41 protein-coding genes and 1 pseudogene (1 of these 42 running past the window's edge) are annotated in these 57,671 nt (G+C 50.9%); 29 read left to right on the top strand and 13 right to left on the bottom strand.

The features are described 5' to 3' along the window. Window positions 1-446 precede the first annotated feature (446 nt). Both AC0LWN_RS29720 and AC0LWN_RS29725 read right to left on the bottom strand, forming a co-directional pair. Window positions 447-1,802 carry a PFL family protein gene (locus tag AC0LWN_RS29720; protein ID WP_474671826.1) on the bottom strand — a complete coding sequence of 452 codons (1,356 nt, stop codon included), beginning with the start codon at window positions 1,800-1,802 and terminating at the stop codon, window positions 447-449. 60 nt (window positions 1,803-1,862) lie between these two features. Then, entirely contained in the window at window positions 1,863-2,132 is a 270-nt protein-coding gene (locus tag AC0LWN_RS29725) for an ACT domain-containing protein (protein ID WP_474671755.1), read from the bottom strand. Window positions 2,133-2,364: 232 nt separating this feature from the next. On the opposite strand from AC0LWN_RS29725, the gene lspA reads away from it, so the two are divergent. After that, window positions 2,365-2,823, top strand: coding sequence for a signal peptidase II (gene lspA, locus AC0LWN_RS29730; RefSeq protein ID WP_474671757.1), 459 nt, complete (start codon window positions 2,365-2,367; stop codon window positions 2,821-2,823). Window positions 2,824-2,838: 15 nt separating this feature from the next. On the opposite strand, the gene AC0LWN_RS29735 is transcribed toward lspA, so the two are convergent. Then, complete coding sequence (locus AC0LWN_RS29735) at window positions 2,839-4,008, bottom strand: alpha/beta hydrolase (RefSeq protein ID WP_474671758.1); 1,170 nt, start codon at window positions 4,006-4,008, stop codon at window positions 2,839-2,841. A gap of 153 nt (window positions 4,009-4,161) precedes the next feature. Between AC0LWN_RS29735 and AC0LWN_RS29740 the strand changes: the two genes are divergently transcribed. The 8 genes from AC0LWN_RS29740 (at window position 4,162) to AC0LWN_RS29775 (ending at window position 14,093) form a co-directional block, all read left to right on the top strand. After that, the gene (locus AC0LWN_RS29740) at window positions 4,162-4,755 is read left to right on the top strand and encodes a TetR/AcrR family transcriptional regulator (protein WP_474671760.1); all 594 of its coding nucleotides are present in this window, start codon (window positions 4,162-4,164) and stop codon (window positions 4,753-4,755) included. Between the two features lie 248 nt (window positions 4,756-5,003). Then, on the top strand, window positions 5,004-6,863 hold the full coding sequence (locus AC0LWN_RS29745; RefSeq protein WP_474671828.1) for an assimilatory sulfite reductase (NADPH) flavoprotein subunit: 1,860 nt from the start codon (window positions 5,004-5,006) through the stop codon (window positions 6,861-6,863). Between the two features lie 256 nt (window positions 6,864-7,119). Further along, window positions 7,120-8,844, top strand: coding sequence for an assimilatory sulfite reductase (NADPH) hemoprotein subunit (gene cysI, locus AC0LWN_RS29750; RefSeq protein WP_474671762.1), 1,725 nt, complete (start codon window positions 7,120-7,122; stop codon window positions 8,842-8,844). 182 nt (window positions 8,845-9,026) lie between these two features. Further along, window positions 9,027-9,773 (top strand): type I methionyl aminopeptidase, encoded by a 747-nt coding sequence (gene map / locus AC0LWN_RS29755; protein ID WP_474671764.1) that lies wholly within the window; start codon window positions 9,027-9,029, stop codon window positions 9,771-9,773. 171 nt (window positions 9,774-9,944) lie between these two features. Beyond that, window positions 9,945-11,375 carry a SpoIIE family protein phosphatase gene (locus AC0LWN_RS29760; protein ID WP_474671766.1) on the top strand — a complete coding sequence of 477 codons (1,431 nt, stop codon included), beginning with the start codon at window positions 9,945-9,947 and terminating at the stop codon, window positions 11,373-11,375. 14 nt (window positions 11,376-11,389) lie between these two features. After that, window positions 11,390-11,782, top strand: a complete 393-nt coding sequence (locus AC0LWN_RS29765; RefSeq protein WP_474671768.1) for an ATP-binding protein — start codon at window positions 11,390-11,392, stop codon at window positions 11,780-11,782. A 21-nt stretch (window positions 11,783-11,803) separates the two neighbouring features. Continuing rightward, entirely contained in the window at window positions 11,804-13,813 is a 2,010-nt protein-coding gene (locus AC0LWN_RS29770; protein ID WP_474671770.1) for a methyl-accepting chemotaxis protein, read from the top strand. Beyond that, window positions 13,806-14,093, top strand: a complete 288-nt coding sequence (locus AC0LWN_RS29775) for an STAS domain-containing protein (RefSeq protein WP_474671772.1) — start codon at window positions 13,806-13,808, stop codon at window positions 14,091-14,093. The genes AC0LWN_RS29770 and AC0LWN_RS29775 overlap by 8 nt, the downstream gene beginning before the upstream one ends. A gap of 93 nt (window positions 14,094-14,186) precedes the next feature. Here AC0LWN_RS29775 and AC0LWN_RS29780 read toward each other — a convergent pair whose 3' ends face one another. The 3 genes from AC0LWN_RS29780 to AC0LWN_RS29790 all read right to left on the bottom strand — a co-directional run bounded on the left by AC0LWN_RS29780 (window position 14,187) and on the right by AC0LWN_RS29790 (window position 18,341). Beyond that, on the bottom strand, window positions 14,187-14,591 hold the full coding sequence (locus AC0LWN_RS29780) for a CBS domain-containing protein (RefSeq protein WP_474671774.1): 405 nt from the start codon (window positions 14,589-14,591) through the stop codon (window positions 14,187-14,189). Window positions 14,592-14,652: 61 nt separating this feature from the next. Further along, the gene (locus AC0LWN_RS29785) at window positions 14,653-17,802 is read right to left on the bottom strand and encodes a hybrid sensor histidine kinase/response regulator (RefSeq protein WP_474671830.1); all 3,150 of its coding nucleotides are present in this window, start codon (window positions 17,800-17,802) and stop codon (window positions 14,653-14,655) included. A 104-nt stretch (window positions 17,803-17,906) separates the two neighbouring features. Then, window positions 17,907-18,341 (bottom strand): VOC family protein, encoded by a 435-nt coding sequence (locus AC0LWN_RS29790; protein WP_474671776.1) that lies wholly within the window; start codon window positions 18,339-18,341, stop codon window positions 17,907-17,909. A 218-nt stretch (window positions 18,342-18,559) separates the two neighbouring features. Between AC0LWN_RS29790 and AC0LWN_RS29795 the strand changes: the two genes are divergently transcribed. The 9 genes from AC0LWN_RS29795 (at window position 18,560) to AC0LWN_RS29835 (ending at window position 34,681) form a co-directional block, all read left to right on the top strand. Continuing rightward, window positions 18,560-19,648, top strand: coding sequence for a winged helix DNA-binding domain-containing protein (locus tag AC0LWN_RS29795; RefSeq protein WP_474671778.1), 1,089 nt, complete (start codon window positions 18,560-18,562; stop codon window positions 19,646-19,648). Between the two features lie 255 nt (window positions 19,649-19,903). Further along, window positions 19,904-21,067 (top strand): small-conductance mechanosensitive channel, encoded by a 1,164-nt coding sequence (locus AC0LWN_RS29800; protein WP_474671780.1) that lies wholly within the window; start codon window positions 19,904-19,906, stop codon window positions 21,065-21,067. 13 nt (window positions 21,068-21,080) lie between these two features. Beyond that, window positions 21,081-26,504, top strand: a complete 5,424-nt coding sequence (locus AC0LWN_RS29805; RefSeq protein ID WP_474671782.1) for a diguanylate cyclase — start codon at window positions 21,081-21,083, stop codon at window positions 26,502-26,504. 78 nt (window positions 26,505-26,582) lie between these two features. Next, complete coding sequence (locus AC0LWN_RS29810; protein WP_474671784.1) at window positions 26,583-28,013, top strand: amino acid permease; 1,431 nt, start codon at window positions 26,583-26,585, stop codon at window positions 28,011-28,013. A gap of 154 nt (window positions 28,014-28,167) precedes the next feature. Then, window positions 28,168-28,827 carry a hypothetical protein gene (locus AC0LWN_RS29815; protein ID WP_474671786.1) on the top strand — a complete coding sequence of 220 codons (660 nt, stop codon included), beginning with the start codon at window positions 28,168-28,170 and terminating at the stop codon, window positions 28,825-28,827. A gap of 10 nt (window positions 28,828-28,837) precedes the next feature. After that, window positions 28,838-30,544 (top strand): GMC family oxidoreductase N-terminal domain-containing protein, encoded by a 1,707-nt coding sequence (locus AC0LWN_RS29820; RefSeq protein ID WP_474671832.1) that lies wholly within the window; start codon window positions 28,838-28,840, stop codon window positions 30,542-30,544. 291 nt (window positions 30,545-30,835) lie between these two features. Next, on the top strand, window positions 30,836-32,353 hold the full coding sequence (locus tag AC0LWN_RS29825) for a spore germination protein (protein ID WP_474671788.1): 1,518 nt from the start codon (window positions 30,836-30,838) through the stop codon (window positions 32,351-32,353). A 9-nt stretch (window positions 32,354-32,362) separates the two neighbouring features. Beyond that, window positions 32,363-33,541: a Ger(x)C family spore germination protein gene (locus tag AC0LWN_RS29830; RefSeq protein WP_474671790.1), complete on the top strand. Its 1,179-nt coding sequence runs from the start codon at window positions 32,363-32,365 to the stop codon at window positions 33,539-33,541. A 27-nt stretch (window positions 33,542-33,568) separates the two neighbouring features. Next, window positions 33,569-34,681: a GerAB/ArcD/ProY family transporter gene (locus tag AC0LWN_RS29835; RefSeq protein ID WP_474671792.1), complete on the top strand. Its 1,113-nt coding sequence runs from the start codon at window positions 33,569-33,571 to the stop codon at window positions 34,679-34,681. Between the two features lie 70 nt (window positions 34,682-34,751). On the opposite strand, the gene AC0LWN_RS29840 is transcribed toward AC0LWN_RS29835, so the two are convergent. Continuing rightward, window positions 34,752-35,789 (bottom strand): asparaginase, encoded by a 1,038-nt coding sequence (locus tag AC0LWN_RS29840; protein WP_474671794.1) that lies wholly within the window; start codon window positions 35,787-35,789, stop codon window positions 34,752-34,754. Window positions 35,790-35,976: 187 nt separating this feature from the next. Here AC0LWN_RS29840 and AC0LWN_RS29845 point away from each other — a divergent pair, with 187 nt between their 5' ends. After that, the gene (locus AC0LWN_RS29845) at window positions 35,977-36,819 is read left to right on the top strand and encodes a GNAT family N-acetyltransferase (RefSeq protein ID WP_474671796.1); all 843 of its coding nucleotides are present in this window, start codon (window positions 35,977-35,979) and stop codon (window positions 36,817-36,819) included. 104 nt (window positions 36,820-36,923) lie between these two features. On the opposite strand, the gene AC0LWN_RS29850 is transcribed toward AC0LWN_RS29845, so the two are convergent. Then, complete coding sequence (locus AC0LWN_RS29850) at window positions 36,924-37,352, bottom strand: PH domain-containing protein (protein WP_458966750.1); 429 nt, start codon at window positions 37,350-37,352, stop codon at window positions 36,924-36,926. A 173-nt stretch (window positions 37,353-37,525) separates the two neighbouring features. On the opposite strand from AC0LWN_RS29850, the gene AC0LWN_RS29855 reads away from it, so the two are divergent. Then, the gene (locus AC0LWN_RS29855) at window positions 37,526-38,380 is read left to right on the top strand and encodes a phosphotransferase (protein ID WP_474671798.1); all 855 of its coding nucleotides are present in this window, start codon (window positions 37,526-37,528) and stop codon (window positions 38,378-38,380) included. Between the two features lie 17 nt (window positions 38,381-38,397). Here the strand turns inward: AC0LWN_RS29855 and AC0LWN_RS29860 are convergent, their stop codons facing one another. Together AC0LWN_RS29860 and AC0LWN_RS29865 are read right to left on the bottom strand one after the other, a co-directional pair. Beyond that, window positions 38,398-39,153: a PIG-L deacetylase family protein gene (locus tag AC0LWN_RS29860; RefSeq protein ID WP_474671800.1), complete on the bottom strand. Its 756-nt coding sequence runs from the start codon at window positions 39,151-39,153 to the stop codon at window positions 38,398-38,400. A 42-nt stretch (window positions 39,154-39,195) separates the two neighbouring features. Then, complete coding sequence (locus AC0LWN_RS29865) at window positions 39,196-40,533, bottom strand: MFS transporter (protein ID WP_474671802.1); 1,338 nt, start codon at window positions 40,531-40,533, stop codon at window positions 39,196-39,198. Window positions 40,534-40,799: 266 nt separating this feature from the next. Between AC0LWN_RS29865 and AC0LWN_RS29870 the strand changes: the two genes are divergently transcribed. The 4 genes from AC0LWN_RS29870 to AC0LWN_RS29885 all read left to right on the top strand — a co-directional run bounded on the left by AC0LWN_RS29870 (window position 40,800) and on the right by AC0LWN_RS29885 (window position 45,097). Beyond that, complete coding sequence (locus AC0LWN_RS29870; protein WP_474671804.1) at window positions 40,800-42,389, top strand: methyl-accepting chemotaxis protein; 1,590 nt, start codon at window positions 40,800-40,802, stop codon at window positions 42,387-42,389. A gap of 21 nt (window positions 42,390-42,410) precedes the next feature. Next, the gene (locus AC0LWN_RS29875; RefSeq protein WP_474671806.1) at window positions 42,411-42,836 is read left to right on the top strand and encodes a chemotaxis protein CheW; all 426 of its coding nucleotides are present in this window, start codon (window positions 42,411-42,413) and stop codon (window positions 42,834-42,836) included. A 16-nt stretch (window positions 42,837-42,852) separates the two neighbouring features. Next, the gene (locus AC0LWN_RS29880) at window positions 42,853-44,844 is read left to right on the top strand and encodes a chemotaxis protein CheW (RefSeq protein WP_474671808.1); all 1,992 of its coding nucleotides are present in this window, start codon (window positions 42,853-42,855) and stop codon (window positions 44,842-44,844) included. 76 nt (window positions 44,845-44,920) lie between these two features. Then, window positions 44,921-45,097, top strand: coding sequence for a hypothetical protein (locus tag AC0LWN_RS29885; protein WP_474671810.1), 177 nt, complete (start codon window positions 44,921-44,923; stop codon window positions 45,095-45,097). A 60-nt stretch (window positions 45,098-45,157) separates the two neighbouring features. Here the strand turns inward: AC0LWN_RS29885 and AC0LWN_RS29890 are convergent, their stop codons facing one another. Continuing rightward, the gene (locus AC0LWN_RS29890; protein WP_474671812.1) at window positions 45,158-45,583 is read right to left on the bottom strand and encodes a hypothetical protein; all 426 of its coding nucleotides are present in this window, start codon (window positions 45,581-45,583) and stop codon (window positions 45,158-45,160) included. A gap of 478 nt (window positions 45,584-46,061) precedes the next feature. Here AC0LWN_RS29890 and AC0LWN_RS29895 point away from each other — a divergent pair, with 478 nt between their 5' ends. Beyond that, entirely contained in the window at window positions 46,062-46,820 is a 759-nt protein-coding gene (locus tag AC0LWN_RS29895; RefSeq protein ID WP_474671814.1) for a CPBP family glutamic-type intramembrane protease, read from the top strand. Between the two features lie 12 nt (window positions 46,821-46,832). Here the strand turns inward: AC0LWN_RS29895 and AC0LWN_RS29900 are convergent, their stop codons facing one another. Both AC0LWN_RS29900 and AC0LWN_RS29905 read right to left on the bottom strand, forming a co-directional pair. Beyond that, window positions 46,833-47,780 carry a serine hydrolase domain-containing protein gene (locus AC0LWN_RS29900; protein ID WP_474671816.1) on the bottom strand — a complete coding sequence of 316 codons (948 nt, stop codon included), beginning with the start codon at window positions 47,778-47,780 and terminating at the stop codon, window positions 46,833-46,835. Between the two features lie 182 nt (window positions 47,781-47,962). Beyond that, complete coding sequence (locus tag AC0LWN_RS29905; RefSeq protein ID WP_474671818.1) at window positions 47,963-48,181, bottom strand: helix-turn-helix domain-containing protein; 219 nt, start codon at window positions 48,179-48,181, stop codon at window positions 47,963-47,965. Between the two features lie 513 nt (window positions 48,182-48,694). Between AC0LWN_RS29905 and AC0LWN_RS29910 the strand changes: the two genes are divergently transcribed. The 4 genes and pseudogenes from AC0LWN_RS29910 to AC0LWN_RS29925 form a co-directional block, all read left to right on the top strand. Further along, on the top strand, window positions 48,695-49,099 hold the full coding sequence (locus AC0LWN_RS29910) for a hypothetical protein (protein ID WP_474671820.1): 405 nt from the start codon (window positions 48,695-48,697) through the stop codon (window positions 49,097-49,099). A 93-nt stretch (window positions 49,100-49,192) separates the two neighbouring features. After that, window positions 49,193-56,467 carry an HYR domain-containing protein gene (locus AC0LWN_RS29915; protein WP_474671822.1) on the top strand — a complete coding sequence of 2,425 codons (7,275 nt, stop codon included), beginning with the start codon at window positions 49,193-49,195 and terminating at the stop codon, window positions 56,465-56,467. Between the two features lie 75 nt (window positions 56,468-56,542). After that, on the top strand, window positions 56,543-56,845 hold the full coding sequence (locus AC0LWN_RS29920) for a hemolysin XhlA family protein (protein WP_474671824.1): 303 nt from the start codon (window positions 56,543-56,545) through the stop codon (window positions 56,843-56,845). A gap of 166 nt (window positions 56,846-57,011) precedes the next feature. Then, window positions 57,012-57,671, top strand: a pseudogene (locus AC0LWN_RS29925) (HNH endonuclease) (its annotated part continues 559 nt past the right edge of the window); the annotation flags it as partial.

Consider the following 57,671-nt stretch of genomic DNA (forward strand, 5'->3'; position numbering starts at 1 on the left):
TCCTGCATGCCCGCTAGCATTCTGGCGGCTCCCTCTCCACCCCAAACTAACCTTCTCCACCGCTTCATTGCGATGAAATCCTGCGAATGAGTGAGTATTCGTGAGAATACCCCTTAAATACGAGGGACGGACCGTAAAGCCGTTATTTTCCCGAAAGGGGTATATTTAGCCGAGCTAACGGACCGAAACGCGCTTATCGCCTCTTCGGCAGGTATATTTGGGGTGAATATCCGCCCATAACGGCACTGGAGTCCGCTAACTTGCAGAACAATGACTTCCAGTAGAAATAAGAGCTGCTCGGTCCGTTACAAACGGGTAGACTCTTCCGGTCGATCAGGAAATGATTCTGTTCGTAGGGCCTGATACGCCTGCAGTGTGATCTTCACGCCTTAATCCGTTCGGCAGAGTATCGTTTGAACTCCAACATGTAGAGTCTGACGATCTGGCTAATTCTTGAAGCTGTGGATCGGGGCGGGAATACGTCCGCCCCGGCCTACGAATCCTGCACAGTTGAACGGGTTCACGGCCATTACCGGGGCATAGCCGAGCAGCCCGCCGAATTCAACCATTTCGCCTACTTCCTTGCCGATGACCGGGATGACGCGAATCGCAGTCGTCTTGTTGTTCACCATACCGATTGCGGCCTCGTCGGCGATGATGCCGGCGATGGTTTCTTTGCTGGTGCTGCCGGGAATGGCGATCATGTCAAGGCCGACCGAGCACACGCAGGTCATGGCTTCCAGCTTCTCCAGCGTCAGCGCACCGCGCTGCACAGCCTGGATCATGCCGTGGTCTTCACTGACCGGGATAAAAGCGCCGCTGAGTCCCCCGACATAGGAGGAGGCCATGACGCCGCCTTTTTTGACATTGTCATTAAGGATGGCGAGCGCGGCCGTAGTTCCCGGCGCCCCGGCTTCCTCCAGCCCCATCACCTGGAAAATCTCGGCGATGGAATCACCGATCAGCGGAGTTGGCGCAAGCGACAGATCAATAATGCCGAAAGGCACGTTCAGCCGTTTCGAGGCTTCCTGGGCAACGAGCTGGCCGACGCGGGTAACCTTGAAGGCGGTCCGCTTGATCGTTTCGCAGAGCGTTTCGAAGTCCTGTCCTTTAACTTCCTCCAGTGCACGCTTGATTACGCCTGGTCCGCTGACACCAACGTTGATTACGCATTCGCGCTCACCAACCCCGTGAAAAGCGCCGGCCATGAACGGGTTGTCCTCAACCGCATTGCAGAAAACCACCAGCTTGGCGCAGCCGATGGAATCGCGTTCCTTGGTGCGTTCAGCCGTCTGGAGGATAATGTCGCCCATCAGCTTTACGGCATCCATGTTGATTCCGCTGCGCGAGGAGCCGACGTTGACGGAGGAGCAGACTCTTTCGGTAACAGCCAGCGCTTCCGGGATGCTGTCAATCAGAATCCGGTCACCCTTGGTGCAGCCCTTCTGTACAAGCGCCGAGAAGCCGCCGATGAAGTTAACGCCGACCTCTTTGGCTGCCTGGTCCAGTATTTCTGCAACCGGCACATAGGTATCGGTATGAACCGCTCCGGCAGCAATGGAGATTGGAGTCACCGAAATCCGCTTGTTGACAATCGGCACGCCGAATTGCCGTTCCAGATCTTCACCGGTTTTGACCAGCTTCTCGGCGGAACGGGTGATTTTGTCGTACACATTCTGGTTAAACACCCGCATATCTGTATGGGCGCAGTCCATCAGGCTGATTCCCATCGTAATGGTACGGACATCCAGATTCATTTCCCGGATCATTTTATTCGTTTCCTGTACTTCTACAATTGAAATCATAGGTATGCTCCTTAAGTTTTGTTGACGATGGCTTCCTCGCAGTAGTGTTCAGGCTGCTTAAATCCGGTGCATAATATTGAAAATATCCTCATGCTGGAGCTTGATTTCCACGCCGATCTCTTCCCCCACCCGCTGCAGGTCCTCGACAATTTCCTCAAAGGACTTGCTTGGCGCGGAAATATCCACAATCATCATCATGTTGAAATAGTCCTGCACAATCGTCTGCGAAATATCCAGAATGTTGAGATTGTGGCCTGCGAGGTATGTGCAGACCTTTGCGATAATACCTACCTTGTCTTTTCCCAGTACCGTAATAATCCCCTTCAATGAAAAAGCCTCCTATCTTGTGCTCTGTTCATCCGCCGCTTTAACGGAATGAACCGTTTCAATTATTATGGCAAAGGAAGGGGCTGTCTTCAACCAAAGTTTTTATGAATTATTGGATTTAGCAGTTCCCGGAAAGAAAGAGCAGAGATGAATGTGGGGGGCTGATGTGATAAGCTGGACTCTGAGAACGCCGTAATTCTAACTTTTGCCGAGTGTGGAGAGGGGAACCATTATGTTATTTTATTTGATTTCAGCACTGGTGATTATCGCAGACCAGGCTGCCAAGTGGATCGTTCGCTCCAACATGGGGCTGGGGGAAACCGTTCCCTTCTGGAGCGGGCATCTTCAGTTTACTTATTATGAGAACAGCGGGGCAGCGTTCAGCTCCTTTCAGGGCTACGGGAAGTATTTCGCCATTGTGGCTGTGCTCTTCGTTGTTGCAATTTTCTATTACAGACGCAAGGGGGAGCTTCGCGGACCTGTTCTGGAAGCGGCCAGCGGTTTTCTGGTCGGCGGTGCGATTGGCAACGCCATTGACCGCGTAATCTACCATCAGGTCACTGATTTTCTGGTCTTCGGAAGCCGTGGCGGCATTCTGAATCTTGCCGATCTGGCGATCAATGCCGGCGGTCTGCTGATTGTGGTGCATCTGTTGATGGGACAACTAAAGCGCGTAGCATTTAAAAGATAAAGATAAGGCTCACATTCATCTCTCCATTTGCTGGATCCAGTGTAAGATAACATCAATGGAGAGACCGATGTTGCCCACATGGCAATGGTTCTGGGCCTGCTCCTGGCGCGTGAATAAACGGGTGGTCAGTGACCGTACATGCGTAAGGGAGCTGCTCTGTTCGGAGAATTGAACAAGCGGGATATAGTGATCCTCCTGCCCCGCTAAAAGAAGAACATCCTGCGTGAGGAGCGGGGAGATTTGGGCCGTGTTGTAGAGTTTGGCCTGTTTCAGAAATCCGTATGGAGTATGACTTCCGGTCACATGCATACCTTGCCGTATTCCCCAATTCAGCATTAAATTTTGCTCCATCACCCGGAGGAAGAGTGAATTAATCTCATCTTCATTTTCACCAAGCATAAGATCATGGATTTTCTCCGCAAGATGAGGCCCCGTCTGTTTTAACAGAGCTTTATAAAAATCCGCACAAATATCATCGGCTATGGCCCGTTTGACCCTCTTCTCAAAAGCTGCAGCACGGAGCACCAGATATCCGCCCAGGGATAGTCCGATCAGCGTAACCTCATCCAGCTCAAAAAAGTCCAGCACCGCTTTTACCGGCTTCTCCCATTCATGAGTCAATGGCAGCTTCCAATCCTCTAGGGCGGCTCCTTGACCGGGACCATCAAAACACACCACATCGTATCCCGCATCCTTTAACACGAGTGCCATCAGGAACAATTCCTCAATATAGCTGTCAAATCCGCCAAACATGACGATGCTGCCTTTTGCCGGAGCTTGGGGCGAAAAACGGTACGAAGAGAGGAAGCCGTGCTCATAGGGAATATCATAATGCTGGTTCGCTTGCACGTTATAGTGCGCTCTTGTCAAAGCAATAAATTGCTGGCGGGAGGCTTGCTTCAAGGGATGGTCTTCCGGCATGTAGAATTCAGCACCGCGCAGATAATAAGCTGCCTTGAGCTTTTTACCGGCTTCAGCCGCCTGCCCGTTTAGTTCCAGAAAAATCTCGATTAAATCCGCGTAGTTGTGGATACGGGAAGCCGCTGTGCGCATTTCCTCCAGCATCTCCGAATCGTTGATCCAGCTGTAAAAGCGGTTCATCTGAAAATTGATGCTGAAATCCTGATGGAGATCATAATAAAAGCCTACCGGAAAATCGGATATTGTTCTTTGTCCCTCTGTCATACTGATATCGCCTGCTTTCTTAATTGGATACAACGAACTATACTTTTCCATGGGGAGAACGGCAATCATTGATATTTGGCTTTTTGTTGGATATACATCAACCCCGGCTGGCAGTGTGGAGAATCTGGGAGATTATAGACGGAGGGACGAAGGATGTCTAAAGAAACCGATTTGCGTGTATTGAAGACGAGAAAGCTGATCCGGGGTGCTCTGATTAGCTTAATCGCTGAAAAAGGGTTTGAGGCTGTCACAGTAAACGATATTGCTGAGCAAGCTCAAATTAACCGCTCCACCTTTTATCTGCATTACAATGATAAGTATGAACTGCTGAACACAACCGTTGATGAAGTGACTGGCAAGCTAGTCTCACTGATTATTCCGGGGGCACATGTACAGGAGGGGCATTTGAACCTGGAGGGCCTGACCCGTGACATAGAAAAGATTCTGGCAACCATTGCAGAGGACGCACCCTTCTATACGGCGATGCTCGGCGGGCATGGAATTCATGACTTTCGCCAGAAGCTTGGGCGCTTGCTCATTCAAAAACTTGATCAAGGCTTCCAGGAGCAGCCCCTGATCTCGAAGGATTTATTTGTTGAGCTGTTATCATCACTTTATTTAGGGGCCATTTTCTGGTGGCTGAATAACGATATGAAATATTCTCCTGCCTTTATGGCAGGGCAGCTGGTGATGCTGCTGACCAGGGGGCCGGCGAATGTCTCCGGATTGGTTTTGGCTGAGTGTTAACAAGGGGATTCACATCAATCAACTATCATTTTATCTAATAGAAGTTATCATTAATTGTAATGAAGTCGGTTAAATCAGAGCTTTTTACTCTGATTTAAGCGGCTTTTGCGCATTTTATGGGATTATATACCTGATAGTGTAAAAATTGGGCGGATCCGGACTCGTTGCTCGTTTCTTATAATTGTGATAGCCTGATTCAAAGATGTTAAAAGGGAAGCAGATTTCATGCTGAGGAGAGGTCGATATTGTTGCAATTACAAGTTACGAACAGTCCTTTCAACGAGGAACAGATTGAGCTTCTGAACCGCCTTCTGCCGTCACTTACAGGCTCGCAGCGGATTTGGCTCGGCGGATATTTAGCCGCACTCTCATTGCAGGAGAGCACAGCCGGATCTGCAGCTTCAGTGACTGCCCTTCCGTTAATTGTCACAGGCACGGAAGGCTTGCCTGCAGCAGTGCAGCCGGCGGTATCCCGCGAAGTGACGGTGCTGTTCGGCTCCCAGACGGGCAACTGCCAGCGCCTCGCGTCCGGCCTATCCCGCAAGCTAGAGGAGCAAGGTCTCCAGGTTACGACAATGGCGATGAACAGCTTCAAGCCTAACGCGCTGAAGAAGGTGGAGAACCTGCTGCTTCTGGTCAGCACCCACGGCGAAGGCGAGCCGCCGGATAATGCCCGTTCCTTTCACGAATTTCTGTATAGCAAGAGAGCGCCGCAGCTTGGTCATCTGCGTTTCTCCGTGCTGGCGCTCGGCGATACCTCCTATGAATTTTTCTGCCAGACAGGCAAAGACTTCGATCAGAAGCTGGAAGAGCTCGGCGGTGAGCGGCTTAGTCCGCGTGTAGATTGCGATCTTGATTACGATGAGCAGGTGGCAGAGTGGACTGGGCAGGTGCTCAGCGCCCTAAACGGTGCGCAGCATGCCCCGGGCATTGCTGGGCAGGCTGTACCGGCTGCCGGGCAAGCTGAGCTGCCGCAATCGGCATATTCACGGAATAACCCGTTTCATGCCGAGGTGCTGGAGAATTTGAATCTGAACGGCCGCGGCTCAGACCGGGAGACGCGTCACCTGGAGCTATCGCTGGCAGGCTCCGATCTTACCTTTGAACCGGGGGACGCCCTCGGAGTCTATCCGGAGAATCATCCCCGGATGGTAGAGGAGATCATTGCCGCTATGGGCTGGAATCCCGATGAAGCCGTTCAACTGAACAAAAAAGGTGAAGAGGGTCCGCTGAAGGAAGCCCTGCTTCGCCATTATGAGATAACCGTCCTGACCAAGCCGCTGCTGGAGCAGGCGGCGAAGCTGTCTTCGTCCGCTGCCCTGCAAGAGCTGATGGGATCGGAGCGGCAACAGGACCTGAAGGAGTATATTCAAGGACGCGATCTGCTGGATTTGATCCAGGATTTCGCGCCGTGGAACGTGCCGGCCCGCAGCTTCGTAACGATTCTGCGCAAGCTGCCTGCAAGGCTGTATTCGATTGCCAGCAGCTATAAGGCTAATCCCGATGAGGTTCATTTCACCGTCCGCGCGGTTCGCTACCAGTCGCATGGCCGTGAACGCTACGGAGTCTGCTCGGTTCACTGTGCGGAAAGAGTGCAGCCTGGAGACACTCTGCCGATCTATATCCAGAACAATCCGAATTTCAAGCTTCCGGCAGATCCCGCTGTGCCTGTAATTATGATCGGTCCGGGCACCGGAGTTGCGCCGTTCCGCTCCTTCCTGGAGGAGCGCGAAGAGCAGGGAGCGGATGGCAAAACATGGCTGTTCTACGGCGACCGCCATTTCGTGACCGACTTCCTCTATCAGACGGACTGGCAGCGGATGCTGAAGGACGGTGTGTTGAATAAGCTGGATGTGGCTTTCTCGCGGGATACCGAAGAGAAGGTGTACGTGCAGCACCGGATTCTGGAGCACAGCCGCGAGCTATATACCTGGCTGCAGGAGGGCGCCCACATTTATGTGTGCGGTGATGAGAAGCATATGGCCCATGATGTCCATTCCGCGCTGATCACCGTCATTCAGGAGGAGGGCGGCCTGAGTCCTGAAGCGGCTGCCGCCTATCTCGACGGCCTGCAGCAGGAGCAGCGCTACCAGCGTGATGTTTATTAATAAAAGTTCTATATAAGATGAACTTGAAAAAACATAAAGAGGGTAGAAGTACGGAGGGGAAGTTTGGAATTGGAGGAGCGGTAGCGTCCGCCTTTGTCTTCGAATTTCATCCGCTAAGAGCGGTATAAATTAAGAAATTTGAAGACAACAGCGGCCGGAAGTCCAAACATTCCCCGCAGTATGACCAGCCCCAATATGAAATTCTTAAGTTCATCTTATGTAACATATCAGAACATGCGGGAGGAGACGATCAATAGTGGCAAAATATGAATCAGTGGTGAAGCCCATCGGCGGCCCGCCTAGTGATGTTGAACATATCAAGCAGGAGAGCAACTATTTGCGCGGGGCGTTAGTCGAAACACTGAGCAATCCGATCACCGGAGGCTTGCCTGAGGATGACAACCGGCTGCTCAAATTCCACGGCAGCTATATGCAGGATGACCGGGATTTGCGGAGTGAACGGGAACGCTCCAAGCTGGAGCCTGCCTATCAGTTCATGCTGCGTGTTGTGGCACCGGGGGGTGTCGCTACTCCGGCGCAGTGGCTGGTCATGGATGAGCTGGCCCATAAGTACGGTAACGGCACACTGCGGCTGACGACCAGACAGGCTTTTCAAATGCATGGGGTGCTCAAATGGAATCTGAAAAAGACGATCAAGACGATTAACGATACACTGATGACCACACTGGCCGCTTGCGGCGATGTCAACCGCAATGTGATGAGCGGGCCCAATCCGTACCAGTCCGAGGTTCATGGCGAGGTATATGAGTGGGCCCGCAAGATCAGCGATCATCTGGCACCGCGCACACCTGCCTACCATGAAATCTGGCTGGACGGCGAAAAGGTTGTGGACAGCAAAGAGGGAACCCAGGTTGAGCCGATCTATGGCCCGGTATATCTGCCGCGCAAATTCAAAATCGGCCTGGCCGTTCCTCCCTCTAACGATGTGGATGTTTTCTCCCAGGACCTGGGCTTTATCGCCATCCTGGAAGACGGTAAGCTGGCCGGGTTCAATGTTTCGGTCGGCGGCGGCATGGGCATGACCCATGGCGATACCAACACTTATCCCCAGCTTGGCCGGGTGATTGGCTTCTGCCGGCCGGAGCAGGTCATTGATGTGGCGGAGAAGACCGTTACGATTCAGCGCGACTACGGCAACCGCTCTGTCCGCAAAAATGCCCGCTTCAAATACACCATTGACCGTCATGGTCTGGAATGGTTCAGCGGAGAGCTGCATCACCGGCTGGGCTGGGAGCTTGAACCGGCGCGCGGCTATCATTTTGACCACAACGGAGACCGTTACGGCTGGGTTAAGGGTGTAGATGGCAAATGGAACCTGACGCTGTATATCCAAAGCGGACGGATTCAGGACCGTGAAGGCAATCAGCTCATGACAGGCCTGCGGGAAATTGCCAAAATTCATGGCGGAGACTTCCGGCTGACTCCCAACCAGAATCTGATCATTGGCGGCGTAAGCAGTGCGAAGAAGCGCAAGGTCAATGAGCTTGCCAAGCAATACGGCCTGACCGATGGCGCACATCATACGGCTCTGCGGAGAAGCGCCATGTCCTGTGTGGCACTTCCAACCTGCGGGCTGGCTATGGCTGAGGCGGAGCGGTATCTTCCGCTGCTGCTGGATAAGCTGGAGCTGGTCATTGACGAAGCGGGTCTCCGCGATGAAGAGATTGTTATCCGCATGACCGGCTGTCCGAACGGCTGCGCCAGACCGGCACTGGGCGAAATCTCCTTCATTGGCAAGGCTCCCGGCAGATATAATATGTATCTGGGCGCGGGCTTTAGCGGGGACAGATTAAATAAGCTGTACAAGGAAAATATTGATGAGAAGGAAATTCTGGAGACTCTCACGCCGATTATTCACCGCTATGCCAAAGAGCGGGAGGCGGGCGAGCATTTCGGGGACTTTGTGATCCGCAGCGGATACGTCAAAGCCGTTACCTCGGGAATCCATTTCCATGATTGATTAATCTAACGAATCTGTTCTTCCTGGCAGCAGGGCGGACAGATTCGTTATTTATTTTGGAGCAAGCAAGATTAAATTTGGATTTCCGGCGATTTTCTTACATAATATAAAGGAGAACCAAAAAACCATAACTAAGAGCCATTATAGTGAGTAATGCGTTCTGTACAGAAGAGGCGAAATGTATGATCATCATGAAAACGATGGAAGAGATCGAAAAAATGCGGGCAGCCGGCAAAATTCTTGCGGAATGCCACCGGCAAATCGCGCAAATGATTAAACCGGGAATCACTACCTGGGAGATTGACCAGTTTGCCGAGAAATTCATACTTTCCCAAGGGGCAACCCCGGAGCAAAAAGGGTATCACGGTTACCCATACGCAACCTGCGCATCTGTGAATGATGTGATTTGTCATGGATTTCCGAAGCATGAGGAGCTGAAAGACGGGGATATCGTGACCATTGATATGGTCGTGAACCTGAATGGCTGGCTGGCAGATTCGGCCTGGTCCTATAGCGTCGGCACGATCAGCGAGCAGGCGGACAAATTGCTGAAGACAACCAAAGAGTCGCTCTTCAAAGGCATTGAACAGGCGGTGGCCGGCAACCGGATCGGTGATGTCGCCCATGCGGTGCAGGTCTATGCCGAGTCTAACGGCTTCTCGGTTGTCCGTGATTTCATCGGGCATGGTATCGGCTCCGAAATGCACGAAGCGCCGGAGGTGCCGCACTATGGACCGGCCGGCAAAGGGCCGCGCATCAAGGAAGGCATGGTATTTACCATCGAGCCGATGCTGAACACCGGCAGCTACCGGACCAAGGTGGATGCAGACGGATGGACAGCCCGGACCATCGACGGCGGCTTGTCGGCACAATACGAGCATACTTTGGCAATTACCCCTAACGGTACAATTATCCTGACTGAGCTGTAAACAGTATGAACAAATAACCCGCGTGTTCTCCTTCCTTAGAAGGGGGATGCGCGGGTTTTTTTGTGACAAATATCGAGTTTTTGTGCTATGTGTGTCAGAATTCACGGCTGGCTGCAGATAAAATGCATATAATGGTAAGGTTTAATGCTGAAGCAGAATAGAGGATTAAGAATGGTTACAGTTAAAAATTGCAAGAATTTGCTCAAGACTCCCAGTCCAGTACAGTGCATGGAGCATTATGGCTGCATTTATGAGAACAACCATCTGATCACTTTAATGGTAGACCCGGTGGACGGCCGCATCACCGATGCGAACCGGGCAGCTTGTGAATTCTACGGATACAGCCCGCGTATCTTCAGAAAACTTCATATAACCGATCTGCAGGCGGACAGCGAGGCCGGAACGGAAGGGTTCCTGAAGAGTGCAATGCCCGGTGGAGAAGGCGGAAAAAACCGCGTGTTTATGGACAGGCATCTTTTGGCCGGGGGGCAATTGATTGATGTGGAAATCCACACCGGTATGATGACTATGCTTGGAAGATCATGTATCTACACGGTTATCCATGATATCAGCGAGCGGGTCCGTTCGGAGCAAAGACTTCGGGAGAGCGAAGAGAGGTATAGGGATCTGGTTGAGCTGTGCCCTGAAGCCATTCTGGTGTACAGCGGCGGCACCATTCTGTTCGCCAACAAGCAAACGGAAAAAATGTTCGGCAAGAAGAAGTGGGAGCTGATCGGGCGCGGAATCGAGGCTTTTTTTAAAGAGGAATACATCAGCAGCGCTAAGGATAACAACCTGAAGACCTGGGGCACAACCTCCAAAGAAAGCTTTCGCATTGAACAGCGGTTCATCCGGCATGACAAACGTGTGTTTGATGTAGAAATCTCAGGTGTGCCGATTGTGTATGAGGAAGAAAAGGCGCTGCAATTGGTGCTGAGAGATATCACGGAGAGCAAGAAGGAAGTGGAACGCGCGGTCAAGCTGCAGAATCACCGGCATTCCATTACGTTTCCGCTGGAGGACAAGGCAGAGCTGGACAAGCTGTATATCCCGGCCAGAACGCTCAGCGGCGATTTCTTTATTTTTCACAAAATAGATGAAGAGCGGGTAATCGGAATGATCGCTGATGTCACGGGCAAAGGCATTTCGGCTGCGCTGAGCATCTCCGCACTGCGGGTGCTGTTTCTGGACTGCCTCGCTGCAACCTATGAACCTCTGCAGGTCTTGAAGGATCTGAATCAAAAGGCGCTGCAGCATCTGGGTGAGGATTATATTGCCGCCTGCTGCTTTCAGCTCGACTTCACGGCCGGGGTACTTAAAGCGGCAGGCGCCGGGATTAATGAGTTTTTGTATATCCCGAAGGATCAGGAGGCCGAGAGCATTACGGTCAAAGGCGCGCCGCTCGGAATGTTCGGCAACAGTGAATTTGAGGAGAAGACAGTAGCCTTTTATTCGGGCGACCGTTTTTGCTTCTATAGCGACGGGATGGAGCTTCTGTACGATAACGAAGAGCTGGGCCGTGACTATGATTATCTGTCTGCGAAGCTTGCCGGCGCTAGTCTGCAGGATGACTGCACCTGGCTCAGCCTGAATATCAAATGAAGAAGGAGAGGTTTATGGAAGCTGTTCAGAAGGAAATCAGGTTTCACGGTTTGGAGAATCACCAGAAGATTATTGACAGGATCATTCAGGAGCTTCATCTGGAGGACTATGCCTTTGACATCCGGCTGATTCTGATTGAAGCCATCACGAATGCCTACTATCACGGCAATCACAGCGATTGCACCAAACCGATCACGATTAGATATTTGCTCAGCGGCGAGCAGCTTAACCTCCAGGTGGAGGACTCCGGGGAGGGAGGGGCGGCGCTGGTCTTTCCGGATACCATCAGCAATGACGAATTGCTTGATGAAGGCGGAAGAGGATTATACCTGATCCGCTGCTACTCGGATAGTGTGGAGATGATTCACAATACGATGTACATCAGCAAATGCGTATGTCCCTCGTAGAAATAAAAAGGGGAGAATCCTGTGAAATTAAGTTTAAAAGTAAAGATTAGCATCCTGCTGTTCCTTATTATAAGTGTGCCGCTATCTATTTCCGGCGTCATCTCCTATAATCTGGCTTCGGATGCGCTGCAAAAAACGATTGAAGAGGAGTTGCGTGACACCACAAACTCGGCTGCCAAGTCAGTCGATGCCCAGCTTGAAGCTGTAGGCAATTATCTGGGCATTGCCAGCAAGAACAACACCCTGGCTAGCTTTGCCGCCAGCCCTGAAGGGGCGGCAGACAAGAGTCTGGCCTATGATTATATCTCCGGCCTGAAGAAGGACTATGATAAGCTGCTGGACTCGCTGCTTATCGCGGACAAAAACGGACAAGTGCTGCTGACCAGCAGCTCCGAGAACCCGGAGCTGAGTGTGAAGGACCGGGAATATTTTCAGCAGGCGCTTCAAGGAAAAGACGCTGTCAGTGAGGTCATTCTCTCCAAGGAGACCAATCAGCATATCGTAGCGGTTGCCCGCCCTCTTCAGCAGGGTGGGCAAGTTACAGGCGTGCTTATCGGAACGGTCGTTTTTGATACCATCTCCGCTCCTGTAGCCGAAGTTAAGATTGGAGACAGCGGATACGGTTATATGATTGACCGTACAGGTCTTATTGTCTATCACCCCGACAAAGGAAAGATTCTTAAGGAAACACTGGACGGCAACAGCAATAAGGAATTGAACGATCTTGTGCAGATTATGAAGAGCGGAAAAGCTTCGGATGGCTTCTATACCTATGAAGGCGTCCATAAGTACGTTTCCTTTCAGCCTGCGGGGAATTGGATCGTGGCCACGACGGCCAATGTTAAGGAATATATGACTCCTGCGACAGAAATCCGCAGTACTACGCTTTTGGTCACTATTGCATTTATACTCGTTGCTCTGCTCGTGGCTTATTTCTTCACCACACGCAATATTGTGAATCCGATTATCAAGCTGGAGAAGGCTATGTCCCTTGCCGGCGATGGGGATTTGACCGTACATACCTCTATCCGTTCGGGCGACGAGCTTCAGACATTAAGTGAATCCTTCAATGCGATGATTGACAAGCAGGAGGCGATTATTGAGAAGGTACGGGCTGGCTCTGTTACCCTGACTTCGATGTCCGAAGAAATGGCAGCCTCTTCGGAAGAGATCAGCGCGTCCATTCAAGAGATCAGCTCAAGCACCCAGGAAATCGCCTCAGGCGCGGAGAACAGCAATCAGTCTGTTATTAACGCTTCACAGGTGCTGGTGCAGCTCTCCAGTCTGGTACAGATGGCGCAGAGTAAGGCGTCGGCAACCTCAGGCAATGCGGATCTTACCAATCAGGCTGCGAAGCGGGGAAGAGCGCAGGTTATTGATACGGTAGAAGCAATGAATATTATCAGCAGCAGCACCAAGGCAACCGAAGAGCAGCTTCAGACCGTTAGTGAGCTTTCAGGAAAGGTAGCTACAATTATCGGTACCATCAATGCGGTTGCCGAGCAGACGAACCTGCTGGCGCTTAATGCGGCGATTGAGGCTGCAAGAGCAGGTGAAGAAGGCAGAGGATTCAGCGTTGTGGCCGGTGAGGTGCGGAAGCTGTCGGATGAGACTCACAGACAGGCTGATGAGATTTCCGTCCTGGTCCATGATATGGTCTCACGGATTTCACAGGCTGTGGATTCAATGAGAGGTGCATCGGTGGCTGTTGAAGGCGGAGTCCGTGTAGTAAACGATACGGATACTGCTTTTATTCATATCATCAATTCCGTCGAACTCATTACCGAAAGCGTCCGGGAGATTCTGGATATCACCAAGGATGAGGTCGCAACCTCCGATCAAATTATCAAGCTTATTGATAATATGGGCACTATTTCAGAAATAGCGGCAGCGAATAGCGAGAATGTATCCAGTGCGACCGAGGAACAGGCGGCTACCGTCAACAATTTTGCGGCTTCGGCCCAGGAGGTAAGCGCTATGGCGAACGAACTGGAGACCCTCGTGGAGAAATTTAAAATCAGGGGTGAATAGCTTGAGCGAGATTACGATTGAAATGCCCGAGATGTTTTCGGTGGAGGAAGCAAGTGAGTTTAGAGAGAACATTAGAGAGCATATTCAGAATGGGGTTTCCAGCTTTTTGCTTGATTTTGGCGGCTGCAAATTTATTGACAGCACCGGTCTTGGCGTGATTGTCAGCTCCTACAAGAAATGTGTGGAGAACGGCGGAACGATCAGGCTGAAGGCGCTGAATGCCAATGTGAAGAAAATCTTCGAGTTAACCAGACTAACGAATGTGTTTGAGATTCTCTGAGTGTGATGTTAATAGAAACGGCTGGGCCGTCCCTAAAAGGACAGTCCAGCCGTTTTTTTACAAGCCCGTACAGATATGTGATCTGGGATATTGTTAGTCGGTGATGTTACGGGTGTAGTATTCAATAATATCCTTCCGGCGGATAATGCCGAGGAAGATGCCGTTATCATCCACAACCGGAACGAAATTCTGGTCCGCAGCCAGCGTCAGCATATCCTCCATCTGGGCGTGAATCTCGACACTTTCGTTATGCACATGCCGCTGAATTTCGTTTACAGTGACTTCACGCAAATTTTCAAAATTTAAGCCCGCCGTATTCTTCAGCTTCCACAGCAGATCGCCCTCTGATAAGGTCCCCACATATTTACCTTCTTCATCAATGATCGGGATGGCTGAATAATAATGATGCTCGAGCTGCTCCAGGGCTTCCAGCATGCTTATGGAGGAGGTGATGAAAGATACCTGATCTTTGGGCAGCAAAAATGAGGATATTTCCATAGGTTAGGCTCCTTTTCAGCAGAATTTTGCAGATCGCGTACCTTTATTAAACCATAGTTTACTATGTAAGCGTATTTAAAATTTGAACTTTATCCAATTGCGGAATCATAAAAGATACCGACGTACCTTGATCCACCTTGCTCTGAATACTCAATCCCCGGCCGTAGAGCTGGGTTAGACGCCTGTTTGTATTGAGCAGTCCGATACCGCCGCTGAATTTGCGGGTATGATCCAGCAGATGGCTGATCCGTTCTTCCGGTATGCCTTTTCCGTTGTCTCTGACCTCAAAGACGATAAAGTCTTCCTTTCTGGAAATACGGATGATAAGCAAACCTCCGCGTGCTCGGCTGAGCAGTCCGTGCTTGACCGCATTTTCTACAATCGGCTGCAAGGTGAGCGGCGGGAGCAGCGGATCTAACCCTTCCTCGACGTCCCATTCAATGGACAGCCGCTCCTCAAACCGGGCTTTTTCGATATATAGATAGGCGCGAACCAGTTCCAGCTCATGCGAGAGAGCGACCAGTTGATGGGAGTTCATATAATCGAAGCTGATGCGCAGATAGGAGGAGAAGGCCTCGCTGAGATCGCGCATTTTTTCGGTGTCAAATTCGCTTAAGGCCATAATTGAATTCAGAGTATTGAACAGGAAATGCGGCTGGATTTGTGCCTGCAAATAGGCGGCCTCCATGCGCAGCTTCTCGTCGATGGATTGCTTCAGCCCGGTTAAAGACCGGACCCGGTATTTAAGCTCCAAGGCGTCAACGGGTTTGACCAGGTAATCGCTGGCCCCGGACAGAAATCCGCTATAGATATCTTCAGGCTGGTTGCGTGCGGTCAGCAGCAGTATAGGCAGCTCAGAGCTTGTAAAGCGTTCACGAACGATCCGGGTCAGCTCATAACCGGACATATGCGGCATCATCACATCGGCAATGAGGAGATCCCATTGCTCCGTGCCCAGCAGCTTCAAGGCTTCGCCAGCGCTTAGAACGGTCCGGATATGATAATGCTCCCCGGAGAGAATACTGGATAGAACCCTGAGGTTGACCGGATCATCATCCACTGCCAGGATTTTGACCTCACCTGAGGAAATTTGCGATTCGTCAGGATGTAAGGCGCTCCATAGTGTGGACAGGGCGGCAGAATGACTCTGCTGGGCAATCAATGCTCCCGAAGTCTCTGTATTCTCCACCATTTCACCACCGGAGTTATTTAGCGTTCGTATATTGTCAAAAGCATCAGCCAAGGGGAGGGTGAAGGTGAATACGGAGCCTTGGCCGGGTTCGGAGGTGACAGTAAGGGTTCCTCCGTGAAGCTCTACCAATTGCTTGCAAATACTCAGACCGAGCCCGATTCCACCCCCGTCGTTGATCCCCTGCTGTCCTTGTTCATAGGGCTCAAATATGCGGGCCTGCGTTGCTTGATCCATACCGTCACCTGTATCTGCAACATGTACAGACATTTGTTGCCCCTGAATCCCGGCAGACACGGTAATGCTTCCTTCGATGGTATACTTGACTGCATTGTGCAGCAGGTTGAACAGAATCTGCACCAGCCGCTTCTCATCGGCGAATACGGGCGGCAATGAGTCGGCAATGTCATTTTTCAGCGTCAGTGCCCGGCCTTCTGTCATAAATTCGAACATGTCGATGACGCCTGAAACCAGCGATTGAACAGATAGAGGCTCCTGCTGCAGCATAATCCTTTTGTCCTGAAGACGGGTTACGTCGAGAAGATCGTTCAGCAGGTGCGACATCCGGCGGCTGATCGTAATGAGCAGCTCCATGTCCTGAACGCTCTTGTGGCCCATCACCGCCTGCTCTTCAGCCGCAATGGTCTGGGCGATATTGATGATGCCATGCAAAGGGGTTCTCAGCTCATGTGAAGTATTGGCAAGAAATTGGTCCTTCAGCCGGTCGTTTTCCTGCAGTTGCCAGTTAAGCTTGGCATTCTCCTCCGAATTACGGAAGTAACGCTTGAACCAATAAGCGGAGAAGCAGACAATGGTCGCAATGACATCGACAGGGTAATAGTAGCTGCTGGTTTTCCCCAAGCTTTCAATAGTTCCCCAAGTCACACTGGAAGCAATGCTGGTTGCGGCAAAAAGTAAAAAAACCGCATCCTCTTGCTCCTGAATAACCATTTGGATAATCTTGCAGACTACACCTGCTATCGGGAGCAGATAAATAACTGCAAACAACGGGAGCGTGTGAAAAATATATTCCGCAGGCATGCTCAGCAAAAAGAGGGAATACAGGAACAAGCCCGCAGCATAGGCTTTGAACCATTTCCCGGTTTTCTGGCTCCCTGAGAAGTTGTTGCTGAGCAGCAGCATGAAAAAGGACAGCCACATGTAAGACAACAGTTTGATTTTCAGTGCCCAAGTGTAATTGATCGGCAGCCACAGTAACAGGAGGGTATCATTATCACTCACTATAGAAATGCCGACGGCCAGCAGCAGCAGGAAAAATAGTAAAAAGGCTTTTTGTCTTGGATTAAAAAAATACAATATCCCGGCATACAAGGCATGCAGCATCAGGATAATGAATGTGACCAGCTGAAAGCCAATCGAATACCAGCGCTGGTTATCTATTGCCGCTTGTGTGCCAAAGCGGATGGAGTTGACGATGCCGCCATCCAGAGGCTGGTCAAAATTAGCGGTGCGGACCAGCAGCTCAATCTCCTGGCGGTTCCCGGCAATATAAGACGCTGTGTAAGAGGTTGCCTCCGGTGTATATTCCGCCTTGCTGCTGGACAGCCGGCCGATCGGCGATCCCTTCTCTCCGTTAATTTCAATCTGTGAGGCTGCCTGAATGCGCTGAATCCAGAAACCGTAGGGCTCGTTCAGCGGTTGGCCAATCAGAATCCGCAGCCGGTAAGTTCCGAAGCCGAAGGAGGGGTGCTTCCCTTTGGTCAGAGCATCACTCCAGTCGCCTGGAACCTTGGCATACCCCGGATTTTCCTTATTTGGGGGCAAAAAGTCCCCATGTGTCAAAAATTTGCCGGGATATATTTCCCACTCGCCATCCAGCGTAATGGAGCGGGAGTCTTTGATATTCAAGCCGCGCAAATCAAGCACACCTTGAACGGCCTTCGGGTGCTCGGGAGTGGCATAGGCGATGAACCATAACCAGCGGATGGCAAGGAGAATGGCCATGTACAGTAAAATTAGGAATATATTTTTTAAGTAAAATTGAATGGGCTTTTTCATCATAAAACTTTTATTCGACAAAAATTTCGCATTTTCCTTTAAAAAAAGGATATAGAATCCTTCGGAAGACGAAGGTTCTATATCCTTAATGTTTAGCAGTATCAATTTTAAGCGTGATTGGCGGCCTCACCATTGTCGTGGTTGAACTGCCAGATGATGCCGAATTTGTCCTTCAGGCTGCCATAACATTTGCTCCAGAAGGTCTCCTGCAGCTCCATCATTACGGTTCCGCCTTCCTTGAGCTTATTGAACCAGGCTTTAATTGTCTCTACATCGGTATTTGATAGCGTAAGATTTACGTTGTTCCCTTCCACAAAAGGCATGCCCGGAAAAACATCCGAGAACATCAAAGGGCTGCCGTCAACAAGCAGCATGGCGTGCATCACAAGATCTTTGGCCTCGTCCGGCAAAGGGTAGGAAGGATCGGCAGGTGACTGTCCAAAAGTCATGATGTTCGGAGTTTCTGTCCCAAAGACTTCGGCATAAAATTCCACAGCTTCACGGCAGTTTCCATTGAAATTCAAGTAAACATTAATCGCCACATGCTTCACTCCTCAAGTGTTTTGTACAGACAAGCGTATTGCATCCACATTGTAGCATGTGCCTGTCCATTTATAAATATACTGCGCTGCGAGGCATTTCCAATACTCTTTTAACCCCGCTGACCGGATAGTGAAACTTTGCAAATACTCCGCTATGGTCTTTTACTCTAATATATGGTTATCTATTCTTATCAACTACCAATAGGAGAATCATTCGGATGATTACAAGCATCGCGGAACGCAGGCTGGTTAACCAGTGCATTAACGGTAAGGAGCAGCTAAAGCCGGAGGAGGTGGTTCGCAGGCTTGGGGCTGTGCAGGCCCAGGATTATATGCAGGCGGTGTGGGCTGTTGGGCTTCGTACCCCGGCTGCATCGCTGGCTGAGGTCGAACGTGCAATCGCCGAGCGGAAGATTGTTCTGACCTGGACGCTGCGCGGAACCCTTCATTTCGTACCGCCGGAGGATGTGAAATGGCTGCTTCAGCTTTGCGCTCCGCGTCTCTTAAAGCAAGCGGCGAGACGGCTTGCACAGCTGGAGCTGGATGAGAAGATCTTGAAGCGGTCCGGAGAAATAATCTGCCATGCGCTCAAGAATGGGGAGCGGATTGCGCGCCCTGATCTGCTTGGACTTTTGGAGAAGGAAGGCATTCAGACCACAGGCCAGCGCGGCTATCATATTTTGTGGCATAACGCGTATAACGGCTTGATCTGCTTTGGCCCGCTTCAAGGCAAGCAGCAGACGTTCGTACTGCTGGACGAATGGATCGGGCATTCGCGGGAGCTGATCTCCGAGAAGATACCGGCAGAGCTGGCTTTGCGTTATTTTACAGCACATGGACCTGCTACCGTACAGGATTTTGCCTGGTGGACAGGGATGACGCTGACAGAAGCGAGGTCAGGGCTTGATGCCGTGAAGGACAGGCTTGTATGTGAACGAATCGAAGGCAGCGACTACTGGATGCCGGACACTCCCGTAGGCCTTATGAACGAAGCCTCCGGTGTTCATTTGCTGGCGGGCTTCGATGAATATATCCTCGGCTATAAGGACCGGAGCGCTGTGCTTGAACCGGAGACGGCTCCACGGATTGTGCCCGGCAATAACGGGATTTTTCTGCCGACCATTGCAGCGGGCGGTCAAATCTTGGGGACGTGGAAGCGGAGCATCAAGACAAAAGGCGTTGAGCTGATATTTTCACCCTTTGAACCCCTGGATGCAACCTTGGAAACAGGGCTTATGGAGGCCGCTGAACGTTATGCCGCATTTCTCGGTCTCCCTATTCTCAAGTTCTCTGTTTCTGCCATATAGAATTGGGTGATATTACATTAAGTTGAACACTCGCATGAGCAGAGGAAATAGTCGCATGTTATGATCATAGGGCGTTCCGTATGCCATTGATTTGGCCGCTGGAGCGCTCTTTGATTGTGTACTTGAACGGGAGTAGGAAAATGGTAGAATGACTAAAGCACCAAGCAGGAATAATCTGGGCACACATCGAATAGATAGCGAGAATATCAGCAAAATTCGACTTTACTTACGTACATAAGAGGGGTTGTCACTACTATGAAAAAGAACAAGACGCTTTTCCTGATTGTGACCTTTGCTTTGATCTTTCTGCTGCCTTTGCTCGGAAGCTTAGCGAAATGGAAGGGAATGCCGCCCGGCTATGGTGATTTTCCCGCTCAAATGGTAGAGGCTGACCCGGGCTTTAGCGCGCTGTATTTTTCCCTGGCCTGCGTTGTTGCGCTGCTGATTACACTGGTGCTGGTATTTCCCCGTCTTTTCGGATTCAAAAAAGTGAAAGAAGCTCCCGCGCCGAAAGGTGAGGCTACTCCTTTTCCTGTCTGGTTCTGGTGGAGCCTGCCTGTGCTTTTGATTAGCTGGGTTCTGATGTGGGCACGGGTGAAGCTGGTCATTTCACTGGAATATTACACTTTTGTCCCGCTGTGGTGGGCTTTCATTCTGATTCTGGACGGGCTGGTCTATAAAAGAAATAAAGGCGCGTCGATCATCTCCCGCAAACCCCATGTCATGCAGCTCCTCGCTGTGGTGTCCTGCTTCAGCTGGTTCGCCTTCGAATATCTCAATTTTTTTGTCATCGAAAACTGGTATTATCCCAATAACAAAATCTTCACGAATTTCGGCAATGTGTTCTGGTTTTCGCTGTCGTACACGACTGTGCTTCCGGCGATCTTTGAATGGTATATGCTTCTTAAGACCTCCAGCGCCTTCAGGAACCGCTACAAATATGGCCCGAAGCTCACAGTTTCCAAGACCCTTCTGATTATTTATTACATTCTTGGGCTGATTCTGGCCTTCGGCATGGGCTATTATCCTTATCTGCTGTTCTGGGTGCTCTGGGTTGCCCTGGTTCCGATGCTGTCCGCCGCAATGGCGCTGGCCGGCTACTGGACACCTTTTACAACGATCAGGAACGGGGATTGGTCTAATGTGATTCTGATCGGTCTGGCGACTTTGTTTAACGGCTTCTTCTGGGAGTTCTGGAATTTCGGCAGCGAATGGTTTCACGATTCAGCGCCGACCAACCCGAATTTTTGGAAATACTCCGTACCTTATCTGGACAAATTCCATATTTTCTCCGAGATGCCTGTCCTGGGCTATTTCGGGTATCTCTTTTTCGGGCTGAATTGCTGGATTATCTGGCTGATTGCTGCCTATGTGTTCAAATTTGATGCTGACTTCGAAGTGACGGGAGATAACAGCTAAAGGTGGAGTGGGTATGATTGCGTTCGACCATTATCAGATACTGGAGACCATTTCCGATAACTACATAAAATCAGTTTACAGATGCCGTGATACCTTAACTGGCGATACGGTAATCCTGAAGGTACTCAAGTCAGAGTTTTCCGGGACTGAAGCTGTGCTGCGGTTCAAGCAGGAGTATAAGCTACTCACAGAGCTAAGCGAAAACGTGCACGGTGTTATTAAGCCTTACAAGCTGGTGGAGCACAGCAGTTCTTGTGTGATGATGCTGGAGGATATCGGGGGGCGTTCACTCAAGAGAATTTTGGCAGAGGAAAGCTTGGGCCAGGAAACGCTGCTGCAGCTTGCAGTCAGGGTCGTGGACATCCTTGGGGCAATTCATGAACAGAACGTGATCCATAAGGATATCAAACCCTCCAACATTATATGGAACAAAGAGCGGGACATCGTTCAGATTATAGATTTTGACCTCGCCGTAAGGCTCACCCGGGAGAAACGGGATTTTCAGAACAGCGGTGTGCTGGAAGGAAGCCTGCAATATATTTCTCCCGAGCAGACGGGCCGAATGAACCGGAATATCGACTACCGCAGTGATTATTATTCGCTGGGGGTCGTCCTGTATGAGATGATGACCGGAACGAAGCCTTACGCCGCAGAGGAGATGCTGGAGCAGATCTATTCCATTATCGCCAAAGAAGCGGTTCCGCCTTACAAAGCTACCGGAGGCAAGGTATCCAGCGCCCTGTCGGCTGTGATCATGAAGCTGATGGAGAAATCCTCGGAAGACAGGTACCACAGCGCCTACGGGATCAAAGCTGATCTGAAGAAATGCCTTGCCGGACAGGAGAGTTTTGTGGTTGGCGCGGAGGACCGGCTGAATATTTTTCGGATTCCGCAGAAAATATACGGGCGCGAGCAGGAGACTTCACGCCTCGTCGATGCGTTCCGCAGAAGTGTCAGAGGCAATCCCCAACTGATGCTTGTCACCGGTGACGCCGGTGTGGGCAAAACCGCTCTGGTGCATGAGCTGCACAAGTACATCAGCCAGGAAAAAGGATTGTTTGCAGAAGGGAAGTTCGACCAGTACAACAAAAATATCCCCTACAGCGCGCTGATTCAGGCTTTCCGGAGATTGATCAGCCAGCTGCAGGACAGCCCGGATGAGGAGCACAAGGATTATGTTAAGCGTTCCTTGACCAAAGCTCTGGACGGAAATGGCAATCTGATTGCCGCTCTTATCCCGGAGCTTGCGGACTGGATTGGCGTCCAGCCGGAGATGGAGCCGCTGAACCCTGCGGAGGAAACGAACCGTTTCTTTCTTACCTTTGCCAAGTTTATTGAAGGAATCACGCGAAATGAAAGACCGCTGGTCCTGTTTCTGGACGATGTCCAGTGGGCGGATTACTCCAGCCTGCAGCTTGTTGAGAGACTTGTGCTTGATCCCCAGCTGCGCAGAGTCTTTATCGTCTGCTCTTACCGGCAGAATGAAATTCATGAGGGACACCCGCTCTTTGGCGCCATCGCCAAAATTGAGAAAAGCCGCGAGGTCGGAAGCATTACGCTGAACCCCTTGTCCGAGGACAAGCTGGGGCGCTTGATCGCCGATACTTTGTACACCTCCAAGAGCCGGGTGCAGAAGCTTACGGAAGTGATATACAAGCGCACAAAAGGCAACTCTTTTTTTACGAATGAGATTCTGAAGGATTTATATAAAAACGGTTATTTGTACTTTGACGATGCGCAGGGTATATGGGACTGGCAGCTTGAACAGATTCTATCCCTGCCGGTGAATGAGAATGTTGTTGATTTTCTGATGCTGAGGCAGCAGGAATTGCCGGAGGATGTGCAGCGGATTTTGATGTTAAGTGCCGCGATAGGCAATGTGTTTGATTTTGGCATCCTGGCCTTGATTGCGGAAGAGCCGCTTGAAGTCATTGTCCGTGCGTTTGCGAAGACTGTGGAGGAGGAGTTCATTCTTCCGGTGGATCACCGGTACGGGCTGATTTCCGGCTTCCTGGCGGAACCGGAGCCAGATATGCTGGGCCGGATGAACCTCCAGTTCCGCTTTGCCCATGACAGGATTCAGCAGGCCTTTTACCAGAAGCTTGACTCCGGCAAAAGTGGAGGTCTGCATCTGGCGATTGGCCGTTTGCTGATTAAGCACCTGTCTCCTGAAGAAGCGGAAGAGAGAATCGTTGATATAGCCTCGCATTTGAACAAAGGCCTGGAAGGGCTTGTGGACAAAGCTGATATCAACGATGTCATCGGGATTAACCTGAAGGCCGCTCGCAAGGCCAAGGCTGCTTTTGGCTATGACTCGGCCTTCAAGCTGCTTACAGCAGCCATCGGTCTGCTGCAGGAGGATGCCTGGGAAGAGAACGCACCGCGAACGGCGGAAATCTATGAGCTGTATGCGGAGTGCGGCTATCTGACCCATCAGGTGGAAGCTGCCGATGCAGCCTGCAGAGAGCTTATTAAGCATACGGGTGATAGGCTTGCCCTGGCCCAAATCTATGAAATGCAGGCCAATCACTATATGTATCTGGGGATGATGAAGGAGTCCATTGACTCCGGCAAACGGGGGCTGTCGGCACTCGGCATCAAAATTCCGGCAAAGGTAGGCATGGCCTCGGTTCTAGCCGAGCTGGCAAAGATCAAATTAGCGCTGCGCGGGAGAACTGTCGAGAGCATCTTTGAAGCTCCGGAGATGAAGGACCCGGAAATGAAGCTGATAATGAGGCTGCTGATCAATTTTATCCCTCCTGCCTTTATTTCCGGGGAGACCTCTCTGTTTGGCTTCGCGGTGCTGAAGAAGGTCGGGCTGACGCTGAAATACGGCAATTCGCCTGAATCCGCACTTGCTTTTATCGGGTATGCCATGCTGCTGTCCGGGTTTGGCGATATTAAGGGCGCGTTCGACTATGGCCGGCTGGGCGTGCGGATTAATGACAGATTCCATGATCTGCAGTGGAAAGGGGCCGCTATTGTATTATATACGCTGTTCTGCCATGCCTGGACCGAGCCTTGGGACACGCTGCAGGAATGGTTCACCACCTCTATCGAGGCCAGTCTGCGGACAGGGGATTTGCTCTATCTGGCCCATTCCTGCTTCTATGTGAATCTCTGGAACCCGACGCTTGATATTTCCGCCAATCTGCAGGAGAGCGACCGAACGATTGCCATGATCGAGAATACCAAATACAAGGAATCACTTGCGACCGCGCTGCTGGCCCGGCAGTATTTGCTGAATTTGTCCGGAGAGCTGGAGCACGATCTTTCTTTTGACAGTGAATCGTTCAGTGAAAGGGATTATCTGCGGGAGCTGGAAGAAGCCAAATATTATTCCGGGATTGCGATTTACTATATCTATAAAATGAAGCTGCTGTTCACTTATGAAAGCTACACCGAGTCTTTGGAATACATCGAGAAGGCCTACCCGATTATCGGCACGCTGGCCGGCTCGGTATTTATGGAGGAATTTTCCCTTTATACGTTCCTGAATCTGGCTTATTGCTACAAGCAACTGGGCGGGTATGAGAAAAGAAAAGCCAGAGCCAGAATGCGCAAGGAATACAGCCGGATGCAAAAATGGGCCAAGCATGCCCCCGGGACCTTCCGCCAGCATGAGCTGCTGATGAAGGCCGAATGGGCCAGAATCTCGGGCAAGGACGATGAGGCAGGTTATTACTACGACTTGGCCATTGAGGCCAGCGAGCAAGGCGGCTTCGTACGGTATAAGGCGCTCACGAGTGAGCTGGCGGCACGCTTTTATTACAACAAGGATTACAAGGAGTTTGCTGCCTATCTGCTGAGACAGTCCGTGTATTATTATTCGCTCTGGGGGGCAAAAGGGAAGGTCCGCTTTCTCAATAACCGTTATCCGGAGATCGTCCGGAAAATATCCACCAAGGAATTCCTGCATGGACGCACGGTTACGGATTATTCCGAGAGCATAGATTTGAACTCGATGATTCTGGCTTCACAGGCCATTTCCAAAGAGATTGAGCTGAACAACCTGCTGGCGGCGCTGATGGAAATCGTCATTAAGAATGCCGGAGCGCAAAGAGGCTGTATCCTGATGACCTCCAAGACGAATCTGCTGGTTGAAGGCGAATACCGCCCGGAGGATGATAAAATTTCCGTGGCCGTGCATGACCGTACAGCGTTTGAGCCTTTGCCGTATTCGATCCTGAAGCAGGTGGAGGAGGGCAGGGAAAGCCTGATCTACAAAGATGCGTTCTCGGAGACTCCGTTCGTCAATGATCCGTATATTGTCAAGCATCGGCCGAAATCCATGGTCTGCATGCCGCTGATCAACCAGAACAAGACCATTGCGATCATTTATCTGGAAAACAACCTGTTAACGGGTGTATTTACGGAAGAGCGGATGAAGATCATCAATCTTCTGTCCCGGGAAATGGTCTTCTCGCTGGAAAATGCCACGCTGTATTCGGAGCTGGAGCGCTCGGAGGAGAAATACCGCGAGCTGGTCAACAATCTGCAGGACGGCATCTTTATTACGCAGGACAAAATATGCAAATATGTGAATGAAGCCTTGGCGCAAATGCTTGGGTATGAAATCGAAGAGATGCTGGAGCAGCCCTTTGAGAATTTTGTCAGTCCCTCGGAACGGGAGAAGGTCATGCATTATTACGCCAGAAGGGTAGAGGGCAAGCAGGCTCCCTATGAATATGAGACTACATTAATGCATAAGGACCAGGCCCGCGAGGTAACGGTGATCCACAAAGTGACGCGGGTCAACTACTTGAACCGGCCGGCGATTCAGGGAACAGTTAAGGACATTACGGAGCGCAAAAAAGCGGAAGGGGAGCTGCTCAGGCATAAGGAGCATCTGGAGGAGCTGGTTGCAGAACGTACCCGGGAGCTGGAGCTGAACAATGAGGAGCTGAACAAGTACATTCACCTGATCGAACGAATCTCCATCACCGATGAGCTGACGGGACTGTATAATCGCAGATACTTCAATAAGGTGTTCCTGGAGGAAGTGGAAAAGGCCGCTGCACAGTCACAATACCTGACCTACCTGATGATGGATATCGACTACTTCAAGAAATACAATGATACCTACGGGCACTATGAAGGCGATACGGTATTGCGGAGAGTGGGAGCCTTGCTGCAGGAGCTGGCAGCGCGGGCGGACGGGTATGCGTTCCGGCTTGGAGGGGAAGAATTCGGCATCGTCATCACCGGCTTCACTCCCCGGCAGTCGCGCGAATATGCCGAGAGCCTCAGAAGAAGCATCGCCGAGCTGCAGATCCAGCATGCGCTTAGTGAGGATTACGGAATTATCACAGTCTCCATCGGGGTTGCCGCTGTCCGCGTGGATAACCACCGGGAAGAGGACATTTACAAGCTAGGCGACGATGCACTGTATCAATCCAAGTCGGTAGGCAGGAATTGTGTAACTCTGCTTCAATAATGGAAGCTTGCGCAGCCGAGGGTAATTTCACCGTTTTTTGCAGATACTCCTCCTAAAAAGGACGGGGAGGCTGCTGCAATGGAGCGTGACAAGAAAGGATTATCGGTGTGGGGGCTTACGATGCTTGCACTGGGTACGGTGGTGGGCGGCTCGTTTTTTCTTGGCTCGTCGGTAGCGATCCGCGCGGCCGGGCCGTCTGTGCTGCTGTCCTATGTAATCGGCGGGATACTGGTGTATTTCATATTGTCCGCATTATCGGAAATGACCGTGGCGAACCCGGTGGCCGGCTCTTTCCGGGCGTATACCGAGCAGGCCTTCGGCCGGGGGGCGGGGTTCACCGTGGGCTGGGTCTATTGGACAGGGCTTGTACTCGCAATGTCCAGCGAAGCTACAGCGGTATCCATTCTGCTGCGGGGCTGGTTTCCCGCCTTGCCGCTGTCGCTCCTCGGGTCGGGAATTATTGTGGGTGTGACGCTGCTCAACCTGCTAGGCGCAGAGCGGCTGAGCAAGCTGGAGAGCAGTCTCGCCGCGTTTAAGCTGCTTGCGATTGCTGCATTTGTAATCCTTGCCGTGGCTCTAATTGCGGGTATCGGCAGCAGAGGTCCGGGAGCCGCAGGCCTGGGTGTTGTACTCGGGCAGAGTTTTCTGCCGGGAGGGATTGCCGGAATCGCCGGAAGCATGCTGATGGTTATGTTCACCTATGCCGGGTTTGAGGTGCTTGGTCTTGCAGCATCGGAGACGGCCAATCCGGGGGTGACCATCCCCAAAGCGATCAGATATACGATTGTGCTATTGGTCGGCCTGTATTTGGCTGCCATAGCTGCATTATTCCTGCTTCTTCCTTCGGCTCAGGTGTCGGAACAGGTTAGTCCTTTTGTATCGGCATTAAGCCTGTATGGTCTGGGGTGGACAGGAACCGTGATGAACATTGTACTGGTAACGGCCATTCTCTCGACCATGCTGGCCTCTGTATTCGGGCTTGGCCGGATGCTGCGGTCATTGGCTGAGGAAGGCCATACTCCGGATTGGATGCGGGACCGTGCAGCTATTCCGTACCGTGGCATCCTGATTTCCGGGAGCGCGATGCTGGCCGGTCTGTGGCTCGGCATGCTGCTGCCGCAGGGTGTCTACCTCTTCCTGGTCAGCTCCGGCGGCTTTTCCCTGCTGTTCTCGTATGTCGTTATCATGGCCAGCCATTACCGGCTGCGGAAACGGCATGGCAGTCCGTTAACCGGGGGGCATGGCCTGCGCGGTTATCCTTACACCTCCTGGATTGCTATCGCAAGTCTGGTCGCTATTCTGGCCAGCATGCCGCTGATCCCCGGACAAGGCGGAGGCCTCGCCGCCGGAGTGATGTTTGTTGTGCTTTTCTCGGGGATCTATGCTGTAGGATCGCTGAGGAAGGCGAGGGAAACGGGAAGAGTGCGGAAGCCCTTGCTGCGGGTACCTGCCATGAGAGCGCAGATGGAGGCTTCGGAGGAGCTGGAAGGGAAGAAGGAGCGGAAATAAAAGAGAGAAGGGCTTCCATTAAGCAGATTTTTCCGCTTACAGGGAAGCTCTTTTTTTTGCCCCTTAATAGCGTCTTAAAAATCATTCTGCCGAATAAGATTAGGTGATGCGGGATTGTGCAGACGATCCAAACCTGAGTAAAGGGGGAGCTATTATGCATCCGGCTACAACCTATGTGGCAACCGTCGATCCCCAGACCTACATGACCTTTAGGGCGCTTGTTGAAGCGATCATTCCCGGTTCACCGGTGACCTGCGCAGACGACGCGGACCAAGCGGCAGGAGCCGTTGATTTATGCATTCACGAGTATATGATCTGGGAGCTGGATCACAGTCTTACGCTTGTGCTGGGATTTTATTTGACAGTTATTCCGCTATCCTGCTCTACCGCCAGACTGCTGAATGATGGGGCGGTTCAGCTCGCAGCTTCGGGGCGGATGCAGCATGCGCCAAACCACCTGCTATGGCGGAGCAGTCCCTTCGCCGCGCTTGCTCCGGCCGACCGGATTTGTGTGCTTGCTATGCTGGAGCGATTGAATGTTGATCTGGGAACCTTGCCGCCCCCCTACCGGGATGATGGAGGCCTTGTCCGGTATATGATTGATTTTCTCACCAGGCAAACGATGTTTGGTAACTACTCGGAATGGTCAGCCTACGGGACGACCCGACTTCGAACGCCGACGGAACGAAGGCTGGAATATTTCCCGGTCAGCTGGAAGCAGGTAGGCTATCCGGGAGTAGTCCCGGGCTACCGGGTTCTCCTTGGCAATATGCTGACCATCGAGCGTAAGGGAGGGGAATCCACTATTGTATGAGGCAGAGGCAATGTTCGATGCTGATGTAATTGTCATTGGGTCCGGCGGCGGAGGCGCCGTTGCGGCGAAGGAGCTTGGCGAAGCAGGCTTGAAAGTGCTGGTACTCGAAGCCGGTCCCTGGTACGGAAACAAAAAATGGGAGAATCCGAACAGCGAGCGTGGCGGAGAATGGAGCTCCGATTATAAGGATTTGGATATAGGGATATACAAGAAGATCTTCAATGCGTATGAGAATAATATGAACGATGTGGTGTCCGGCGCATTCCGTTTTGGTCCTGCCGACCGCCGCCGCACGCCTTGGCACCGGATCATGCGCCAGAAGGGCGACATCTGGCAATTATCCGGCGTGGGAGGAACAACCCAGCACTATTGGAGCCAGTCGCCGCGCGCTTTTCCCGTTGCAGTGGATAATATTTGGCCGATCAGCTACCGGGAGCTGATGCCCTATTATGAGAAAGCTGAAGCCACACTGCCCGTGCAGTTCTCGCCCACAACGCCCAAGGAAGAGCTTTTTTACTATGGCGCCAAACGGGCAGGCTGGCCGCTGATTCCGACACTCAACGTCACGACTCCGGGCTACCGTCCGAATCCGAATGCGATTTTGCCGCCGAACGAGCATCTGATGGACCCGAATTATTCACTTGAGCAATTATCCGAGATGGAAGGGTGTACCCTGAAGGGGAATTGTGTCAATGGCTGCACAGCCGGACCTTCGGTTGATAAAATCGCCAAACGAAGCACCCTTGTCAGCTACATCCCGCTTGCGCTGAAAACCGGAAATGTCGCGATCCGGCCCAACTCCTTCGTGATCAAAATCTTAACGGCACATGATCCCAAGGGAGGGCTGCGTGCTTCAGGCGTACAGTTTCGGGATACGTGGACGGGCGAAGTCGGCGAGCTGACGGCCAGAACGGTTGTTATGGCTGCCGGCTGCATCGAAACACCGCGCCTCTGGCTCAATTCGGGGCTGCCTCAGAACGAATGGGTGGGCAGAGGACTGACCAATCATTGCTTTGACTGGGTTGCGGGCGTATTCGATGAAAAGGATCTAATGAGCATTATGGGCATACCATCGGTGTACCCGTACGCCGGCCATACTTCGGGGGCCAGAGTCGATATTCCGGGAACGGGAATATTCCAGGTGTCCTGCTTAAGCCCGGGGATCATGTCGTTCCTGACCTATGGCTTCAGTGAAGCGGGATTTGATGCCCTTAACCCGCCGGAGCCGGGAGCGCCGTGGGATATTCGCGGCCGTGTCGTCGGCCCCAAGCTGAAAGAGCTGATGATGAACTATAGCCGGACGATGAGCATGCTGCTCCTTACGGATGATGAGACGCTGTACCGCAACAGGGTTGAGGTCGATCCGCTGCTGAAGGACGAGAACGGACCGATACCGATTATTCATTATTCTCCTAGTGCTAAGACGCTCAAAAGACGTGACCGGCTGGCGAGATATGCTTCAGAAACGCTGCAGCAAGCCGGGGCCAGAACGATTATCCGCTCGGATACGCCCTTTGGCTTCCTGCTTCATCTTGAGAGCACGATGCGGATGGGGTATGTCACCGATACGAACTGCGAGGCTTATCAGGTGAGCCGTTTGTTCATCGCCGATAACAGCGTACATTTCAACGGAATCGGCGGCCCGAATCCAACGCTGACAACACAGGCGCTGGCAACCCGGACAGCAGAGAAAATCGTCACCAAGTATTTTGCCTAGCCGCCCCATGCGGTGGTGTAATACAGGACGGTCCCTGATAAAGCGACGATAAGCAAAAAGGCGATTGCTTTTCCGAGCATCTTCATGTTTCTTACATCCCTTCGGTATGTCATGCAAGAAGTATGCACGGCGGCAGGGAAAATATACCTTCATATGCCCAACAAGGGCTATCTCACTTGCTTTGGAATAAGCTTGGGGGATTGCTCTTGTTTTTCGCGTCCCACCTTATGGTATTTCATTTCGAATAATCCAATAATGGATGGGGAAGGTTATATCCGAAAGGGGTGGCATATGAAAACAAAAAAAAGAGTATCCGATCCTTTCGAAAAAAAGTTGCGAGAAATAGAACAAAACAATGAAATTAAGATCTCTGGCAGCTTGGATGACAACGAAGCAGCCATCAATCAATTGTTCGCTAATTGCTCCGATCTTATCGTGCGCAGAATTTATATGTTTGGCTCCATTCCGGCTATGACGGTATATCTCGATGTTCTGGTTGATGATCAAATGTGGGACGACGGTTTCCTGGAGCCTGCGATGCTGCCGGAAGCCGTATCCAGCGATGATCCTTCCCAGCTCTATGAAATGCTGAAATTCAAATTAGCTTCTATCGTTCAGCCCCATACCGCAACGAATATGAATGAAATCGTTCAAGGCATCGTAAGGGGAGAAGTGATCCTGTTCGTTGATTCCCGGGCGGAGGCGTTCTTATTTGCACTTAAGGACAAGCTGCATCGCCCGCTGGAGGAACCGTCGACGGAAGCCGTTATTCGTGGTCCGCGCTATGGGTTTATCGAGAAGCTGGACATCAATCTTGCGCTCATTCGTCAGCGCATCCGTACACCGCGGCTGAAGATTGAGAAGCTGCGTGCAGGGGGATTATCCCGGACAGATGTGGCGGTTGTCTACATTGAGCATACGGCAAAGCAGAGTGTAATTGAAGAGGTAAAGAAACGGATATCCAGTATCAGCATGGACAGCGTGCTGGAATCCGGTTATATTGAGGGATTGATCAGCGACCATCCCTATTCGCCCTTTCCCACTATGCAGGCAACCCAACGGCCCGATCAGGTTTCGGGTTCTTTGATCGAAGGCAAGGTAGCGGTTCTCGTTAACGGTTCTCCGATAGTGCTCATACTGCCCATTACTTTCTGGTTCGGGTTCCAGGCGACGGAGGATTATTATATTAACTTCATCTATGCTACGATGCTGCGATGGTTAAGGTATCTATTCGCTTTTCTCGCAATGGGGTTTCCTGCTTTATTTATAGCGGTTACAACTTATCATCAGGAGATGATTCCGACAAGCCTGGCGCTCAGTCTTGCGGCAGCGCGTGAAGTCGTGCCGTTTCCGGCTATGGTAGAGGCGTTGATCATGGAAGTCACATTTGAGGCGCTCCGCGAGGCGGGAGTCCGCCTTCCCCGTCCGGTCGGCCAGACAATCAGCATTGTGGGTGCACTGGTCATCGGACAGGCTGCCGTTCAGGCAGGCATTATTTCTGCTCCCAAAATCATCGTCGTAGCCATTACGGGAATCGCCTCTTTTCTCATTCCTAATCCAGGCATGAGCCAGGCGATCAGCATTATCCGGTTTCCACTTATGCTATTAGCTGCAACCTTCGGCCTGTATGGTGTCGGAATTGGCTTAATTGCCATCCTGATCCACCTGGTGAACCTGAAATCCTTCGGTGTACCCTATATGACGCCGCTCGCACCGTTCAGCTACTCGGGACTTGCGGATACCTTGATCCGTGCCCCTTGGCGGGTGATGCGGAAGCGCCAGCAGCAGACCAAGCAACGAATGGAGTGAAGACTGACAATGATCAGAACCTCACCTGCAAGCAGGCTCCTGATTATTCTCGGCATCCTCGTATTAACAACCGGCTGCTGGGACCGCAAGGAGATGGACGATCTTGCTTTGGTGATGGCCAGCGGAATTGATATTGCGGATGACGGACAGATCGAGCTCACCCTGCAGATTGCACTTCCAACAGGAATTCCCAGTGCCGTACAGTCCGGAGGGAAGGGCAAAAAATCATTCATGGTCGTCTCAGCAAAAGGGAACAGCGCGTCGGAAGCTTCAGGCCGATTGCAGCAGCAATTGTCCCGTACTATCTACTTCGGGCATAGAGGAGTCGTTGTGTTCGGGGAGCAATGCGCCCGGGTAGGATTAAAACAATTTCTGGATACGTTCACCCGGTTGCCCGAGAGCCGTTACAACGGTTTTGTGGTGACAGCTTACGGATCCACAGCCAAAGAAATTTTGAATACGTCCTATCAGCTAGAGCTTATTCCAGGTATCGGAATTACCAAAATCCAATCCAGCAATCTTAGCTTCCCCGTCAAAATCGACGATTTTCTGAATGCCCTTGCCTCGACTGGAAGATCACCGGTGACTGCCGCCATCAGGATCATTCATAAAGATTCAGATAGGGAGTCGTTCGATATCGACCGGGCTGCAGTATACCGGGAAAACAAATTGGTCGGATTTCTGGAACCCGATGAACTGAAATTATTGCGCTGGTGGAGAGGAGAGACCCATCATATGAGATATATTGTACAGGTGGAGCCGGAAAGTGAAAAGTACCACGGAACAGTTGGCGTCGAATTTCTGAATAGCAGCACGAAGATACGCACTTCTATCAAGAACGGAATGCCGGAAGTGAGGACCTCGTTTCATGCAGCAGTACGGGCGATTGATAACGATACGAGTCTGGATTTGAGCAAAATAAATAATATGAAACGTGTGGAAAGAGAAGTGTCAAAACTCATTCAATCCGAAATCAAGAGCATGTTTGCACATTTGCAGCAAGAATTGAAGTCGGATATCCTCGGTATAGGAGAGGAAATTCACATAGAGCATCCTTATACCTGGAAGAAAATAAAGGATAAATGGCCTGACATTTATCCTGTCGTTCCCGTGACTGCCGATGTTGATATTAAGATCCAGCGAATGGGAAAAACTCAAGCACCTGCACATAAGAAAACAATGGAATGACCATCAACAGGCAGAGGATTGTTTACGATGAAGATGAAATTGACGGGTATACAGGTTTTTTGGATCATCATGATCATGGACCTCGGCATGACGCTGGTCATGACGCTTAACCCAAGCCTGGCGGCTGCGAAGCAGGACGCATGGATTTCTATCGTCGCAGCCGGATGTATCGCAATGCTGATCGCTTTGGTAGCGACGCTAGCCGCGCATCTCTACCCCGGACAGACATTAATCGAATACAGTCAAACGATTCTTGGCGCATGGCTCGGCAAAGCTGTGATTGTAATCTATTTGGTCCAATGGTATACGATCACCCCGATTGTGCTCCGTCAATTCTCCGATTTGGTTCAAATCATGCTGCTTCAGGGGACGCCACAGGAAGCTATCATACTCCTGATGGTCTTGCTGATCGTCTATGCGACCTATGCGGGAGGGATTGAAGGCATTGGCCGCTGCGGCGAGTTTCTGGGGCCGCTCATTCTGGTCATGGTCTGTCTTGTACTGATTGCGAGCATCAACAATGTTCACTTGAAAAACATTCTCCCCATATACGCGGATAGCGGGATGGGAGGCATACTGGGCGGCGCGCTCGCCCCCGCCTCTTATCTCGGACATTCCGTTGAATATCTCATGTTTGCATCCTTTATGACGAAGCCGCGCAAAGGAGCCCCATACGTATTCGGAGCAGTGATTATCGCGGTTTTCTTTGTACTGTTGACCACGTTTATGGTCATCTTCACGATAGGGATCAATTCTGCGTCTAACATGTGGTACCCATTTTTCGAGATGACCAAAAAGATCTCGCTGTTCGGCTTCATTGATAATTTCGACGCGATTCCGGTCGTAATATGGATCGCCAGTGTGTTCCTCAAATTGGCTGTACTTCTCTTCCTGATGAGCTATGGAACCGCCCAATTTTTACATGTCCGCAACTGGCGGACCATGATTTGGTTCATTGCCCCGGTTATGTTTGTATTCGCGTTAATTCCCCAAAATGTGACCGAGGCGACAACGAATTATTTGCAGCGTTACTGGGTGCCGGTTGCAATGCCTGTGAATATGCTCGGCCTGCCCTTACTCTTGTTTATTGTTGGCAAATGGAGACAAGGGAAAAGCCTGGCTGCAGCCAAGCAGTCCTAAGCAGCAATACTGACAGCACCATGCATAACAACAGCCCGTGAGCATTCACGGGCTGTTAGTATTGGGCAGCTTAGTATTCGTTGAACATGGCGGCAATTTCCTCGTACCCTGTAGTTTGGGTCAGCGCCAGCGACAGCAGAATCCGGGCCTTCTGCGGCACTAGACTGTTGCAGGGAATCGAATTGGCGGAGAGGTCAATATAGGAATCCTTCAGCGTGATGCCGCTGGAAATCCGGGAGCAGCGGACGACCGGGATATTGTTATTTTTGAGTTCGCCGACTTTATCAATCCATGGTTTGCTGTAGATTCCGCCGCCTGCTCCGGCAATGACAATGCCTTTGGAGATGGTGGACAGGTAATCCAGAATGCCCGGATTGGCATCGACATGGAAGTAGGCTACCGATACCTTCGGCAGTTCGGTCAGAGCTGAGACGTCGAACTGTGCGGCGGTGGTATGTTTCTTGAGCGAACGTGTATAGAAAAAGGCTTGACTGTCCCGCATATAACCCAGACAGCCGAAATCCCGCTCATCGAAGGCGTTGGCCTTGAAGGTATTGACCTTCTGCACATCGCGTCCGCTGTAGATTCCCTCAGCAAAAACAACCATTACTCCTTGTCCGCAGGCCTCAGGGTTGGCAGCTAGTGCCACCGACTGGTATAGATTGAGCGGTCCGTCCGCACTGATCGCTGTGGCCGGGCGCATGGAGCCGGTGATGATCACCGGTTTGTCGGTTTTAAGCACCAGGTTCAGGAAGTAGGAGGTCTCGTCGAGTGTATCGGTTCCATGTGTAATCACAAAACCGTGGACATCCTCTCTGAGCGCCAGCGTATTGATTAATGTCGCCAGGGTAAGCCAGTGCTCGCTGGTAATGTCGGCGCTGCACAGATTGCTGACCTGCACACCCGCGCAATTGGCTACCCGTTCGAGGTGGGGAACACTGTCCAGCAGATCCTGGATCGGCAGCGCGCCGGGTTCATAATTCAAGGTTTTATGCGCTTCGCCGCTGCCGGCAATCGTGCCGCCGGTGGCGAGGATAACTACATTCTTCAGGCTGGGGTTATAGAAAGAGGAAGCTGTAAAATTCACTTCTGGAGCTGGAATTATCATCACTGTGTTCCTTTCAGGTCAAATCATAAATAAATGAATAAAATTTGCTGAATGTATTATAACATACGATTTTCGGAACAAAAGGTGTTTTTTTGTGGAGGAATGTTACAAACAATCCGTACTTTAGTATAAACCATACTATAGTATAATGAGGCTAATTATTAAGCTATAGTAAGGAGCTAAGAGCATGCTTATATTGGAGAGTAAAGATTATTTCAAAGGGCTGTCCCTGCTAAATCAAGTGAAAATAAACACACTCTTTGCCAGGGCTGTGCTGGAGGAGTGTGTGCCCGGAAAGGTTTACGTCGATGATCTGGACACGCCCCGTGCCTTTTATGTGGTTCATCCCTACGGGATGTCCTTGCTGTTCGGAGATGCCGGCAATGAAGAGTTTAACCGCAGCCTGTATGATTACATAACGAATAAAGCGGGAATCCGAAATCACGCGGAATGGCTGCAGGGCGATCCGTCGGGAGCATGGAGCCCCCTGATAGATTCGATGCTTGCTGCCCATAATAGCACGGTGATTGGGAATGGGGATGAATCTGAAGCAGAAGACCCCCGGCAGATTCAGAAGAATACCAGAGTCAACTTCAGCTTTGACCGCGAAGCTTATCTGACCGCCAAGAAGCGATTCTTTCGGGAGGATGCAGCTCTTGTGCGGACGGGAAAAGAACAGTTTCTCGCGCAGAACGGCTCTGTCCTTCCTCGCTTTTTCTGGCGGGACGAGGAGCATTTCCTGGCGGATGGCGTTGGCTATAGCATTCTGGAAGGGGACGAGGCAGCTTCTACCGCCTTTGCATCCTGCCGCACGGAGCATCAGCTAGAGATTGGGATAGAGACAGCCGGGGCTTACAGGGGCAAAGGATATGCGTTTACCGTATGCGCTGCCTTGATCGACTATTGTCTGGACCATGATCTTACGCCGGTATGGGCTTGCCGCTTGGAGAATCAAGGCTCCTACTATTTGGCGCAGAAGCTGGGCTTTAAGCCTTCACTAACGCTCCCCTATTACCGGCTGCCCTGCTGAATCCTTAGGCTAAGCCCGCCGCAGGCAGGTCCTGGCTACAGCAAATCCCCCTGCCCGCATCAGCGGTACAGGGGGATTTGCTGTGTCAACCAATGCAATTACAATCAGCCGTTCAGGCGCTTGTAATTGTCTGAAGCGATGCTGACAAGTGCAGTGTACAGAGGCTGCACATTGAATTTTTTGCCGAATTCGAACTTATAGGAAGCGGTCTGCAGATTATTGCTTTTGTGATAAGGAGAGGTGATGTAGTGCAGTGTAACCTCGCAATCATCAAAGCCGGTGCCGCCCGTTTCCATCGTGACCTCAAAAATGGAGGCGAGATGAATCGAAGCCACCCGTGTCTTTTTGCCGGTTACGCCCTGGTGGTCAATCAGGATCAAACGTTCATCTGTAATAATAAAGGCGTCGCGGATTAATTTGAAGCCCATCTGAATTTGTTCTTGCGGCATAAGATAGGCCCCGTACTGGTTCTTTAGCTCCGGAATGGACACCTCCGAATAATTGCCTAATAACCCGCCAAACAAGTTAGCCATTACATTCCCTCCTGTTAGTTGTCCGTAGACCGGACTTGGTGTTACATGCACATTGTTAATATTCACCAAGCAGAGGCGAATTCCTTTTTTAAACTATAATCAAACTTTACCTGTTACTCACCCGATAGTCGAATTTATAATGTAGAGATACGTTTTATTTAGGAGGGGATCCAGTGCTTGTTCAAACGGAAGTTTCAGATATTTTGAATACCCTGATTGGAAAAGGAATTATTGAAGAAAGCTGTGAGGTGGCCGATAAGCTGCACGGGAGCACGGACGGGCAGGTGTACACTCTTGCAGTTAATGGTCTAGTAAAATATGTGCTTAAAGTGGATCACCCGCAGAGCGTTTCAGCCGCAGTGGACCTGCATCGGGCTTATGCCGGCAGCACGCTGCTTGCCAAGCTGCTGTATGCCGACCCTGCCCGCACGTACATGGTATATACATACATTGAAGGTACCACGCATGTTCAACGCGGCTCCAAAATCAAATGGCTGATGCTTCTGGTGCATCATCTCTTGAACCATTATGAGATTACCCAAGCCGAAAAATGGGGAGGAGCCGGGCGGCTCCATGACTCCTGGGGCAGCTTCAACTCACTGAGTCTGGAGATCGCCCGCAGCAGTGTGGGTGATCTCCTGCCCCTCGAAGATTACCAGCAAGTGAAGTCGCTTGGTGACCGGATCTCCAGCTATGAGGACAAATATTTACTGCACGGCGATACGGGAGTTCATAATTTGGTGTTCCGTGAACAAGAGCTTGCCGGTGTTATTGATCCCTCCCCTATGGCGGGGCCGCTGATCTATGATTTTACCTACGCCTTCTGCTCCTCACCGGATGACCTGAATCTCGAAACGTTGTTCACGGCTTATGATCAGCTCAAGCACAAAACGGTAGACCGCTCCAGATTGATTCATGAAGTGATTTTTCAGCTCTACTGCCGGATCGGAATTTGCGTCCGGGCGCATCCGCATGATCTGGAGGATTATCTGCTGGCCTGGGAGAATTGGAGGGTGCATCTGGGCTGAATGTAATCCCTGGTTCGCTACACCAATCCGGCATCCACAAAACAATGCAAATGCAGCGGAGAGAGCACCTTCAGACCTTCACCAATGTCAAAATCCTTCCCTTCGGCAAGCTGCCGGCCTTTCGTATGGAAATAGAGGCGGTATAATTGCAGCATTTCCTCAGTAAACTGGCTGCGGTGCAGCGCCATGGCGGCAAATTTCTGCTCAAAGTACGGGGTGATATCCATCACCGTATTGGGTTCAGCGGTAAAATAGAAGCCGATAGCCTTCGGCTGCCAAGCCCGGGAGCTTGTCCCTCTGGGAAATAGCGGAAGACCTGAAGACAGGAAGGCCTGTGCGGCCGCCCGTCCGGTGACGATATGATCATAGTGGGCTTCATAGGTTAGCCACGGATCGGGACAGAAGATGGCGTCCGGCTGTACGGTGCGAATGACTTCGGCAATTTCCGCCGCCAACGCCGGAATATGCGCAAGCGTGCCGTCGCCATGCTGCAATTGATGGAACACCGTGGCTCCGAGCGACCGGCCCGCTTCCTCCAGCTCCCGCAAGCGGATCGCTGCGATTTCCTCATGAGACAGCTTATCATCCATTGCTCCAAGATCACCGTTTGTCACGGTTAAGTAATGGATTTCACAGCCCTTCTCGGCAAAAGAGGCGATAATTCCGCCCATCCCGACCTCATTGTCATCCGGGTGCGGCTGCACACACAATATTTTGCCGCAGCCCGTAAGATCGGGTGGGGCCATAAGGTTAACCAGTGTTGCTGAATCCATAATCAATCGCTCCTTTTATTATCTTCAATACATTTCCCGCGCCTATACAGACCGGCTTTTCTCTAAATCTATCAATATCCGTGCCCTTTGCTTATCGCTAATATTATAGAACAGGATGGGGATAATGGCAGCAAGAAAGCACAGCGCAGGCAACAAGAACATCACGAAGCTAAGACCATGCTGAAGATTTGGTGTAACCGGCTGATTCTCCACATAGTTCAGTAAGCCGAGGCTTGCTCCGATAATCAATCTGGACACCGCCCCGCTGAACTTGGTAATAAAGGTGTTCGTTGAGAAGACAATTCCCTCTCCCCGGAAGCCCAGCTTCCACTCCGAATAATCAATCGTATCCAGCAGCATGGAGGTACTTACAATGATAGTCATTCCGGAGAAAAAGAAGCTGACCCCGAAAAACACCAGTGTGAACAGAATATTATGATCCCCGAGCAGATAAGGAACAACACAGGACAGGCTGCCAAGGATGCAGGAGAAGACAAACACATTTTTTTTGGAAAAGCGGTCCAGCAGCTTAGGTGTTGCGATCATGCCCAGCAGCATCCCGACCACGAGGCTGATCCCAAGCTGTGTTCCGTAGCTGGCATCGCCCCATACATACACGACATAATACAGTTGAATGCTCTGTCTGATGCCCGTGACCATGTTGATAATCAGCAGAGCGGCGAGCAGGGTAAGCAGCGGTTTATTTTTATAGATCGTTTGCAGATTTTTTTTGAAGGGAATTTTCTCGCTGGAAGGAGCAACTCTTTCTCTGGAGATCAGTCCGGTCAAAAAGATAGTTAATGCGGCAATGACGGCCACAATGATTGCTGAATACAGATAGGCCCTGGTGCTTCTTTCGCCGCCGAAGGCGAGCAGGAGCTGGATACCAAGAGTGGTGATGACTACTGCGCCGATGGTTCCGCCTATTTTGCCTAAGGTGACAATTAACGTCCGTTCACCCGGATCTGTGGAGATCACGGAGGAGATTGCCCAGAGCGGGGTATCGCAGACCGTATAGAGCATTCCCCAGAGCAGATAGGAGACCGTGGCGACAACAAGCGTCGATGTGGGGGAACCCCCGAAATCCCAGAAGCACAGGACGGTAGCTGCGGCGATCAGGAAGGGGGCGAACAGCAGATAAGGCCTGAATTTGCCCCATTTGGAGCGGGTTTTGTCGGTAATCATGCCCATGAGCGGGTCCAGGCAGGCGTCAAATATACTTGCGGTTACCAGAATAACGCTGGCTGCAGTTGCCGGGATGCCGAGTAAATCAGTATAGAAGAATAAAATGTACATTGACATAAAGCTGTATAACATATTTTGGCCCAGCAAACCGCCGGAGAACGCCATTTTCTCTGCCAAGGATACTTTTGTCCCCAATGGGCAGCCCTCTTTTCTGTATATGTAATATTAAGGTAGAACCATTTGTTAATTATGTTCAATTATATATGCTCCTGTTGTCAAGCTCATAGTTATGCTGAATTTAGCAGGCGACAGAAGGCTGAATACACAAATTTCACTATTACGAATGTTAGCTATTAAAAAAATAACGAAAAATGTCGAAAAAGGAGCTAAGCTGTCCGCCGGGGAGTGCACGGCACGCCTATTGAGCTGGACGCAAAAGCTAACCTCAGGGGGAATTTGGTATGAAATGGTACGCTAACATGAAGACAGCAACAAAAATCATTTCTGCGTTTCTAATCGTTGCTTTGATTCTGACAGGACTGGGAGTGTATTCGATCTTCACACTGCGTACTGCAAACACGAATATGAAAACGATGTATGGCAATAATCTGATCTCGGTAAGAGATCTCTCCGCTGCCCAAATCAGCTATCAGAAAACAAGGGTTAATCTGCGGGATCTGAATATCTCTAAGGATGCTGCGGAAATTTCCAGACTCAAAGAAGAAATTGCAGCCGCCCGTCAGGACATTGATGTGAAGGTGAACAATTACCGGTCGCTTGCCACTACTGCGGAAGAGCAGAATCTGCTGCGCGCCTATGATGATGATTACGCGAAATATAAGAAGCTGTTTGATCAAGGTCTTCTCTTGGCGGAGCAAGAGGGTACGGAGGCTTTTTTTAAGTTTCAAAAAGAGGAGCTTGCAGCCCAAGGGGAGCTTGTTACCAAGGATATGACGGATCTGATTACGGTTAATGTGAAGCTGGCGGAAGAGACTAACAGCCAATCCCAGGATACCTATTCTTCGGCGCTGGTCATTACTATTTCCACTGTTGTGGGCGCAGTCCTGATCAGTATTCTAATCGGCTATTACATTGCCAGATCAATTTCGCGGCCGCTGCTGCAGATGCTCGGGCTTGCCTCTGAGGTGGCGAATGGAAACCTGACGCAAAAATCACAGATTTCTTCGAAGGACGAGGTTGGACAATTGGCAGCCGCGCTGAACCGGATGGTTGACAATTTGAAGGACCTGATTAACGGCATCGTGATGAATTCCCAAAGCGTCGCCGCCTCCTCACAGCAGATTTCTGCAAGCACACAAGAGATTGCCAGTACGAGCACCAGCCAGTCGTCAGCAGCAGCAAGCATTACTGAGCTTTTCAAAGAGCTGTCCATAGCGATCAACTCTGTGGCTGAGAGCGCGGAGGAAGCCGCCGAGCTGTCCAATGATACGGTCAAAACTGCCCGTGAAGGCGGATATGTAGTCGAAGCTTCGCTTCAGGGAATGCAGGCAGTGAATCAGAAGATGAGTCAGCTTGAAGAGGATTCCCATAAAATTGGCGACATCATTGAGGTCATTGACGATATTGCCGAGCAGACCAATCTGCTGGCTCTGAATGCGGCGATTGAAGCTGCACGTGCCGGCGAGCAGGGACGCGGTTTTGCGGTTGTAGCCGATGAGGTCCGTAAGCTGGCAGAACGCAGCAGTGACGCAACGAAGGAAATTACGAAGATTATCAAGGCCATGCAGGAAAATACGAAACAGAGCGTCCGGGCTGTCGGCGAAAGCGTGGAGCAATCTTCAATGACCAGCCAGGCGTTTGAGCAAATTATCAGCATGGTGAACAACTCCTCGCTCAAGGTCAATGAGATTGCTGCGGCCTGTGAAGAAGAATCGGCTCAGGCTGCTGAAGTGATGAGCTCCGTTGAATCCATATCGGCCTCAAGTGAGGAATCTGCCGCCGCTTCGGAAGAAACGGCAGCAACCTGCCAAGCCTTGGCGCAGCTCTCGGAAGAGCTGGCCCACTCCGCTGCGGCATTCAAGACTCATTAATTCCAGATTGAAGGTGAAATCATGTCCACGCTGCAAAAGGAACAATATATTGAGCTTGCCGTAGGCGCCGAAACCTGTGCGATTCGCATCGAAGAAATCCATGAAATTATCAAAATGCTCACCATTACGGATATCCCCTTCAGCAGGAGTGAAGTGAAGGGGGTAGTTAACCTTCGGGGCAAGGTAGTCTGCGTGATGAGCCTGCGCAATTTGCTCGGGATGTCCGATGAGCCTTATACCCGGGCTACGCGGATTATTGTGGTCCGCTTCCGGGATGAATTTGTGGGATTAATTGTAGATAAGGTAAATAAGGTGACCACTTACGGGGAGATTCATCCTCCGTCAGCCGGGCAAAGCCGCAGCCGGGAAGGTGTTTTTCTGGGGATTGGACAACGCGGCGACGAGCTGATCGGCATTCTGAAGCTAGAGGAAATATTGGGCGGTTAGGAAGGAGAACAATAAGATGATGGAGCTGTCAGCCTACCGCGATATTTTCATAGAGGAGCTGAACGACCAACTGGAGCGGATCGACCAATCCTTGCTTGCCTTGGAGCATTCACCGACTTCAGAGCTGATTCAAACGATTTTCCGTGCTGCGCATACGATCAAGGGGTCATCCTCAACGATGGGCTTCCGGGAAATGAGCGATTTGACCCATGAAGTCGAGTATGCCCTGGAATGGGTAAGGGAGAAGAAGCCGGAGATTACTGCGTTGTTGATTGATACTCTGTTTCGGGCGCTGGATGCGATGAAGCTGCTGCGCAGCCAGTACATCAGTGGAGAAGCATTCTCCGACTGCCGTGCTGTTGTGTCAGAGATCAAGTCTTTGATCAACAATCCTGAGCGTCAGGAGCCGGTCCGGCTGCAGGCTCTGAGCGCGGCGGAGCTGCTCAAGGCCGAGGAGGCTGCCGCCGCTGGACAGCAGTTGCTCGCTGTAAGCATTATGCTGAAAGAAGATTGTCTGATGAAGGCGGCACGACATTATATCCTCCTGCAGCGGATCGAGGATCTATGCGGTACCATCATTGCCGTTACACTTTCGCCTGCCGCAGCTTCAGGTGCGGATGAGGATGAACGCTACGGCAGGTTTGCCGTTGTAACGGCCACAACCAAGGATCGGCAGCTCGTGCAGGAGCAGCTTCGTAGTGACTCTGATATCCAGAGTGTGGATGTGACACTGTACCAGCTTGGAGGCTCTGCGGGGAGTGCAAGGGAGGCTGCCGATTCCGAAGCGCCAAAAGCCCCTCAGACTGTTACTCAGTCCGAAGAGCGGGGGAAAGGCAGCCATCCAACGGTCCGGGTCAATGTGGAGCGTCTCGATCATCTGATGAATCTGGTTGGTGAGCTGCTGATTGAGCAGACATCCTTGGCGGATTTGAGTGCTGCCGGACTGCGTGACGATCCCGCCAAGGTTCTGCCGGGTATTGGCGGTGTGTCGGATCACATGGGCAGGCTGATCAAGGAGCTGCAGGAAGGTGTAATGAAGACACGCATGCTGCCGATTGATCAGCTGTTCAACCGTTTCCCGCGTCTGGTCAGAGATCTGGCCCAGAAGCTGGGCAAGGATATTGAACTGCTGATACAGGGCGGTGAGACCGAGCTTGACCGGATGATTATAGAGGAGCTAAGCGACCCGTTGATCCACCTGATCCGCAACAGCGCTGACCACGGGATCGAGAGCCCGGAAGTGCGGACAGATAGGGGCAAGCCGGCTAAGGGACGGATCACGCTTACCTCTTTTCACGAAGAGAACCATGTGGTCATCCGTCTGGAAGATGACGGGAAGGGCATTGACGCCAGCCAAATAAAGGCCTCTGCACTGGGCAAAGGCATTATTACGGAAGAACAGGCCGGATATTTAACAGCCCAGGAAGCAGTTAATCTGATCTTCGAGCCTGGCTTCTCGACTGCTTCCGAGGTAAGCGACGTGTCCGGGCGCGGGGTCGGAATGGATATCGTGCGAAGTCAGATTGGCCGGCTGAACGGGATCATAGATATCGAAACAGAGCCGGGTAAAGGCACTGCATTCACCATCCGCCTGCCGCTTACCCTGGCCATTATTAAGGGGCTGCTTGTGAGCGTCTCTGGCCGGGTACTGATTCTCCCGATGTATAATGTAGCCGAAATTGTGCGGATTGCTCCCGAAGAGATTCAGACTGTCCAGGGGGCAGGGGCCATTCTCAATCATGGCCGGATTGTGCCGCTCTCCTGGCTGGGGGATAAGCTGCACTACCCGCGCATGGAGCGAAGCTCCAAAACGATTCCTTTGGTGATTGTCAGATCCGTTGATAAGATCGCAGCTTTTGCTGTGGATGAAATCATTGGCAACCAGGAGGTTGTCATCAAATCCCTGGGCAATTATCTCGGGACAATGAACCACCTCTCCGGTGCCACCATTCTGGGCAATGGACGGGTTGCCCTTATTCTGGATGCTTCTTACCTGGTAAGTCATTAGCACCATCGCTGCGCAGTGGTATAGAAACAGCGGCGATTGTGAAAAATATGGTAAGAGGCATCAGGAAAGGGGTGGAATGATGGATATTACACTGGGATCAGATGAAGTGATCAGCAGGATTCGGCAGATTCAGGCGAGTGGCGGAACTGTGAATAAAAAGCAAGTCAAGCAGCAAGATCCGGAGCTGATGCGCAGTGCGCTGCATTATTTCCCCAGCTGGGAGCATGCCGTGAAGAACGCGAATCTTCTGTAAAAAGCTGCAGCACAAATAGCCGAGGGGACCCCAGAGATGGTGGTCCCCTCGGCTATTTCATTAAACTGACATATCCTGGTCTGGCTGCGATCCCTGCAAAATTCCAGTCTTGGGGTAAAGGAATTGCTGTTCAATTGCCTTTTGATTGAGCTGGAGCTCATTCATATAGACATTGATCTTCGACTGCAGATTTTTTAGAATTTCCAATTGCATTTCATCAATCCGGTCCTCATCACAAAAGGCCGAACAGGCGAGAAACCCGTCCGTATAGGACTTGGTTTCATCAACGATGGTGTTCAGCTTTTCTTTAAAAATTCTTTTCACCGGGCCGTTCTCTGGCTTAATCTCGTAATAACGGTTAGTCTCCAGAAGCAGCCGCCAGTGACTGACTTTAAATTCATATTCATCTTTTTCTATTTCTGCGGATACTTTCACAATGCGGATGTGACTGTTCGTGATGACTATGACCCTCCTGAATCCCTGCATGGCTGGGAATAATTTTCTATTACACGGATTAAGAGATTATAACATGCTTATCTCACTTTTGCCCACTGGTATATTAGGCGTGGTCCAACTATAGATTTCTATAGTGGGGTCTGGTCGTAACTGCGGGGAATGTTTGGACTTCCGGCCGCTGCCCGTCTGCAGATTTCTTCAATTGTACCGCTCCGTAAGTATCCAAACTTCCCCTCCGTCACTTCTGCCCTTTTTATATTTTCTTTAGTTCCGAATGTCCGATGGCAGCGGGGTTTCCGGGGATTGGAAAGTTTACGCTACTACCCAGGACGGACATCGCATAGATATTAGCGGAGAGGCAGGACAGCATTAAATAAATCCAGAAGCGGGCTGAGCACACCCGTTCTCTGGATTTTTTTGATAGTATAATGATAAGGAAAGTATTACAATTGATCCAATATTGACCTCACAGGTCGATTAACAAAAATCCGCTAAAAGGAGCTAAAGAATGAAAGAAAACACTGCAAAAGGGCATCCGGTAATATTTTCAATTATGCTGGGGGTAGTGCTGACCTTATTGGTCTCCGTGGCATCCGCCGCTGCATCCATTATGGAGCTTGACGATACGGGTGTAAGATTTGCCCAGGCTTGTGCATTTTTCGTCATGGCAGTGATTGTTATCATCTATATGACCAGAAAAGGCCGTTCACTGGCGGGCTTCGGATTCAAAACATTAAATGCGGCGAAGGCACAGCAGGCGTTGTATTACATCCCCTTGCTGATCATCGCGCTGCTCCAGCCGGCTATGAGCGGCATCAACTTTGACCTGTCCGGAATCGAGATTGCAAGTATTCTTCTGCTGACGGTTCTGGTCGGCTTCACCGAAGAAACGATTTTTAGAGGAATCATCCGGGAAAGGCTGCGTCTTAAGGGACCTGTGTTTTATATTGTTTTTTCGTCCGTATTTTTTGGTATTCTACATATGGCCAATGCGCTAAACGGAACCGAGTTCATACATATCTTACTGCAAGTGGTTAACGCTCTGCTGCTGGGCTGTATTCTGGCGCTCTTAATTGAAGCTGCAGACAACATCATTCCTTTGGTTGCGTTTCATTTTATCTATGACGCGCTGGCTATGGTCAGCAATGAAAATTTGGATCAGGAAATTCTGGTAGTATCGCTGCTGAATATCCTGTATCTCCTGTACGGAATTTACTTAATTGTTATCCTGTCGCGCCGGAAGCAAAGCCATAACCTATCTGCATAAGTCTGCGGATCTTCAAAGCCCGCTTGGACTGGCAAGCGCAGGAGCAATAAGCTCTCGGAATACTTCGGCCGGAGCGCTGCTCTTGCCCTGCTTGTCCTGTGTGAGGACAACGACGGCTGCAAGCTCCGGCAGAACATATACAAATTGGCCTCCGTAGCCGCGGGCATAGTAATATTGCATCGCCGCTCCACCCTTTGAGGCCAGCGGATAGGCATCTGTCCACCAATGCCAGCCGTACCCGCCGTGGAAGGGAGCTTCTACGAGAAGTGCAGCTTCCGTTGAACGGGCAACTTGCTCCCGCGAAATAACCGGTTTACCCTCCCAGACGCCTTGCTGCAAATAGAGCTGTCCGAATTTCAGCAGATCAGCGGGGCGCAGCCGGAGTCCGAAGCCGCCGGTATGAATCCCCTGAGGATCCTGCTCCCATTCATAATCCACGATTCCAAGCGGTCCGAATAGATAACGCCCGGCAAACTCCGCCGTTGTCATTCCCGAAGCCTGAACCAGAATGGCGGATAACAACTGCGAAATTCCAGAGTTATATTCCATTCGGATGCCGGGATCGTCGGCAAGCGGCTGCTCCAGTACATACTTAACCCAATTAGGGGATTTAGTCATCTTGGGGAAGGAGTTCAGCCCGCCGAACTCGTTCCATTTAAACCCGGCAGACATGGTGAGCAGATGTTCCAGCGTAATCTCCTGCTTGCGTACATCCTCGCCCGCCTGCAATTGCGGGAAAAACTGTGCTGCCGGAGAATCGGGCTGCGGCAGCAAGCCACGATCCATTGCGATGCAGATCAGCGCGGAGAGCACGCTTTTGGTGCAGGAGTTGATCTTGGCAATCTCCTTCGCCGTGCGCTCATCCCGATAATGCTCGAACATAAGCCGGCCCTCGCGGCTGATCAGGCAGCTTCTCAAATTCAGCGGTGGAATGACTTCAGATAGTGCAGACAAATTCATAGGTCCCGTCCTTTCACGATGAAGTAGCAGATCATAAGAATAACCCATTACCCCTAAGTTTATCCATACACAAGTAAAAGCTGCCCTGTTCTCAAGGGCAGCTCTTTATAATGAAATTATGGCCTCATTGTCAAAATAAAAGTAGATGATATGTACTGACGGTTTGTTTTTGCTTGTTTACCTCATAAATCCTGATACACAATGTTGATGAGTTCAATCTTCAGGGTTTGAATCGCTTCTTCCCGGGGAAGCATAATAAATTTGGATAGATATTCGATGTCTCCCGAGAAGAGGGTAATAATGTCCTCCATAGAGTCTTTGTCCCCGCTTTGCGCCTTTTTTACTGTTTCAACGAAGTGATGAGATATTCCTTTAGGATTTCTAAGCCCTTTCGTTTCCATTTGCTTACCCCCTGTTGAGTCATGTGCAATTCCTTTGCCACTTCTTGCTCAGGCATCCCGTCAATTACCGTTTTCTTGATTATGTACCTGCATTTTTCCCAAGGGAGCGTTTCCAGCAATTCGTCTACAAACAGCTCGGATATGACCATGCTCTCAAAGCTGTTGTCATAAACCTGATTGTCATACAGCGGGCCGCACTCTCTGATTTGCTGAATACGAGTCTTATACTGGATTCTCCATGCTGAGCGTTTCAATAACTTCCGACAGGTTTCTACTAGCTCGTCATCGCAGGTAATCATCACTATTCCCCCATGTTCATTGTTGATTCGCTTAGATTGATCTCCTCATATAACAAGTAGAATATTCCATAGATTCCACAACTAGCAAAAACATAAATTTACATGATTTCTAATTATCTTCTTAAAGTTGTAAAAATACTCTCTCAAATACCATTAATTATGAAGAAATGTACTGTCTTAATGTCGATTTTATACCTACTTGGAGGTGATGGCGGTGAAGGAGGTTTTTACACCTGAGATTTTGAACACAATTTTGACCTTGGTAGTGATTCCGCTGCTGGGTCTGGTAGCAAAGTCTATCATTATCTATACCAGACGGAAGATTACCGAGCTTGAGCAGAGGATGAAAAACGAGGCTGTGGACAAGCTGCTGAATTTGGCCGGGGATGCCATTGAATCAGCGGTGATCGCGGTGAATCAGACCTTTGTTGAGGCACTGAAGCAGCAAGGGACATTTGACCAGGCGGCGGTGGAGAAAGCTTTTATGCTGGCTAAGGAAAAGGCGCTAACGATCATTGGGGATGCCGCGAAAGAAGAGCTGAGGCTTGCTCTCGGCGATATGGAAGCTTGGCTGGAAACGAAAATCGAATATTATGTAAATCGCAACAAACAGTTGTAAAAAGCGGCTTTGAGTTCCCTTTGATTATTAAAGGAGGGGTATGCAGTCTTAATCATAGTTTCGTTCATCACTAAAAAAGTAAGGGGATGCATGATGAAACATTCAAAAAAAGGATTTAAGCGTGTGCAGCATGGAGGCAGGGGTATCATCGCCAAATGGCTTGGCTTGGCCCTGCTGATTCTGATGGTAGCTCCCGGCGCTGTTTTTGGTTCTGAAAAGAGCCTTATGGCAGACCTGCCGGGTGCGGAAGCAGGCAAAGCCTATGCGGCGGTGTATGGCACGGAGCCTCCTGCTGCGCCGGTAACGAATGTTGTGCCGGTAAAAGATTTAGTCAGCGATTCAGTCAGCGATTCCGTATATGATTCGGTGTATGGCATAGACCCGACACTGGGGGTTATCCTGCACCGGGGCTCTCTATCCATGAGCCTGTTCGCCATGAGCGATGTGGAGGGGACAATGAGCGCAGTCTCGCCGCCCCTGCAGCAGATCAAATTAGCACAGGCCTCGGGTGTTATCCCGGGCGGCCGGGGTTTTATGCTTCCGCAGGTCGTAGCCGTCAAGGACCTGGCGGGCAATCCGCTTGCAGGTGTTCCGGTTACCTTCACAGCCTCGGAAGACAGCACCATAACCGCGGTGATGAGAGGTCTTAACAGCAATGGAGTCACCGTCATGACAGATGCAAATGGTTACGCTTCTGCCGCTAACACCTACACCGGTTATGTGGGAGAAGGCTTCCAGGTCTATTCCAAGAGCACCGGGGTTATCAAAACCTTGGAGGTAAAAGCGACTGTTCCCGGCCTCCAGCCGGTAACCTTCCGCGTAGAGGTCGGAGCGGTAGGCTCTAACCTGATCGACACAACTCCGCCAACGATTACCGCAACTGCCTCACAGGATGGAGGGGGCAGTTACATTGCAGGAACATGGACCAACCGCTCCGTGACTGTACATTACACAGCGGTGGATACGTTATCTGCGATCAAATTCTTGACCGCCGATCAAGTATTTTCTACTGAAGGCGCGAATCAGATAGCTACAGGCAAGGCTATCGACAGCGCAGCTTCAAGTGACGAGGACAAGAACCATTACTCCATCGCCACCTTCGGTCCTATCAACATTGACAAAAGCCCGCCGGTGACGACAGTAACGGGGGCGAGTGAGGACTCCGGAAGCTGGAGCCATGATAAGGTCACCCTTCATTTTGCGGCAGCGGACCCGTTGTCCGGGGTAGATTCCGTCTACTACAAGATAGGAGATGCCGATCCTGTCAAAACCTCAGGCAACAGTGCGGAAATAGAGCTTAGCGCTGAGGGAACCGCTACAGTCAGTTATTGGGCTGTGGACAAAACCGGGAACATTGAACCAGCCAAAACCGCCACGATAAAAATTGACAAAAGCGGTCCGGTCATTTCCAGCATTCTAAGCCCCGAAGCGAACGCAAAGGGCTGGAACAGCGCGAATGTTACAGTCTCACTGACCGCCTCCGATGCTAATTCGGGCGTGAAAGAAATCCATTATATTCTGGGCGCAGCCGGGGAAGAGAAGATTGTCCCGGGGGCCACGGCGGCCTTTACCGTTCAGACAGAGGGCATTACTCCGCTATCGTTCTGGGCTGTGGACAAAGCGGGAAATGCCACTCCCGCACAGAAGACTGAGATCAAAATAGATAAAACAATTCCTGTGCTCACCTTGCCGGAAGATATCACTATCGAAGCTACGGCGATTCGCTCACCTGTCAATATTGGAAAAGCGTCCGTGCAGGATATTTCCATCCCGGATGTCACCGTGACGAATGATGCTCCGGCAGATTACCCTATCGGCACTACAACCGTTAAGTGGACAGCCGTTGACCCGGTAGGGAATACCTCCTCGCAGGTGCAGAAAATTACGGTAAAAGATACAACGAGACCTTTGCTTACCGTGCAGGGGGATATCGTAGTGGAAGCTACCGCTGTAAAAACACCGGTCGTAGTGACTGGCGCGGAAGGAATAGATATTTTCCCGGTCATTGTGGTGAACAATGCTCCGAAGGAATTTCCTGTTGGGACCACTGAGGTCACATGGACCGCTACGGATGCGAACGGGAACATGGCTAGAGCCATACAAAATGTAATTGTGGTTGATAGAACGAAGCCGGAGCTGACCATTCCTGCAAACATTACTAAGGAAGCTACAGGCAGAAAAACACCGGTTGCCATCGGAACGGCTACGGCGAAAGATATTTTTAAAGTGACTATCACGAATAATGCACCCGCAGATTATCCGGTGGGAACTACGAAGGTCACTTGGAAGGCTGTTGATGAGAACGGTAATGCCTCTTTTGACGATCAACTGATTACCATCACGGACACAACTAAACCTAATCTGACGATTCCGCAGGACATCACGGTAGAGGCCACCTCCAAGCGGATGAAGCTGGAAATCGGGCAGGCTATTGCTACCGATCTGTTCGATGTTCTGCTGACCAATAATGCACCGGCAGATTATCCGGTTGGTGTTACCAAGGTTACCTGGACCGCCACGGACGAGCATGGCAATGTCTCAAAGGCCGATCAGACCATCACCGTCACCGATAAGACTGCTCCTGTGCTGACCGTACCGAAGGATATTACAGCGGAAGCCACAGGAATCAAGACGCCGGTAGAGCTGGGAGAAGCAACGGCTACGGATATTTTCAAGGTTACGATTTCCAGTAATGCCCCGGACAGCTTTGCCATCGGTAAAACTGTAGTCACCTGGACAGCCACAGATGAGAATGGCAACAGCACCAAGGGAACGCAAAATATCACGATTGTGGATACGACAAAACCGCTGGTTACGCTGCCCGGCAACAAAACGGTAGAAGCAACCGGTGAACGCACCAAGGTGGAGCTTGGCAAGCCGATGATTACTGAGATTTTCCCGGTGACGGTTAAAAATGATGCTCCTGCAGATTTTCCGCTGGGCTTAACGCCAGTCACCTGGACGGTTACAGATGCGAACGGCAATGCAACGACAGGTACGCAGGAGATCAAAGTAGTGGATACTACCAAACCTGTTCTCACTGTACCTGCGGATATTACGGCCCAGGCAACGGCAATTCGATCTATTGTTGATCTTGGCGAGCCAACCGTAACAGATTTGTTCAAGACCACTGTGATTAATGACGCCCCGGATGATTTTCCGGTAGGCACCACAAAGGTAACGTGGATGGCTAAGGACACAAGCGGCAATGTGGCAATCGGCACACAGAATGTAACGGTTGTCGATACGACCGATCCTGTGCTACATGTGCCTGCGGATATCAAAATTGAAGCAACAGCTGTAAGATCGCCTGTAGTCATTGGACAAGCAACGGCGACAGATATTTTCCCGGTTAAGGTAACAAGCAATGCTCCGGCGGATTATCCGGTTGGAACAACCGAAGTTACCTGGACCGCTACGGATGCCAATGGCAGAGTATCTAAGGAGATTCAAAAAATTGTTGTAGTCGATACAACGCTTCCGGTTCTTAAGGTACCTGCGGATATCAGTGTAGAGGCTACAGCGGTAAATACACCTGTCAATATTGGCAAGGCGACGGCTACGGATCTGTTCCCGGTGAACATTACAAGCAATGCTCCGGCCAGCTTCCCGCTGGGCAAGACGATTGTGACCTGGAAAGCTACAGATGCGAACGGCAATGTCAGCAACGAAACACAGACGGTTACTGTAGTAGATACAACAGCGCCTGCTATTGCAGACACACCGGACCTTACGTTTGAAGCAACTGGCAGGGAAACAGCGGTAGAGCTGACACCTCCGGCAGCCACGGATATTTTCGGCGTAAGCGAAATTACGAGTAATGCTCCAACTAAATTCCCTATCGGGGTTACAGAGGTAACCTGGACAGCCAAGGACAAGAATGGAAACCTTGCCACCCGTAAGCAAAAAGTTACGGTAGCAGATACGACCAAGCCTGTACTGACCGTACCGAAGGATGTTCAAGTGGAAGCTACAGCGGTGAAGACTCCTGTAGAAATTGGACAGGCTGAAGCTACAGATCTATTCAAAGTGACCATTACCAGCAACGCACCGGAGGATTACCCGCTGGGCACAACTGAGGTTATCTGGACAGCGAAGGATGAGAACGGCAATGTATCCACAGGCGTGCAGAAGATTACGGTAGTGGATACGACCAAGCCGGTATTGACCGTGCCGAAGGATATCCAAGTGGAAGCCACGGCGGTGAAGACCCCTGTAGAGATTGGACAGGCTACAGCGGCGGATATTTTTAAAGTTGACATCACCAGCAATGCTCCGGAGTCTTATCCGTTAGGCACAACAGAAGTTGTCTGGACGGCGACAGATGCAAACGGCAATGTATCCACTGGAATACAAAAGATCACGGTAGTGGATACATCGAGGCCGGTGCTGATTGTGCCGAAGGATCTGACGGTGGAAGCGACCGCAGTGAAGACCCCTGTAGAGATTGGGATGGCTACAGCGACGGATATTTTCAAATACACTATTATGAACAATGCCCCTGAAAGCTATCCGCTCGGTACAACTGAAGTCCTCTGGACAGCGAAGGATGAGAACGGTAATGTGTCCACTGGTGTACAGAAGATTACGGTTGTGGATACAACGAAGCCGGTACTGACCGTGCCGAAGGATCTGACCGTAGAAGCAACAGCTGTGAAGACCCCTGTAGAAATTGGGAAGGCTACAGCGACGGATATTTTCAAGTACACTATTATGAACAATGCCCCTGAAAGCTATCCGCTGGGAAGAACTGAAGTCCTCTGGACGGCGACGGATGAGAACGGAAATATATCTACCGGCATACAAAAGATCACGGTTGTCGACACGACGAAGCCTGTTCTGACCGTGCCGAAGGATCTGACCGTAGAAGCGACAGCAGTGAAGACTCCGGTAGAGATTGGACAAGCGGAAGCAACGGATATTTTCAAAGTAACTATAACCAGCAACGCTCCAGAAGTCTATCCGCTGGGAACGACAGAGGTAACCTGGACGGCCAAGGATGAGAATGGCAATGTATCCACGGGAGTGCAGAAGGTGACAGTTACAGATACAACCAATCCTTTGCTGAAATTCAAAGGCTCGCTGCATATTACTCGTGAGGCTTCCGCTTTGGCAACGCCTGTTGAGCTGGAAGTGCCTGAGGTGCAGGAAATTTTCCCTTACACCTTAACAACCGATGCGCCAGGGTTCGGTGGCAAGGGACCAATCACTTCCGGGGAGACAATTACAGCTAAATTCCCGCTCGGAACAACAAAAGTGACCTGGACCGCCGAAGATGCCAACGGAAATGTAATGATTGGCATTGTGACAGTAACCATTACGGATACCGTCAAGCCTGTACTCAAGCTTCCGGCAGATATCACACTGGAAGCCACAGCAGTCAAAACTCCTGTTGAGATTGGTAAAGCAACAGCGACAGATATCTTTGACGTAACTGTAAAGAGCGACGCTCCGGCAGAGTTTGCGCTGGGAACAACGGAAGTCACCTGGACGGCTACGGATGCGAACGGCAATGTGACTATCGGCGTGCAGAAAATCACGGTGGTGGATACGACCAAGCCGGGACTGATCCTGCCAGCAGATAAAACTGTCGAAGCAACAGCACTCAAGACTCCGGTAGAAATCGGAGAGGCGAAGGGTACAGATATTTTCAAAGTAACCGTAACCAGCAACGCTCCAACAGAATTTGCACTGGGCACAACGGAAGTGATATGGACGGCTACGGACGAAAATGGCAATGTGACTACAGGCGTGCAAAAGATTACGGTCGTGGATACGACGAAGCCAGGACTGGAGCTTCCAGCGGATAAAACTGTCGAAGCAACAGCACTCAAGACTCCAGTGGATATCGGAGAAGCCAAAGGAACAGACATTTTCAAAGTCACAGTTACCAGCAACGCTCCAGCAGAGTTTGCACTGGGCACAACGGAAGTGAAATGGACAGCTACGGATGAAAACGGCAATGTGACCACCGGCGTGCAGAAGATCACGGTCGTGGATACGACGAAGCCAGGACTGGAGCTTCCAGCGGATAAAACCGTAGAAGCAACTGCATTGAAAACTCCAGTGGATATCGGGGAAGCCAAAGGCACAGACATTTTCAAAGTCACAGTTACCAGCAATGCTCCAGCAGAATTTGCGCTGGGCACAACGGAAGTGAAATGGACGGCTACGGATGAAAATGGCAATGTGACCACAGGCGTGCAGAAGATCACGGTCGTGGATACGACGAAGCCGACTCTGGAGCTTCCAGCGGACAAAACCGTCGAAGCAACTGCGCTGAAGACTCCGGTAGACGTCGGTCAGGCGAAAGGCACAGACATTTTTAAAGTAACCGTAACCAGCAATGCTCCGACAGAGTTTGCACTGGGAACAACTGAGGTAATATGGACAGCTACGGATGAAAATGGCAATGTGACTACGGGCGTGCAGAAGATTACGGTAGTGGATACGACAAAACCAGGACTGATCCTGCCAGCCGACAAAACGGTCGAAGCAACAGCACTTAAGACTCCAGTGGACGTCGGCCAGGCAAAAGGAACAGACATTTTCAAAGTCACTGTAACCAGCAATGCCCCAGCAGAGTTTGCACTAGGTACAACAGAAGTAAAATGGACGGCAACGGATGAGAACGGCAATGTGACCACAGGCGTGCAGAAGATTACGGTAGTGGATACGACGAAGCCAGTGCTTAAAGCCCCAGCAGATGTATCTGTAGCCGCGACCGGAACCCGCACCAATGTAACGTTGGGACAAGCCACAGCGAGCGATATTTTCGGCTATACGCTGAAGAACGATGCTCCTGCAGATGGATTCCCGGTTGGAAAAACAACTGTCACCTGGACCGCCACCGATGCGAACGGCAATGTATCGACGGCAGTACAGTATGTAACCGTATTTCAGACGTTTAAAGTCGAGTCGTTCAATGCCAACAGAGCGAGCGTTACGAATACGATTGCTCCAAGAATCTTATTCACGAATACGAGCAACAGCACTATCCAGCTCTCGAATATCAAGTTTAGATACTACTACACCATTGATGGTGAGAAACTGCAAGGCTTCTACGCCGATTACGCCCGGGTATGGGGCTCCAGCAGCACCATTCAGTCCTATATCACAGGAAGCTTCCAAAAGAGCACTAGCAAGACCGGTAGTAATTATTACCTGGAGATCAGCTTCTCCAGAAGTGCCGGAAGTCTGAAGCCGGGTGAAAAAGTAGAAATTCAATGCAGATTCTGGAAATCAGACTATTCTAACTACATCCAGACTAATGATTATTCCTTCAATGCATCGGCAACAGACTATACAGACACCAATAAAATTACGGTCTATTCCTCCGGAAATCTGATTGCAGGGATAGAACCGTAAGCACATAAAAGCAATGAAGCACTATTTCCAGGCTGCCGTCCGCTAATGGATGCGGCAGCCTGGAGCTTAATATGAGTGATCAACCAACCAGCTCCATTCCGGGGGTACTATATGCCAGATGACATGAATGAAATATTACAACGGTTGACCCGCGTAGAAACAAAGCTCGACATTATGAACTCAGCAAGAGATATTGCGCTTGAGGCGATGCAGAGCACCAAATCGGCACATCTGCGCATAGATGAGATGCGGGATGAGCTGGCCAGATTGAAGGTTCGGCAAGGGGAGAACCAGCGGTGGCTGGTAGGAACCATAATCAGCAGTGTGGGGTTATTTATTGCGGCTGCAGGGCTTTTGTTGAAAATAATGATTGGATAACCTTAATGAAAGAACACTATTTACTTAAGCCACCCTTGGGTGGCTTTTTGGTATTTAGTTTTTGAAAAAAAATCAATAAATAGATTTATTTGTGTTTCCGGCTGTAAAAAGCGCTATGGAATTTACATCTTCTATAGGACTGATTTTTACAGAGGGGGGACCCAGCTTGCAGACTCAGGCAACCGTGAGCAAGGAAAAAGAGAACACTTCCGGTCAACATAAACCATACAGCTATCCACAGACGTTCGTGAAGCCAGCGGCTGCGCGGCAGCCGGACCCGGTGGAAATTATCCGCCGTATCCGCAAGAACCCGGCTTCGTTGACGCGTGAGGATCAGATGGCACTCCAGCGGACCCTGGGCAACCGCGCCGTTGTTAAGTTGTTATCCGAACTGAAAAAGGGCAGCAAGAAAGAGGAGAAGACGGATAACGGGGCAGACGGGAAGCAGGAGGGGAAGAGACCGGGAGGTCTGGATAAGGCTGGCGAGAGTCAAGGGGCTCAGGCTGCACATCCGACTCAACCTGCACTACCTGAACCCGTGCAAGCCGAACAACCCGTACAACCTGCACAGGTAGAAGAGACGCCGGTGGTTAAGGTGGAGCAGCGGGCGAGTGAACAGCAGCCGAATCAGAAGGCGAAGCCAAGCGGGGGAGTAAAGGGTTTTCTAAAGAAGAATCTGCTGGAAAGCTCTGTAACCGGAAAAGCTTCACCTGGAAGTGAGGAAGGCACCAGGGATTCGGCTGCTGGTCAAAAAACGGGAGCCGCTTCAAGTGCGAAAGGCAGTGGAAAAGAATCGGCAGCAGAGCAGGCTGATTCGCAGCCAGCG

It is taken from the genome of Paenibacillus sp. sgz302115 (assembly GCF_056120445.1).

Excerpts from the sequence above, each read along its gene's own strand:
- lspA (WP_474671757.1), top strand. The coding sequence starts at position 2,365 with ATGTTATTTTATTTGATTTCAGCACTGGTGATTATCGCAGACCAGGCT.
- AC0LWN_RS29735 (WP_474671758.1), bottom strand. The coding sequence starts at position 4,008 with ATGACAGAGGGACAAAGAACAATATCCGATTTTCCGGTAGGCTTTTAT.
- AC0LWN_RS29740 (WP_474671760.1), top strand. The coding sequence starts at position 4,162 with ATGTCTAAAGAAACCGATTTGCGTGTATTGAAGACGAGAAAGCTGATC.
- map (WP_474671764.1), top strand. The coding sequence starts at position 9,027 with ATGATCATCATGAAAACGATGGAAGAGATCGAAAAAATGCGGGCAGCC.
- AC0LWN_RS29760 (WP_474671766.1), top strand. The coding sequence starts at position 9,945 with ATGGTTACAGTTAAAAATTGCAAGAATTTGCTCAAGACTCCCAGTCCA.
- AC0LWN_RS29765 (WP_474671768.1), top strand. The coding sequence starts at position 11,390 with ATGGAAGCTGTTCAGAAGGAAATCAGGTTTCACGGTTTGGAGAATCAC.
- AC0LWN_RS29780 (WP_474671774.1), bottom strand. The coding sequence starts at position 14,591 with ATGGAAATATCCTCATTTTTGCTGCCCAAAGATCAGGTATCTTTCATC.
- AC0LWN_RS29785 (WP_474671830.1), bottom strand. The coding sequence starts at position 17,802 with ATGATGAAAAAGCCCATTCAATTTTACTTAAAAAATATATTCCTAATT.
- AC0LWN_RS29795 (WP_474671778.1), top strand. The coding sequence starts at position 18,560 with ATGATTACAAGCATCGCGGAACGCAGGCTGGTTAACCAGTGCATTAAC.
- AC0LWN_RS29800 (WP_474671780.1), top strand. The coding sequence starts at position 19,904 with ATGAAAAAGAACAAGACGCTTTTCCTGATTGTGACCTTTGCTTTGATC.
- AC0LWN_RS29805 (WP_474671782.1), top strand. The coding sequence starts at position 21,081 with ATGATTGCGTTCGACCATTATCAGATACTGGAGACCATTTCCGATAAC.
- AC0LWN_RS29810 (WP_474671784.1), top strand. The coding sequence starts at position 26,583 with ATGGAGCGTGACAAGAAAGGATTATCGGTGTGGGGGCTTACGATGCTT.
- AC0LWN_RS29815 (WP_474671786.1), top strand. The coding sequence starts at position 28,168 with ATGCATCCGGCTACAACCTATGTGGCAACCGTCGATCCCCAGACCTAC.
- AC0LWN_RS29820 (WP_474671832.1), top strand. The coding sequence starts at position 28,838 with ATGTTCGATGCTGATGTAATTGTCATTGGGTCCGGCGGCGGAGGCGCC.
- AC0LWN_RS29825 (WP_474671788.1), top strand. The coding sequence starts at position 30,836 with ATGAAAACAAAAAAAAGAGTATCCGATCCTTTCGAAAAAAAGTTGCGA.
- AC0LWN_RS29830 (WP_474671790.1), top strand. The coding sequence starts at position 32,363 with ATGATCAGAACCTCACCTGCAAGCAGGCTCCTGATTATTCTCGGCATC.
- AC0LWN_RS29835 (WP_474671792.1), top strand. The coding sequence starts at position 33,569 with ATGAAGATGAAATTGACGGGTATACAGGTTTTTTGGATCATCATGATC.
- AC0LWN_RS29840 (WP_474671794.1), bottom strand. The coding sequence starts at position 35,789 with ATGATAATTCCAGCTCCAGAAGTGAATTTTACAGCTTCCTCTTTCTAT.
- AC0LWN_RS29845 (WP_474671796.1), top strand. The coding sequence starts at position 35,977 with ATGCTTATATTGGAGAGTAAAGATTATTTCAAAGGGCTGTCCCTGCTA.
- AC0LWN_RS29850 (WP_458966750.1), bottom strand. The coding sequence starts at position 37,352 with ATGGCTAACTTGTTTGGCGGGTTATTAGGCAATTATTCGGAGGTGTCC.
- AC0LWN_RS29860 (WP_474671800.1), bottom strand. The coding sequence starts at position 39,153 with ATGGATTCAGCAACACTGGTTAACCTTATGGCCCCACCCGATCTTACG.
- AC0LWN_RS29870 (WP_474671804.1), top strand. The coding sequence starts at position 40,800 with ATGAAATGGTACGCTAACATGAAGACAGCAACAAAAATCATTTCTGCG.
- AC0LWN_RS29875 (WP_474671806.1), top strand. The coding sequence starts at position 42,411 with ATGTCCACGCTGCAAAAGGAACAATATATTGAGCTTGCCGTAGGCGCC.
- AC0LWN_RS29880 (WP_474671808.1), top strand. The coding sequence starts at position 42,853 with ATGATGGAGCTGTCAGCCTACCGCGATATTTTCATAGAGGAGCTGAAC.
- AC0LWN_RS29885 (WP_474671810.1), top strand. The coding sequence starts at position 44,921 with ATGATGGATATTACACTGGGATCAGATGAAGTGATCAGCAGGATTCGG.
- AC0LWN_RS29890 (WP_474671812.1), bottom strand. The coding sequence starts at position 45,583 with ATGCAGGGATTCAGGAGGGTCATAGTCATCACGAACAGTCACATCCGC.
- AC0LWN_RS29895 (WP_474671814.1), top strand. The coding sequence starts at position 46,062 with ATGAAAGAAAACACTGCAAAAGGGCATCCGGTAATATTTTCAATTATG.
- AC0LWN_RS29900 (WP_474671816.1), bottom strand. The coding sequence starts at position 47,780 with ATGAATTTGTCTGCACTATCTGAAGTCATTCCACCGCTGAATTTGAGA.
- AC0LWN_RS29905 (WP_474671818.1), bottom strand. The coding sequence starts at position 48,181 with ATGGAAACGAAAGGGCTTAGAAATCCTAAAGGAATATCTCATCACTTC.
- AC0LWN_RS29915 (WP_474671822.1), top strand. The coding sequence starts at position 49,193 with ATGAAACATTCAAAAAAAGGATTTAAGCGTGTGCAGCATGGAGGCAGG.